Annotated in this window: 52 protein-coding genes and 1 tRNA gene (1 of these 53 running past the window's edge); 38 read left to right on the forward strand and 15 right to left on the reverse strand. The window is 67.5% G+C overall.

The window, feature by feature from the left end; all coding sequences use genetic code 11:
* From ON43_RS02880 to ON43_RS02900, 5 genes are all read left to right on the forward strand, one after another.
* Positions 1-562: alpha/beta fold hydrolase (locus ON43_RS02880; protein ID WP_040803197.1), on the forward strand; the 562-nt coding region annotated here is incomplete at its 5' end.
* A 168-nt stretch (positions 563-730) separates the two neighbouring features.
* Positions 731-973, forward strand: a complete 243-nt coding sequence (locus ON43_RS02885; protein WP_019931522.1) for an MbtH family protein — start codon at positions 731-733, stop codon at positions 971-973.
* Between the two features lie 167 nt (positions 974-1,140).
* Positions 1,141-1,212: transfer RNA gene (locus ON43_RS02890), tRNA-Thr, on the forward strand.
* Positions 1,213-1,392: 180 nt separating this feature from the next.
* Positions 1,393-2,124, forward strand: a complete 732-nt coding sequence (locus tag ON43_RS02895) for a response regulator transcription factor (RefSeq protein WP_040803200.1) — start codon at positions 1,393-1,395, stop codon at positions 2,122-2,124.
* Positions 2,121-3,569, forward strand: a complete 1,449-nt coding sequence (locus ON43_RS02900) for a sensor histidine kinase (protein ID WP_245568440.1) — start codon at positions 2,121-2,123, stop codon at positions 3,567-3,569. Before ON43_RS02895 ends, ON43_RS02900 begins: the two co-directional genes overlap by 4 nt.
* A gap of 48 nt (positions 3,570-3,617) precedes the next feature.
* Here ON43_RS02900 and ON43_RS02905 read toward each other — a convergent pair whose 3' ends face one another.
* Positions 3,618-4,043 carry an HIT family protein gene (locus ON43_RS02905; RefSeq protein ID WP_040803202.1) on the reverse strand — a complete coding sequence of 142 codons (426 nt, stop codon included), beginning with the start codon at positions 4,041-4,043 and terminating at the stop codon, positions 3,618-3,620.
* Positions 4,044-4,135: 92 nt separating this feature from the next.
* Between ON43_RS02905 and purD the strand changes: the two genes are divergently transcribed.
* Positions 4,136-5,419 carry a phosphoribosylamine--glycine ligase gene (gene purD / locus ON43_RS02910; RefSeq protein WP_040803205.1) on the forward strand — a complete coding sequence of 428 codons (1,284 nt, stop codon included), beginning with the start codon at positions 4,136-4,138 and terminating at the stop codon, positions 5,417-5,419.
* Between the two features lie 119 nt (positions 5,420-5,538).
* Here the strand turns inward: purD and ON43_RS43470 are convergent, their stop codons facing one another.
* Positions 5,539-6,642 carry a M23 family metallopeptidase gene (locus ON43_RS43470; protein ID WP_373283383.1) on the reverse strand — a complete coding sequence of 368 codons (1,104 nt, stop codon included), beginning with the start codon at positions 6,640-6,642 and terminating at the stop codon, positions 5,539-5,541.
* A 71-nt stretch (positions 6,643-6,713) separates the two neighbouring features.
* Here ON43_RS43470 and ON43_RS02925 point away from each other — a divergent pair, with 71 nt between their 5' ends.
* From ON43_RS02925 to ON43_RS02945, 5 genes are all read left to right on the forward strand, one after another.
* On the forward strand, positions 6,714-7,871 hold the full coding sequence (locus ON43_RS02925; RefSeq protein ID WP_040803211.1) for a pyridoxal phosphate-dependent aminotransferase: 1,158 nt from the start codon (positions 6,714-6,716) through the stop codon (positions 7,869-7,871).
* 69 nt (positions 7,872-7,940) lie between these two features.
* A complete protein-coding gene (locus ON43_RS02930) occupies positions 7,941-8,546 on the forward strand; it encodes a TetR/AcrR family transcriptional regulator (RefSeq protein ID WP_040803214.1) in 606 nt (201 codons plus the stop codon).
* 32 nt (positions 8,547-8,578) lie between these two features.
* Entirely contained in the window at positions 8,579-10,000 is a 1,422-nt protein-coding gene (gene purB, locus ON43_RS02935) for an adenylosuccinate lyase (protein ID WP_040803217.1), read from the forward strand.
* Positions 10,001-10,091: 91 nt separating this feature from the next.
* Complete coding sequence (locus ON43_RS02940) at positions 10,092-10,529, forward strand: HIT family protein (protein WP_040803220.1); 438 nt, start codon at positions 10,092-10,094, stop codon at positions 10,527-10,529.
* Positions 10,530-10,657: 128 nt separating this feature from the next.
* Positions 10,658-11,617 carry an alpha/beta hydrolase gene (locus ON43_RS02945; RefSeq protein WP_040803223.1) on the forward strand — a complete coding sequence of 320 codons (960 nt, stop codon included), beginning with the start codon at positions 10,658-10,660 and terminating at the stop codon, positions 11,615-11,617.
* 92 nt (positions 11,618-11,709) lie between these two features.
* Here ON43_RS02945 and ON43_RS02950 read toward each other — a convergent pair whose 3' ends face one another.
* Complete coding sequence (locus ON43_RS02950; RefSeq protein WP_040803226.1) at positions 11,710-11,925, reverse strand: DUF397 domain-containing protein; 216 nt, start codon at positions 11,923-11,925, stop codon at positions 11,710-11,712.
* A 122-nt stretch (positions 11,926-12,047) separates the two neighbouring features.
* Between ON43_RS02950 and ON43_RS44590 the strand changes: the two genes are divergently transcribed.
* On the forward strand, positions 12,048-12,296 hold the full coding sequence (locus tag ON43_RS44590) for a hypothetical protein (RefSeq protein ID WP_157513878.1): 249 nt from the start codon (positions 12,048-12,050) through the stop codon (positions 12,294-12,296).
* Positions 12,297-12,311: 15 nt separating this feature from the next.
* Here the strand turns inward: ON43_RS44590 and ON43_RS02955 are convergent, their stop codons facing one another.
* Complete coding sequence (locus tag ON43_RS02955; RefSeq protein WP_051177818.1) at positions 12,312-13,382, reverse strand: DUF2330 domain-containing protein; 1,071 nt, start codon at positions 13,380-13,382, stop codon at positions 12,312-12,314.
* A gap of 99 nt (positions 13,383-13,481) precedes the next feature.
* Between ON43_RS02955 and ON43_RS02960 the strand changes: the two genes are divergently transcribed.
* A complete protein-coding gene (locus ON43_RS02960) occupies positions 13,482-15,653 on the forward strand; it encodes a S9 family peptidase (RefSeq protein ID WP_051177822.1) in 2,172 nt (723 codons plus the stop codon).
* 2 nt (positions 15,654-15,655) lie between these two features.
* Positions 15,656-16,360 carry a Type 1 glutamine amidotransferase-like domain-containing protein gene (locus ON43_RS02965; protein ID WP_040803231.1) on the forward strand — a complete coding sequence of 235 codons (705 nt, stop codon included), beginning with the start codon at positions 15,656-15,658 and terminating at the stop codon, positions 16,358-16,360.
* Positions 16,361-16,410: 50 nt separating this feature from the next.
* Here ON43_RS02965 and ON43_RS02970 read toward each other — a convergent pair whose 3' ends face one another.
* Complete coding sequence (locus ON43_RS02970; protein WP_040803234.1) at positions 16,411-17,973, reverse strand: amino acid permease; 1,563 nt, start codon at positions 17,971-17,973, stop codon at positions 16,411-16,413.
* The gene (gene gad / locus ON43_RS02975) at positions 17,970-19,439 is read right to left on the reverse strand and encodes a glutamate decarboxylase (RefSeq protein ID WP_083913118.1); all 1,470 of its coding nucleotides are present in this window, start codon (positions 19,437-19,439) and stop codon (positions 17,970-17,972) included. The genes ON43_RS02970 and gad overlap by 4 nt, the downstream gene beginning before the upstream one ends.
* A gap of 131 nt (positions 19,440-19,570) precedes the next feature.
* Here gad and ON43_RS02980 point away from each other — a divergent pair, with 131 nt between their 5' ends.
* The 6 genes from ON43_RS02980 (at position 19,571) to ON43_RS03005 (ending at position 27,022) form a co-directional block, all read left to right on the forward strand.
* Positions 19,571-20,482 carry a glutaminase gene (locus ON43_RS02980; RefSeq protein WP_040803237.1) on the forward strand — a complete coding sequence of 304 codons (912 nt, stop codon included), beginning with the start codon at positions 19,571-19,573 and terminating at the stop codon, positions 20,480-20,482.
* A gap of 29 nt (positions 20,483-20,511) precedes the next feature.
* A complete protein-coding gene (gene gadC, locus ON43_RS02985) occupies positions 20,512-21,936 on the forward strand; it encodes a glutamate/gamma-aminobutyrate antiporter GadC (RefSeq protein ID WP_040803240.1) in 1,425 nt (474 codons plus the stop codon).
* Entirely contained in the window at positions 21,933-22,397 is a 465-nt protein-coding gene (locus ON43_RS02990; protein ID WP_040803243.1) for a hypothetical protein, read from the forward strand. Before gadC ends, ON43_RS02990 begins: the two co-directional genes overlap by 4 nt.
* Before the next feature lie 12 nt (positions 22,398-22,409).
* Positions 22,410-23,795, forward strand: a complete 1,386-nt coding sequence (locus tag ON43_RS02995; protein WP_040803246.1) for a dipeptidase — start codon at positions 22,410-22,412, stop codon at positions 23,793-23,795.
* Positions 23,796-24,027: 232 nt separating this feature from the next.
* Positions 24,028-26,337, forward strand: a complete 2,310-nt coding sequence (locus ON43_RS03000) for an MMPL family transporter (RefSeq protein ID WP_040803249.1) — start codon at positions 24,028-24,030, stop codon at positions 26,335-26,337.
* Positions 26,338-26,395: 58 nt separating this feature from the next.
* Complete coding sequence (locus ON43_RS03005; protein WP_040803252.1) at positions 26,396-27,022, forward strand: AF_1327 family membrane protein; 627 nt, start codon at positions 26,396-26,398, stop codon at positions 27,020-27,022.
* 20 nt (positions 27,023-27,042) lie between these two features.
* Here the strand turns inward: ON43_RS03005 and ON43_RS03010 are convergent, their stop codons facing one another.
* Positions 27,043-27,687, reverse strand: coding sequence for an MBL fold metallo-hydrolase (locus ON43_RS03010; protein ID WP_040803255.1), 645 nt, complete (start codon positions 27,685-27,687; stop codon positions 27,043-27,045).
* A gap of 190 nt (positions 27,688-27,877) precedes the next feature.
* On the opposite strand from ON43_RS03010, the gene purS reads away from it, so the two are divergent.
* Both purS and purQ read left to right on the forward strand, forming a co-directional pair.
* On the forward strand, positions 27,878-28,111 hold the full coding sequence (gene purS, locus ON43_RS03015; RefSeq protein WP_040803258.1) for a phosphoribosylformylglycinamidine synthase subunit PurS: 234 nt from the start codon (positions 27,878-27,880) through the stop codon (positions 28,109-28,111).
* The gene (purQ, locus tag ON43_RS03020; protein WP_040803261.1) at positions 28,108-28,785 is read left to right on the forward strand and encodes a phosphoribosylformylglycinamidine synthase subunit PurQ; all 678 of its coding nucleotides are present in this window, start codon (positions 28,108-28,110) and stop codon (positions 28,783-28,785) included. The genes purS and purQ overlap by 4 nt, the downstream gene beginning before the upstream one ends.
* Before the next feature lie 9 nt (positions 28,786-28,794).
* Here purQ and ON43_RS03025 read toward each other — a convergent pair whose 3' ends face one another.
* Positions 28,795-29,862: a substrate-binding domain-containing protein gene (locus tag ON43_RS03025; RefSeq protein ID WP_040803263.1), complete on the reverse strand. Its 1,068-nt coding sequence runs from the start codon at positions 29,860-29,862 to the stop codon at positions 28,795-28,797.
* A gap of 46 nt (positions 29,863-29,908) precedes the next feature.
* On the opposite strand from ON43_RS03025, the gene ON43_RS03030 reads away from it, so the two are divergent.
* Both ON43_RS03030 and ON43_RS03035 read left to right on the forward strand, forming a co-directional pair.
* The gene (locus tag ON43_RS03030; RefSeq protein WP_040803266.1) at positions 29,909-30,346 is read left to right on the forward strand and encodes a MarR family winged helix-turn-helix transcriptional regulator; all 438 of its coding nucleotides are present in this window, start codon (positions 29,909-29,911) and stop codon (positions 30,344-30,346) included.
* 89 nt (positions 30,347-30,435) lie between these two features.
* On the forward strand, positions 30,436-31,755 hold the full coding sequence (locus ON43_RS03035; protein ID WP_040803269.1) for a M18 family aminopeptidase: 1,320 nt from the start codon (positions 30,436-30,438) through the stop codon (positions 31,753-31,755).
* A 96-nt stretch (positions 31,756-31,851) separates the two neighbouring features.
* On the opposite strand, the gene ON43_RS03040 is transcribed toward ON43_RS03035, so the two are convergent.
* Positions 31,852-33,048 (reverse strand): glycosyltransferase 87 family protein, encoded by a 1,197-nt coding sequence (locus tag ON43_RS03040; RefSeq protein ID WP_051177819.1) that lies wholly within the window; start codon positions 33,046-33,048, stop codon positions 31,852-31,854.
* Positions 33,049-33,324: 276 nt separating this feature from the next.
* Here ON43_RS03040 and purL point away from each other — a divergent pair, with 276 nt between their 5' ends.
* Positions 33,325-35,619, forward strand: a complete 2,295-nt coding sequence (gene purL, locus ON43_RS03045; RefSeq protein WP_040803272.1) for a phosphoribosylformylglycinamidine synthase subunit PurL — start codon at positions 33,325-33,327, stop codon at positions 35,617-35,619.
* Between the two features lie 98 nt (positions 35,620-35,717).
* Here the strand turns inward: purL and ON43_RS03050 are convergent, their stop codons facing one another.
* Positions 35,718-36,005, reverse strand: a complete 288-nt coding sequence (locus ON43_RS03050) for a YiaA/YiaB family inner membrane protein (protein ID WP_040803311.1) — start codon at positions 36,003-36,005, stop codon at positions 35,718-35,720.
* Positions 36,006-36,156: 151 nt separating this feature from the next.
* Here ON43_RS03050 and ON43_RS03055 point away from each other — a divergent pair, with 151 nt between their 5' ends.
* The 3 genes from ON43_RS03055 to ON43_RS03065 are packed head-to-tail and all read left to right on the forward strand — an operon-like array spanning position 36,157 to position 39,119.
* On the forward strand, positions 36,157-37,959 hold the full coding sequence (locus ON43_RS03055; protein ID WP_306304954.1) for an alpha/beta hydrolase: 1,803 nt from the start codon (positions 36,157-36,159) through the stop codon (positions 37,957-37,959).
* Positions 37,956-38,690 carry a CPBP family intramembrane glutamic endopeptidase gene (locus ON43_RS03060; protein ID WP_245568442.1) on the forward strand — a complete coding sequence of 245 codons (735 nt, stop codon included), beginning with the start codon at positions 37,956-37,958 and terminating at the stop codon, positions 38,688-38,690. The genes ON43_RS03055 and ON43_RS03060 overlap by 4 nt, the downstream gene beginning before the upstream one ends.
* Before the next feature lie 42 nt (positions 38,691-38,732).
* Positions 38,733-39,119: a sterol carrier family protein gene (locus ON43_RS03065; RefSeq protein ID WP_040803275.1), complete on the forward strand. Its 387-nt coding sequence runs from the start codon at positions 38,733-38,735 to the stop codon at positions 39,117-39,119.
* Between the two features lie 10 nt (positions 39,120-39,129).
* Here the strand turns inward: ON43_RS03065 and ON43_RS03070 are convergent, their stop codons facing one another.
* Positions 39,130-40,521, reverse strand: a complete 1,392-nt coding sequence (locus tag ON43_RS03070) for a YhgE/Pip domain-containing protein (RefSeq protein ID WP_245568443.1) — start codon at positions 40,519-40,521, stop codon at positions 39,130-39,132.
* A 113-nt stretch (positions 40,522-40,634) separates the two neighbouring features.
* Between ON43_RS03070 and purF the strand changes: the two genes are divergently transcribed.
* The 7 genes from purF to purM all read left to right on the forward strand — a co-directional run bounded on the left by purF (position 40,635) and on the right by purM (position 51,034).
* The gene (gene purF / locus ON43_RS03075; protein WP_040803278.1) at positions 40,635-42,200 is read left to right on the forward strand and encodes an amidophosphoribosyltransferase; all 1,566 of its coding nucleotides are present in this window, start codon (positions 40,635-40,637) and stop codon (positions 42,198-42,200) included.
* 274 nt (positions 42,201-42,474) lie between these two features.
* Entirely contained in the window at positions 42,475-44,061 is a 1,587-nt protein-coding gene (locus tag ON43_RS03080; RefSeq protein ID WP_040803281.1) for an ABC transporter substrate-binding protein, read from the forward strand.
* Between the two features lie 310 nt (positions 44,062-44,371).
* Positions 44,372-45,925, forward strand: a complete 1,554-nt coding sequence (locus tag ON43_RS03085; RefSeq protein WP_040803317.1) for an ABC transporter substrate-binding protein — start codon at positions 44,372-44,374, stop codon at positions 45,923-45,925.
* Between the two features lie 56 nt (positions 45,926-45,981).
* Positions 45,982-47,022, forward strand: a complete 1,041-nt coding sequence (locus tag ON43_RS03090) for an ABC transporter permease (protein WP_040803320.1) — start codon at positions 45,982-45,984, stop codon at positions 47,020-47,022.
* Positions 47,022-48,080 carry an ABC transporter permease gene (locus ON43_RS03095; protein WP_083913119.1) on the forward strand — a complete coding sequence of 353 codons (1,059 nt, stop codon included), beginning with the start codon at positions 47,022-47,024 and terminating at the stop codon, positions 48,078-48,080. Before ON43_RS03090 ends, ON43_RS03095 begins: the two co-directional genes overlap by 1 nt.
* Positions 48,073-49,785 carry an ABC transporter ATP-binding protein gene (locus tag ON43_RS03100; protein ID WP_040803283.1) on the forward strand — a complete coding sequence of 571 codons (1,713 nt, stop codon included), beginning with the start codon at positions 48,073-48,075 and terminating at the stop codon, positions 49,783-49,785. The genes ON43_RS03095 and ON43_RS03100 overlap by 8 nt, the downstream gene beginning before the upstream one ends.
* Positions 49,786-49,954: 169 nt before the next feature.
* On the forward strand, positions 49,955-51,034 hold the full coding sequence (purM, locus tag ON43_RS03105; RefSeq protein WP_040803287.1) for a phosphoribosylformylglycinamidine cyclo-ligase: 1,080 nt from the start codon (positions 49,955-49,957) through the stop codon (positions 51,032-51,034).
* 236 nt (positions 51,035-51,270) lie between these two features.
* On the opposite strand, the gene ON43_RS43475 is transcribed toward purM, so the two are convergent.
* From ON43_RS43475 to ygfZ, 4 genes are all read right to left on the reverse strand, one after another.
* Positions 51,271-51,483: a DUF3073 domain-containing protein gene (locus ON43_RS43475; protein WP_083913120.1), complete on the reverse strand. Its 213-nt coding sequence runs from the start codon at positions 51,481-51,483 to the stop codon at positions 51,271-51,273.
* A 187-nt stretch (positions 51,484-51,670) separates the two neighbouring features.
* On the reverse strand, positions 51,671-52,633 hold the full coding sequence (locus tag ON43_RS03110; RefSeq protein ID WP_040803291.1) for an asparaginase: 963 nt from the start codon (positions 52,631-52,633) through the stop codon (positions 51,671-51,673).
* 23 nt (positions 52,634-52,656) lie between these two features.
* Positions 52,657-53,349, reverse strand: a complete 693-nt coding sequence (locus ON43_RS03115) for an MOSC domain-containing protein (protein ID WP_051177821.1) — start codon at positions 53,347-53,349, stop codon at positions 52,657-52,659.
* Complete coding sequence (ygfZ, locus tag ON43_RS03120) at positions 53,346-54,461, reverse strand: CAF17-like 4Fe-4S cluster assembly/insertion protein YgfZ (RefSeq protein ID WP_040803294.1); 1,116 nt, start codon at positions 54,459-54,461, stop codon at positions 53,346-53,348. Before ygfZ ends, ON43_RS03115 begins: the two co-directional genes overlap by 4 nt.
* Positions 54,462-54,775: 314 nt before the next feature.
* Between ygfZ and ON43_RS03125 the strand changes: the two genes are divergently transcribed.
* The 3 genes from ON43_RS03125 to cydB all read left to right on the forward strand — a co-directional run.
* Complete coding sequence (locus ON43_RS03125; RefSeq protein WP_040803297.1) at positions 54,776-55,702, forward strand: aminodeoxychorismate lyase; 927 nt, start codon at positions 54,776-54,778, stop codon at positions 55,700-55,702.
* A 185-nt stretch (positions 55,703-55,887) separates the two neighbouring features.
* A complete protein-coding gene (locus tag ON43_RS03130) occupies positions 55,888-57,360 on the forward strand; it encodes a cytochrome ubiquinol oxidase subunit I (protein WP_040803299.1) in 1,473 nt (490 codons plus the stop codon).
* Positions 57,361-57,369: 9 nt separating this feature from the next.
* Positions 57,370-57,671 carry the 5' end (the start) of a cytochrome d ubiquinol oxidase subunit II gene (gene cydB / locus ON43_RS03135; RefSeq protein ID WP_040803301.1) on the forward strand. 748 nt of this gene lie beyond the right edge of the window, so the window shows 302 of its 1,050 coding nt (coding positions 1-302); it begins with the start codon at positions 57,370-57,372; its stop codon lies beyond the right edge, outside the window.

A 57,671-nucleotide genomic window follows, 5' to 3' on the forward strand; every position in this document is an offset into this window, starting at 1 on the left:
CGAATTCCTCGACGAGGGACCGGCCCTGGTGGTCGGCCAGTCCATGGGCTCGCGGGTCGCGCAGGAACTCGCGCTGACCCGCCCCGACCTGGTGCGCAAGGCCGTGTTCATGGCCGGACACGCCCGGCTCGACCAATTCCAGAAGACGCTGTCACTCGGTGAGCACGAGCTCGACGCCGCCGGCACCAAGCTGCCCGCCAAGTACGAGGCCGCCCTGACCGCCGTCATGAACCTGAGCCCGGCGACCATGGCCGATCCGCACGCCGCGCGCGACTGGCTCGACCTGTTCGAATTCACCGGCGGCCCGGTCACCCCCGGCATCCGGGCGCAGCGGCGCATGGACCACGACTTCGACCGCACCGCCGCCTACAAGGCCATCACCGTGCCGTGCCTGTCGATCGGTTTCGCCGATGATCGGCTGATTCCGGCCTATCTTTCCCGCGAGGTCGCCGATATCATTCCGGGAGCCCGATACCAGGAGGTTCCCGACGCCGGGCACTTCGGCTACCTGGAGCAGCCGGAGGCCGTCAACAAGATCCTGCTCGAATTCTTCGCGGCCTGAACACTGCCCACTCAACACTCTGCCCATTCACGAAGTGCAGGTAACCGCCCAGCGGTAACACCTGCCTTGCTAGGGTCGAATCAACGTCGGGGGCTCGTTCCATCACTGCGGTGATCGGATGATCCGTCTACGTACTCCGTACACAGCGCCAGTATCCAGTGAGGTGAAATGAGCACCAATCCCTTCGATGACGAAGACGGCCGGTTCTTCGTCCTGGTCAACGATGAGGAACAGCACTCCCTGTGGCCCGCCTTCGCCGAGGTTCCGGCGGGTTGGCGAGTCGTCTTCGGTGAGGACAGCCGCGCCGCTTGCGTCGAGTATGTCGAGAAGAACTGGACGGATATGCGTCCGAAGAGCCTGCGCGACGCCATGGCGGCGGACGACGCGGCACGTCAGGCGGCTCAGTCCTGACACTCTGCGGTTAGTCCGATACTGCGCGAACGGCTTCCGAACGCGGCCGGGTGACGCCACAAGCACCCGCCCGGCCGCGCTCCGGTCTTCCCGTGGCATCGTTCCGACCGGGACGTCGGCTTTTCCGCGCAGCCGACGACCCCGGTTATGATGGGCACCGCATTTCCGCCTCCTTAGCTCAGTGGTAGAGCACCGCTCTTGTAAAGCGAAGGTCGTCAGTTCAATCCTGACAGGGGGCTCGTTGACGTAGGGCCGAGGGAAACCCTCGGCCCTACGTCTTTTCGGGGTCCGGGGCGGAGCCCCGAAATCTCTAGGGGGTTCGGGGGCGAAGCCCCTGAGAGCGTCGAGAGTTGACCCTTCCCAGGAAACTCCCAGGGAAGGGCCAGGTTGTTCGCGGGGCGAGCGCAGAATATGAGGCCATGACAGGTGTGCCCGCGCGTGAACCCGAGGCCAGGGTGCTGGTCGTCGACGATGAGCCGATGATCGTGGAGCTGCTGTCGGTCAGCCTGCGGTATCAGGGGTTCGAGGTGGCCACCGCGGGCACCGGCACCGAGGGATTGGACAAGGCCAAGACGTTCCGGCCGGACGCGCTGATCATCGACGTGATGATGCCCGGGATGGACGGGTTCGGGCTGCTGCGGCGGCTGCGGGCCGACGGGATCGATGCGCCGGTGCTGTTCCTGACCGCGCGCGACGATGTGGACGACAAGATCACCGGGTTGACGCTCGGGGCCGACGATTACGTCACCAAGCCGTTCAGCCTCGAGGAAGTGGTGGCCCGACTACGGGTGATTCTGCGCCGGGCCGGGCGGGCCGCGCCGGAGACGAAATCCTCGCGGCTGCGCTTCGCCGATATCGAACTCGACGACGATACGCACGAGGTGTGGAAGGCGGGGGAGCCGGTTTCGTTGTCGCCCACCGAGTTCACGCTGCTGCGGTACTTCCTGGTCAATGCGGGCACGGTGCTGAGCAAGCCGCGGATCCTGGATCACGTGTGGCGCTACGACTTCGGCGGCGAGGTCGGGGTGGTGGAGACCTACGTGTCGTATCTGCGCAAGAAGGTGGACACCGGGCCGGATCGGCTCATCCACACGCTGCGCGGGGTCGGATATGTGATGCGGGAGCCGCGCGGTAAAACGGCGGCCACGTGAGCGCGAGCCTCCGGGGCCGGGTCGCCGATCGGCTCGCGGCGGTGCCGCTGCGCACCACGCTGGTGCTGGCGCTGGTCTCGCTGGTCGGATTCGGGCTGCTGGTCTCCGGTGTCGCGGTCACCTCGCTCATGCGTAATGTGCTGGTGGAGCGCATCGATCGGCAGCTCTACGATGCCGCGCACAGCTGGGCCGCGCCCGGCGCGCAACGGCCCGAACCGCTGCCGACCGTGCGCGGGCGGGAGCGGCCGCCGCATCTGTACTGGGTGCAGGTGCAGGACACGAACGGTCAGACCACGCTGAGCCTCAGCGCGGGCGTGCAGCAGCCCGAGGTGCCCGCGGATCTGGGCACTCGGCCGCGGACCGTCGGCTCGGTCGGCGCGGCCACCGAGGAATGGCGGGTGCTGCGGACCGTCAACGAATACGGCACCAGCACCATCGCTTTGCGCATGGACGAGACGAATTCGCTGCTGGACAAGCTGATCGTGCTGCAGCTGGTGATCGGCGCGCTGGTGCTGGCCGCGCTGGTCGCGGTGGCGCGCATCGTGATCCGGCGCAGCCTGCGGCCGCTGCGGGAGGTCGAGCGCACGGCGGCCGCCATCGCGGGCGGGGACCTGCATCAGCGAGTTCCGGTGCGCGGCACCGACACCGAGGTCGATCACCTCTCGCAATCGTTGAACACCATGCTGACCCAGATTCAGCAGGCCTTCGCCGCCACCGAGGCGTCCGAGGAGGCGGCGCGGCGCTCCGAGGCCAAGATGCGGCAGTTCGTCGCCGACGCCAGCCACGAACTGCGCACGCCGCTCACCAGCATCAAGGGGTTCGCCGAGCTGTACCGGCAGGGCGCGATCAGCGATCCGGACATGCTCATGGACCGCATCGAACGCGAATCCAAGCGGATGGGACTGCTGGTCGAGGATCTGCTCATGCTGGCGCGGCTGGATGCCCAGCGGCCGGTGGAGCGGCGGCCGGTGGATCTGCTCATGCTGGCCAGCGATGCCGTGCACGGTGCCCGCGCGCTGGCGGCGGCCGAGCGGGCGGACGGACCGGAACGCCGGATCGATCTGGAGATCCGGCCCGGGCCCGGCACCCTGGAGATGCTCGGCGACGAGGCGCGGCTGCGTCAGGTACTGGCGAATCTGCTCAACAACGCGCTGGTGCACACGCCCGCCGAGGCGGAGGTGACGGTGCGGCTCACGCCCGCCGAGGACGAGGTGCGCATCGAAATAGCCGACACCGGGCCGGGATTGGAGCCCGAACAGGCCGAGCGGGTCTTCGAGCGCTTCTATCGCGCGGACGCGTCCCGCAGTCGCGTCAGCGGCGGTACGGGACTGGGACTTTCGATCGTGCAGGCGCTGGTTGCCGCGCACGGCGGCACGGTATCGGTGACCAGCGCGGCGGGGGAGGGCACCACGTTCACGGTGCGGCTGCCCCGAGATTCACGCTGAGACCGCGCCCGTGGGTGACGGTGGGCGCGGCCTCGCTGTTGGACCGTGTCAGTCCGGAACGTTCGCGCCGTAACCCAGATCGCGCAGCGCCTGCTTGATCTTGGCGTGGGCCTCGTCGAGGGATTCCTTGCTGGGTTCCGGGTCGGCCCCGGTGATGTCGAAGTTGCCCAGCTCGAAGGCCGGGAACACGTGCATGTGCAGGTGCGGCACCTCGAGGCCCGCGATCAGCAGGCCCGCGCGCGGGGCGTCCCACGCCGCCCGCACCGCCTTGCCGATCTTCTGGGCCACGCCGTTCATGCGCGCGAAGGTGCCGGGATCGATGTCCTGCCACTGGTCGATCTCCTGGCGCGGCACCACCAGCGTGTGCCCCTGCGTGACCGGGGCAATCGTGAGGAAGGCGACGAATTCCTCGTCCTCCCAGACGAACCGGCCCGGCAGCTGACCGTTGATGATTGCGGAGAAAACAGAAGCCATGCTCGGGACCTTACGCGGGGAAGGTCACCCCCGTGCGAACGCACGATAGACCGCTACCCGTTGCGGCGGACCAGCCCTCTAAGCTGTTCGCCGTGCGCGTACTCGTCATCGGTTCCGGAGCCCGTGAACATGCCCTCGTCCTGGCGTTGCGGAAGGACCCGGCGGTGACCGCGGTCTACGCGGCACCCGGGAATGCGGGGATTGCCCAGCACGCCGAGGTGCGTGCGGTGGACGCCACCTCCGGTGAGGAGGTCGCGGCGCTGGCGCAGGAGCTGAATGCCGATCTGGTCGTGGTCGGGCCCGAGGTGCCGTTGGTGCTCGGGGTGGCCGATGCCGTGCGCGCGGTCGGGATTCCGACCTTCGGGCCGTCGGCGGCGGCCGCGAAGATCGAGGGGTCGAAGGCCTTCGCCAAGGACGTCATGAATGCCGCCGGGGTGCGGACCGCGCACAGCGAGATCGTCGATCACCCGGGCGAATTGGATGCCGCGCTGGATCGTTTCGGGCCGACCTGGGTGGTCAAGGACGACGGGCTGGCCGCGGGCAAGGGCGTCGTGGTGACCGCGGACCGGTCGGTCGCCCGCGAGCACGGCGCGGAACTGCTGGAGCAGGGGCATCCGGTACTGCTGGAGTCCTTCCTCGACGGGCCCGAGGTGTCGCTGTTCTGCCTCGTCGACGGCGAGACCGTGGTGCCGCTGCTGCCCGCCCAGGACCACAAGCGCGTCGGCGACGGCGACACCGGGCCGAACACCGGCGGCATGGGCGCGTACACGCCGCTGCCGTGGCTGCCGGAGGAGACCCTCCAGGCCATCGTCGACGATGTCGTGAAACCCGTTGCGGCCGAGATGGTTCGCCGCGGCGTGCCGTTCAGCGGCCTGCTCTACGCCGGACTCGCCGTCGGCCAGGCCGGACCGGCCGTGGTCGAATTCAACTGCCGCTTCGGCGATCCCGAGACCCAGGCCGTGCTGGCCATGCTGGACAGCCCGCTCGGCGAGCTCCTGTACGCCACCGCCACCGGCACCCTCGACCAGGTCGCCGCGCCGCGCTGGAAGGACGGCTCGGCCGTCACCGTGGTGCTGGCCGCCGAGAACTACCCGGCCCGCCCGCGCAGCGGCGATGTCATCACCGGCGCCGAATCCACCGGCACCGGAATCGAATCCGAGGTGCTGCACGCCGGCACCGCGCAGCGTGAGGACGGCGCGCTCGTCTCCGCCGGTGGCCGCGTGCTCGCCATTGTCGGCCAGGGCGCGGATCTCGCCGAGGCGCGCAAGAACGCCTACGACCGGCTCGCCACCATCAAACTGCCGGGCGGCCACTTCCGCACCGACATCGGCCTGGCGGCTGAAGAAGGACGCATCAGCATCCCGACCGCCGGCTGAGTCTCAGGATGGCACTCCGTCATCCCGGCATGTTCTTGGCCGGGATCCATTGCTGGGCTGTGGATTCCGGCCAAAAGCACGCCGGAATGACGGGGCTGGGCCACGCCGGAATGACGGGATCAGCCCAGGATGATGCCGTGCTGGGCTAGCCAGGGCTGGGGATCCACGTGCTGGCCGCCGATGATGATCTCGAAATGCAGGTGCGGGCCGGTGGAGTCGCCGCGGTTGCCGATGCGGGCGATCTGGAGCCCGGCCGGGACGCGTTCGCCGACCGAGACCGAGAAGTCGTACATGTGCCCGTACACCGAGATGGTGCCGTCGTCGTGGCGGATGCGCACCCACAGCCCGAAGCCCTGTGCCGGTCCCGCGTCGATCACCGTGCCCGCCGCCACCGCGTAGATCGGTGAGCCCAGCGGCGCGGCGATATCGATGCCCGCGTGGAAGGTGCCCCATCGCGCCCCGAACCCGGAGGTGAACACGCCCTTCGCGGGCAGCGCGAACCCGCCGACCCCCGGAATCACGAATCCCGGCGGCAGCGAACTGTCCGGCGACGGCGTCATCCACGGCTGCGGCTGTCCGGCCACCGCCGCCGCGGCCTCCGCCTTGGCCCGCTCCAGGGTCGCCGCCGCGGCCGCCGACACCACCGCTTGCTCGCGCAGGTGCTCACCGTTGTTGATGGCGTCCAGATACCGCTTCGACGTCTCCGGCGTCGCCTGCACCTGCAGCGGGTACTGCACCGGAACCCGCAGCGCCACACCGGGACCTACCGGAGCATCGGTCGGAATCAACCCCAGCGCCCCGTCCGCGCTCGCGAACACCAGCACCGCGACCACGCCACCGATCAATACCCGATGCCGGATCGACCAGGCCCGCACGACGGGCCACCGCCGCCGCCACAACGCCTCGGCCTCGGCCCGCGACCGTGGCCGCTGCCGCCACCACTCGATCACGCGAGCACGAACGACCGGAACGTAGATCCGCAGCCGAGCCACGACCTCGCCGACCACCCGGATCGCAAATCGCCCGAGCTGTGCCAGCGCCCGATGAAGGCGACCCGGATCCTCGCTCTCGAAGGCCGACCGGATGCCCGGCGTATAGCGGTCTACCCCGGCCCGGAACCCGGGTGTCTTCGCACCGGATTCCTCCGGCGCAGGTGGGCCCGGTTCGGGTGGGTGTGGGTCGACCTCCGGGGTGTTCCCGGTGGTTGCTGATCCCCCCTGCACAGCGCCCTCCTCAGGCATTCGCACGACCGTTCCCGGACAGGCGGGGGAGCGGGTGCTCTACCGTCTGTCGAGTGCGTATCGAATCTCGCCGGTCGACCATTCCACCTTTTTACGTGATGGACGTCTGGAAAGCAGCAGCTGAACGGGCCAGGACACACGAGGATGTGCTGGTTCTCGCGGCCGGACAGCCGTCCACGCCGGCGCCCGAGGCGGTGCTGCGGGCGACGAAAGCGGCGATGGACAGCGAATTGCTGGGATATACCGAGACATTCGGAATCCTGGCGCTGCGGGAGGCCATCGCCGAGCATCACCGGAGCACCTACGGGGTGCAGGTGGAGGCGGATGACGTCGTGGTGACCACCGGATCGTCGGGGGCGTTCACCCTGATCTTCCTGGCGGCATTCGATCTCGGGGACACCGTCGTGGTGGCGCGGCCCGGATATCCGGCCTACCGGAACACGCTGACGGCGCTGGGCTGTGATGTGGTCGAGCTGGATTGCGGGCCCGAGACCCGGTTCCAGCCGACCGTGGCCATGCTCGAGGCGCTGCCCGAGCCGCCGGCGGGGCTGATCGTGGCGAGCCCGGCCAATCCGACCGGGACCATGATCGCGCCGGAGGAGCTGGCGGCGCTGGCCCGCTGGTGCGATGAGCACGGGACGCTGCTCCTCTCGGACGAGATCTACCACGGCATCACCTACCCCGGCACCGAGCCGACTTCCTCGGCCTGGGAGACCTCGCGCGAGTCGGTCGTCATCGGCTCGGTGTCGAAGTACTTCTCCATGACCGGCTGGCGGCTGGGCTGGATGCTGGTCCCGCAATCGCTGCGGCCCGCACTGCAGCGCCTGGCTTCCAATATGACTGTGTGCCCACCGGCTATCTCCCAGTTCGCGGCGGTCCACGCCTTCGGCCCGGAGGCCAAAGCCGAACTGGACGGTCATGTTCAGCGCTATGCGGCAAACCGTCAGCTTCTGCTGTCGGGCCTGCCCAAGCTCGGCATCACCGACCTGGCCCCCGCCGACGGCGCGTTCTACGCCTACGCGGATATCGCGCATTTGACGGATGATTCGATGCGCTGGTGCACCGATGTGCTCGACCACACCGGTGTGGCGCTGGCGCCGGGCATCGACTTCGACACCCGCAACGGCCATCACACGGTTCGCTTCTCGTTCGCCGGAGCGAGCGCGGACATCGAAGAGGCGCTCTACCGGTTGGAACGATATTTGGCCTGATCTGCCAAGCAGATTGAACGCGGTGGGCAAAATGAACACAGCATCACCGATGACTGGCACGATTGCACCGTGACCACTGCGACGACTCCGAAAGGCGAACGGCGTCGCCAAGCGTTGGTTTGTGCCGCCGCCGAGCTACTGCTCGAGGGCGGCTTCGAGGCGGTCCGGCACCGCTCGGTGGCGACCAGGGCGGATCTGCCGCTCGCATCGACCACGTACTACTTCGAATCGCTCGAGGATCTGATCGCCCGCGCGGTCGAGTTCTCCGGGAATGCCGAACTCGAGGCCATGCGCCGCCGCGTCGGTGAGGTGACCCACCGCCGCCGCGGCGCCGAGGCCACCGTCGAACTGGTGCTGGATCTGTTGGTGGGCCCCGACTTTCAGAACGAGGACGCCCGGGGTCAGCTCATCGCCCGCTACGAGCGCTCGGTGGCCTCGGCCCGCCACCCGGAACTACGAGAAGTGCAGCTCCGACTACGCGCCCAGCTCGACGAGCTACTCGCCGATGTCCTACGCCGCTCGGACCGGATCGTCCGTGCCGAACAAGTCCGCCGTCTGGTGGCGGTGGTCGATGGGGCGGTGGTGACCGCGCTCGGTGAACTCGACCCGCAACCCCGCCGCATGGCGCGGGGGGCGCTGCTCGAGATCATCGACATCGTCGCCCCACCGGCTTAAGCCGCAGCACACGGCCGGTAAACTGGCACAACGTGACCTTCGTGCCTAACGTCCTCGCCACCCGCTACGCCAGTCCCCAGCTGGTTCACCTCTGGTCGCCCGAGAACAAGATCGTGCTCGAGCGGCGGCTGTGGCTGGAGGTCCTGCGGGCGCAGGCCGAACTCGGGGTGGATGTTCCGGCGGGGGTTGTCGAGGACTACGAGCGGGTCATCGATCGGGTGGATCTGCAGTCCATCGCCGAGCGCGAGCGGGTCACCCGCCACGATGTGAAGGCTCGGATCGAGGAGTTCAACGCGCTCGCCGGGCACGAGCACGTGCACAAGGGCATGACCTCCCGCGACCTCACCGAGAATGTGGAGCAGCTGCAGATCCGGCTCTCGCTCGAGCATGTGTACGCGCACGGCGTGGCGATCGCGGCGCGGCTGGCCGAGCGCGCCGCGCAGTACCAGCCGACCGTGATGGCGGGCCGCTCGCACAACGTGGCGGCGCAGGCCACCACGCTCGGTAAGCGATTCGCTTCCGCCGCAGACGAATTGCTGGTCGCGCTGACCCGGCTGCGGGAGCTCATCGACCGCTACCCGCTGCGCGGCATCAAGGGCCCGATGGGCACCGCCCAGGACATGCTGGACCTGCTCGACGGCGATGCCGGCAAGCTGGCGCAGCTGGAGCAGAAGGTGGCGCGGCACCTCGGTTTCGCGAATGTCTTCACCAGCGTCGGCCAGATCTACCCGCGCTCGCTGGACCACGACGTGCTCTCCACCCTGGTGCAGGTCGGCGCGGGCCCGTCCTCGTTCGCGCACACCATTCGCCTGATGGCGGGCCACGAGCTGGTCACCGAGGGCTTCCAGCCCGGCCAGGTGGGCTCCTCGGCCATGCCGCACAAGATGAACACCCGCTCCTGCGAGCGCGTCAACGGCCTGCAGGTGGTGCTGCGCGGCTACGCCTCCATGGCGGCCGAGCTGGCCGGCGCGCAGTGGAACGAGGGCGACGTGTTCTGCTCGGTGGTGCGCCGCGTCGCGCTGCCGGACGCCTTCTTCGCCATCGACGGCATGATGGAGACCTTCCTGACCGTGCTGTCCGAGTTCGGCGCGTACCCGGCCGTCATCGACCGCGAGCTCAACCGCTACCTGCCGTTCCTGGCCACCACCCGCATGCTGATGGCCGCGGTGCGCGCGGGCGTGGGGCGCGAGACCGCCCACGAGGTCATCAAGGAGCACGCGGTGGCGGTGGCGCTGGCCATGCGCGAGCAGGGACGTGAGCCCGATCTGCTGGATCGCCTGGCCGCCGACGACCGGATGCCGCTGGACCGCGCCGCCCTCGATGCCGCGCTGGCCGACCGCTCCGCCTTCATCGGCGCCGCCGAGGCGCAGACCGCCGAGGTGATCGCCCAGGTGCAGAAGCTGGTCGACGCCAACCCGGAGGCGGCGCGGTACACGCCGTCGCCGATTCTGTAGGGGTACAAGCACTCTCGGATCTCGCCCCCGGCTCCTGAACGGAGCCGGGGGCGAATGCGTTTGAGGGGAGCGGGCTCCTAGGCTGCTGGGCATGAATCCGTACACGATCTTCTCCGAGATCATCGCCGGTCAGGCACCCTCGTCCAAGGTGTACGAGGACGAGGATGTGCTGGCGTTCATGGATATTCGGCCGGTGACGCCGGGGCATGTGCTGGTGGTGCCGAAGGTTCCGGCGCGGAGTCTGGCGGAGTTGGATCCGGTGTTGGGGGGCAAGCTGTTTCAGGTGGGGCAGCGGATCGCGGCGGGGCTGCGGGAGTCCGAGGTGGGCTGCGACGGGGTGAACTTCTTCCTGGCCGACGGCGTCACCGCGGGGCAGGAGGTGTTCCATGTGCATCTGCACGTGATTCCGCGCACCCCGGGGGACGGGTTCGGGCTGCGGGCGCGGCCGACCTCACCGCAGCGGGCGGACCTGGATTACCTGGCGGGATCTATTCGCGGCGCGTTGACCCGAATCGCCTCGCATTCATAGCCGCACGGCATTACCATATCCGAACCGTCTGGTTTGCCAATGACACGCCAAAACCGCATTCCTGCGCGTCACACCTGTCACTCGAGTTACGTTTGAATGCGATTGTGGTGGGCTGATGGAGGTGGGGCGTGCGTAGAAGAGTCGTTGCCGCAGCTGTTTTGGCGATCGCTGCTGGTTTGCTGTATCCGGTGGCCGCGCCACCGGCAATCGCCGGGGCGGCCCAGGTGGTCCGCGTGGATCAGCTGAGTTCGACCCGCTCGGCGATCTTCATCGATTCCGCGGCCATGGGCCGCACCATTCAGGTCCAGGTCCTGCATCCCGCGGGCGGCGGGGACCGGCCGACCTATTACCTGCTCGACGGCCTCGATCCGGGCGCGACCCAGAGCACCTGGACCAATGCCACCGACGCCGAACCCTTCTTCCAGGGCAAGAACGTCAATGTGGTGCTGCCGATCGGCGGCCAGGCCAGCTACTACACCGACTGGGCGGCCGATGATCCCCGCTTCGGCCGGTACCAGTGGGAAACCTTTCTGACACAAGAACTTCCGCCCATCATCGACGGGTATTTCGCCGGTAACGGGGTGAACGCCATCGGCGGCCTGTCGATGGGCGGCACCGCGGCCTTCGTACTGGCGGTGCGGCATCCGGAGCTGTACCGGGCGGTGGCGGGCTACAGCGCCTGCCCGGATACCACCATCGCGCAGGCCGCCATCATGTTCTCGGTGGCCAATCGCGGTGGCAATCCGCTGAACATGTGGGGCGGGCCCGGCAGCGCGGCCTGGACCGAACACAATCCGGCGGTGCTGACCGAGGCGCTGCGCGGCAAGACCCTGTTCCTGTCCACGGGCACCGGCATTCCCGGCCCGCACGAGCTGGAGATCAAACCGCAGCTGCCGGAGAACATCTTCTTCGGCGGGCCCATCGAATTCGGGGTCGACGCCTGCGTCACCGCGTTCGAGCAGCGGCTGCGCTCGCTGAACATTCCGGCGCGGGTGGAGCATTCGCCGGTGGGCACGCATTCCTGGTCGTATTGGCAGGACACGCTGCACGAATCCTGGCCGACCATCGGGGGCGCGCTCGGCGCCTGAGGACCATTCGCTGTTCCGGACAAAGCGGGCGGGTCAAGCCCGCTGAACGAATTCCCGTGAGCCCGGCTCGATGTGAGCCGGGCGCACGCGAATCAGGCTCCGGGCCGGTTGAATTCGCCGTCCTTGGCCCCCGCGACGAAGGCTTCCCACTCGCCGGGGGTGAAGATCAGGACGGGTCCGTCCGGATTGCGCGAGTCCCGCAATCCGATGTTTCCACTGGCCAGAAAGGCGATTTCGACCCCGTCGGCATTGTCGTCGCCGCGTCGCCACACCGCGTCGGTGTCGATTGCGCGGTTTTTCGCTTCCACTGTCGGCCTCCCCTGTGCGGCACCGGCGAATACCGGTCGGTGATGTAGATCGCACTCATAATGCCAGGGTTTGTGAGGGGTTCGGATCGGATATTCCATCTTCTGTCAGCGGAAGGAGGTATGTGGTGCGCACGCCATGGTCTTCACAGCGCGCGTGGTCATCGCAGCGGGCCTGGACCCCGCAACGGGCGGCCCCCATCTCCGACAGCTGTGAGATGGTCCCCGAGCGCTTCACGGTGGATCTGGCTCACAGCATCCTGCGGATCCACCGAAGTTGCCCGACCGACCAATGTGCCCGTCGCAAGGCCGCCGTCTTCTTCCTCTACGAGCAGCGCCAGCCCGCCCAGGCCCGCCAGCGCCGCGCCCGCTGAGGATCAGACCCGGCCCTACACGCCAGCCCGGCGCAGTCCCCGCGTCACGATGACGAGGATGCCCAGCGCCGGGCCGAGCAACAGTCCCCCCAGCAGGATCGCGAAACCGGCCGGTATCCCCAGGAACTGGACATACTCCACCCGATGCTCCGTCTCCCGGAACGGGACGTCCGCCGTTGACCGGACGAACAGGAAGTCGGACGAGATCGCCGTGGGCTGCCAGACGGACACGAACATTCCGGTGAGGTAGTCGTTGCCGCCCGCACTCAGCTGCTGCAGATCCGTGTCCCGCGGATCGACACGTCCGGTGAAGAAGTACGAGATCTGCTGACCGGTGACATCGCGATCCTCGCGCTTCACCTCGTGCGGTCCCAGTACGTAGAGTCTGACCGTCTGCTGGTGGGTGGCCGCGCGGGACATGCGCATCGGATAGACCAGCCGGTCGCTGGCGAAGCCGATCCGGACCGGATCGAGCGCGCCGTTCAGGGCGGCGGAGGTGGTGAGCCGCAGCGCGACGAAGGACCAGCCCTCGTCCAGGTACGGCGGCATGGTCGCGAGCACCTCCTCGCGCATCTCGTACCCGTTGGCGGACAACCATTCCCGGATGCCGGTCAGATCACCGCCGGTGAAGGTGGTGGCTTCCACCGGACCCAGTTGGACCCGATCGAGCACCGTCGGTGCGCCCGCACCGGGCGCCGCGCCCGCGCCGTCCGGCGCGGCGGAACCCCAGCCCAGCCGGAAGTCGCCGAACCATTTCCGCTCGGTCACCACCGTCGGCGCGGTGAGCTGCTCGAGCTCGGTGAAGGTGCCCGGATTCCCGAGTGTCACGGTGGCCGGGGTGGGTGTCGGGACCAGCAGCGCGGCCCCCGGTCCGGAACTCCGCAGGCCCAGCCGCATGTCGATGGTCTCGCGCTGCCCGTCCCAGGCCACCAGCGCCGTCTCGTCCGCGACCTGTCCGCTGGTCGCGGTCGGCCAGGCCGCCCCGCCGCACGCGCACGCGGAAGCCGGTGCGGCCAAACCGGTTCCCCCCGCGCCCGCCGCGATCCCGAGGACCGCGAGCACGCGCGCTGTCTTTCGCAACAGCATGTCCGCACCCTAGCCCGGCGGGCCGCTCCCGTGCCCTGGAGTTTTCGGGACCGCCGGGTCGGGGGTTCGCGGCGGGGGCTCGCTACTAACGTGGTGTCCATGGCTTTGGACAGTGGGAGCGCGACCTCAGTAAGCGGCGCGGTGGTGGCGCCGATCGCCAAGCGGGTGCCGAAGGAGCGCGTGCACCACGGGGACGTGTTCGTCGACGAGTACGAGTGGCTGCGGGACAAGGAGAATCCCGAGGTCATCGCGTACCTGGAGGCGGAGAACGCCTACACCGACGCGCAGACCGCCAAGCTGGGCCCGCTGCGGGAGAAGATCTTCGAGGAGATCAAGGGCCGCACCCAGGAGACCGACCTGTCGCTGCCCACCCGGATGGGCGAGTACTGGTACTACTCGCGCACCTTCGAGGGCAAGCAGCACGGCGTGCACTGCCGCTGCCCGATCGCCGATCCCGACGACTGGACCCCGCCCAAGCTGGAGGCCGACGTCGAGATTCCGGGCGAGGAGATCGTGCTGGACTCCAACCAGCTCGCCGAGGGGCACGACTTCTTCGCGCTGGGCGCGTATTCCATCAGCCACGCCGGGGACCTGCTCGCCTACTCGGTGGACATCCTCGGCAACGAGCGCTACACGCTGCGGTTCAAGGATCTGCGCACCGGGGAGTTGCTGCCCGACGAGATCCCGAACATCGCGCCGGGTGCGACCTGGTCGCTGGACGGCACCCACGTCTTCTATCAGACCCTCGACGAGTCGTGGCGGCCCGACAGTGTGTGGCGGCATCGCCTGGGCACCGAGCAGTCCGCCGATGTGCGGGTCTTCCACGAGCCGGACGAGAGCTTCTGGGTCGGTATCGGGGCGACCCGCTCGGAGAAGTTCCTGGTCATCATGACCGGTTCCAAGATCACCAGTGAGAACTGGATCCTCGAGGCGGACAACCCGGAAGGCGAGTTCCGAGTGCTGATGCCGCGCCGCGAGGGCGTGGAGTACTCGGCCGAGCACGCGGTGATCGGCGGCGAGGACAAGCTGCTCATCCTGCACAACGATGTGGTGGACGGGGCGAAGGCGGTCAACTTCGTGCTCGCCGAGGCCCCGCTGTCGGATCCGTCGGACATGACGATCCTGATTCCGCACCGCGACGACGTGCGGCTCGAGGACATCGACGCCTTCGCCGACAAGCTGGTGCTCAGCTACCGCCGGGAGGCGCTGCCGCGGGTCGCGGTGTGGCCGTTGACGGCGGACGGTTACGGCGAGCTGAAGGACATCGACTTCGATCTGGCCCTGTTCTCGGCCGGGCTCGGCTCCAACCCGGAGTGGGAGCAGCCCATGCTCCGCATCGGGCTCACCTCCTTCATCACTCCCACCCAGGTCTTCGATTACGTGGTCGAGACCGGGGAGATGCTGCTGCGCAAGGAGCAGGTGGTGCTGGGCGGCTACGAGGCCGACGACTATGTGCAGCAACGGGATTGGGCGGTGGCCGCCGACGGCACCCGGGTGCCGATCTCGCTGGTCATGCGTCGCGCTGTGTCCGATGAAAGCGCCGTCGAGGGCCCGAAGCCGTTGCTGCTCTACGGATACGGTTCCTACGAGGCCGCCATCGATCCGTACTTCTCGGTGGCGCGGCTGTCGATGCTGGACCGCGGCATGGTGTTCGCGGTCGCACACGTGCGCGGCGGCGGCGAGATGGGGCGGCTCTGGTACGAGCACGGCAAGACGCTGACCAAGAAGAACACCTTCACCGACTTCGTCTCCGTCGCACAGCATCTGGTGGATACGGGCGTGACCGCGGCCGACCGCATGGTGGCCGACGGCGGCAGCGCGGGCGGCCTGCTCATGGGCGCGGTGGCCAATATGGCGCCGGGTCTGTTCGCGGGCATCCTGTCCAATGTCCCGTTCGTGGATCCGCTGACCTCCATCCTCGATCCGTCCCTGCCGCTCACCGTCACCGAATGGGACGAGTGGGGTAACCCGTTGGAGGACAAGGAAGTCTACGAGTACATGAAGTCCTACTCGCCGTACGAGAACGTGACGGCGCAGGACTACCCGGCCATCCTGGCCATCACCGGCCTCAACGACACCCGCGTGCTGTACGTCGAACCCGCCAAGTGGGTCGCCAAGCTGCGCGCCACCAAGACCGGTCACCAGCAGCTGCTGCTCAAGACCGAGATGAGCGCCGGTCACGGCGGTGTCAGCGGCCGCTACGAGAAGTGGAAGGAAGTGGCCTTCGAATTCGCCTGGGTCCTCGACACCGTCGGCCTCGGGGACCGGTAGCCATGGCCGGTCACGTGGTCGCCACGGGTGCGGGCCAGCGGATGATGGGGCGTGCGGCGGATCCGCTGCACGACTTCGTTCTTGGCCTGACCGGTAAGCCGCAGCCGCGAGTCCTGTTCCTGGGCACCGCGACCGGCGACGATCCGGGCTACATCGTGAGCTTCTACGAGACCTACAACTCCGGCCGGTGCCGCCCGTTCCACCTGCGGCTGTTCGACCGCAGCATCACCGACCTGCGCGCCTACATCCTGAGCATGGACGTCGTGCACGTCGGCGGCGGCAATACCGCCAATATGCTCGACGTCTGGCGGCGGCAGGGCGTGGACGCGATCCTGCGCGAGGCGTGGGAGAACGGCGCGGTCATGACCGGCGGCAGCGCCGGGGCCATCTGCTGGTTCGAGGGCGGCACCACCGACTCCTACGGCCCGACGCTCCAGATCCTGCCGGAGGGACTGGGATTCGTGGCGGGCAGCTGCTGCCCGCACTACGACGCGGAGGATCAGCGGCAGCCGCTGTTCCATCGCGCGATCCAAAAGGGTGAACTGCCGGCGGGTTACGCCATCGACGACCTGGTGTCGCTGCACTTCCACGGCACTCAGCTGGTCGAGGCGGTGAGCTCGCAGGCCGACGGCAAGGCCTACCGGGTGGCGGCCGCGGGCGACGAGGTCGTCGAGACATCGATTCCCGTCCGGCAGCTGAAGGGCTGAAATGCGAAGCGGCGGCGGGGAATCCCGCCGCCGCTTCGCATTTCGGGCCGTCAGAGCTTCAGCCGCTCCCGCAGCTCGCTGCTCGGACCGTGTGATTTCACCTTCTCGTGATCCGGTGCGGCCCAATCGGGTTTCCGCATGCGCTCCACCACGATCGGGATCAGGCAGAAGAACACGGTGCCACCGGCGACCAGCAGGATGTAGGTCGTCGGATTGCCCACCGGCAGCTGCGACGGCGGCACGAAGGCCGTGATCAATGCGAAAACCATGGCCAGGAAGCCGATTCCGGCGAAGCCCCACATGCCCGCCTTGCCGCCGGGCACCTGGAAGGGGCGCGGCAGGTCCGGCTGGGTGTAGCGCAGGCGGATGGCGGCGGCGTACATGAACAGGTAGATGATGATGTAGATGCCCACCGCCATGGCCGTGATGAGGAAGAACGCGCTGCTCACGTCGGTCATGAAGAAGTACGGCGCGCACAGCACCGTCACCGCCAGCCCCTGCACGATGAGGATGTTCACCTGCACGCCACGGGCATTCACCTTCTGCAGCACCGGCGGCAGCATGCCGTCGTGGGCGGTGGCGAGCACACCGCGGCTGGGACCGGTGACCCAGGCGAGGGTGCCCGCCAGCGCGCCGTAGGCGATCATGGCCGCCAGGATGAGCACCGGCCAGCCGATGTTCATGAGCGTGCTGAATCCCGAACGCATGGCGTCGAATACGCCGGAGTTCAGGTTGATCTGGTCGTAGGGCAGGATGCCCGCGACGGCCAGCGCGCCCAGGGTGAAGATGCCCGCCGAGGTCACCGCGGCGATGGCGATGGCCACGGGGTACTCGCGGCCCGGGTTCCTCAGTTCGGTGGCGTGCACCGCCTGCGATTCGATGCCGGTGAAGTTCTCGAGGATGTTCCCGAGGAACGCCAGCGAGGACAGCCCGGCGATGTAGGGCATGAAGCGCGGCGCGTCGTGGCCGTCATGGCTCACGGTCACCGCGGGATCGGTGGTGTGGTCCCAGCCGATCGAGTGGCCGCCGATCACCCACCACACGAACAGGCCCACCAGGATCAGTCCGGGAATGGCGGTGCCGAGCACGAATCCGGCCTGGGTCACCTTGGCCGCGAACTGATTTCCCATCAGCGCCACGGCCGTGCACAGCCAGTAGGCGATGACCGAGAAGATGCCCACATACCAGTGGTTCTGTGCCAGATCGGGTTTGTCGATGGCGAAGGCGATGCCCGCCGCCGCGAAGCTGAGGCCGGTCGGGTAGAACACCATGGCCTGCAACCAGGACAGGAAGATCGCCCAGAACCCGACGCGCTTGCCGAACGCGCCGCTGATCCAGGCGTAGAGGCCGCCGGCCTGTTTGCCGTAGGCGCTGCCGAGTTCGGCCGACACCAGTCCGGCGGGAATCAGGAAGAGGACCACCGAGAACGCGATGTAGAAGAACATCGTCAGTTCTTCCTTGCCCATGGCGGGCAGCCCGCGCAGGCTGGTGACGATGGCGGCCGCGGTGGTGAAGCCGAGAGCTACGGTGCTGAGATACTTCGTGTTCCCGGCGCTTTTCGCCGGGACCGTGGTGGAAGTCCCTGTTGCGGAAGAACTCTCGGCCGCGGTCATTTCTTACCGGCCTTTGCCTTGGACTTCTTGGAAGTGACTGCCTTGCCGTTGGTTTCGGGCTTGCCGGTCTTGCGCACCGGCTTCGCCTTGGGCGTCGGCACCATCGCGTGCGCGTTGTGCGGGAAGCCGCCCGCCTCCTCCCGCGTCAGCGGGACCTTCATCGGGTGCTTGCACAGCACCTTCAGGCTGCGGTCCAGATCGGCGAGCAGCAGATCGGCCATGTCGATGGTGAAGCCGTGGCGCAGCACCGCGCGCATGATGACCTCGTCCTCACGGTCGGCCGGCAGCGGGTAGGCCGCGATCAGCCAGCCCCGGGTGCGCAGTCGGTCGGACAGGTCGTAGAGGTTGAAGTCCTGACCCGCGGCCAGTTTCCAGGAGACGGCGGTGATGCCGCGGCTCGGATCGGCGTCGTGAATCATCTCGAAGCGCCCGGTCGCGGCGATGCCCCTGGCCAGATGCTGGCTGGCGACGTAGATGGCGGTCTGCACATTGCGGTAGCCGGGGCGGCCGAGCCGGATGAACTCGTAGTACTGGGTCACGGCCTGCCCGCCGGGCCGGGAGAAATTCAGGTTGAAGGTGGGCATATTGCCGCCGAGGTAGTCGACGTTGAAGATGAGGTCCTCGGGCAGGTCCTCCTTGGTGCGCCAGATGGCCCAGCCCGCGCCGAGCGGGGCCAGACCGGTCTTGTGGCCGGAGGCGTTGATCGACTTGACCCGCGGAAGCCGGAAATCCCAATTGATTTCGGGCGCGGTGAAGGGTGCGAGGAAGGCGCCGCTGGCCCCGTCGACATGGATCGGGATGTCCAGACCGGTCCTGGCCTGCAGGTCATCGAGCGCCTTGCTGATGCCCTCGACGTCCTCGAACAATCCGGTGAAGGTCTGGCCGAAGGTGGGCACCACCATGATCGTGTTCTCGTCGCAGTAGGCCGCGACGTCGTCCGGGTGCATCGTGTAGCGCTCGCCGCGCAGCGGGATCTGCCGGATCTCGACATCGAAGTAGCGCGCGAACTTCTCCCAGCAGACCTGGACCGGGCCGCACACGAAGTTGGGGACACCCTTGCCGCCCCTGTTGCGCCAGCGGAACTTGGCGGCCAGTCCGCCCAGCATCGCGGCCTCGCTGGAGCCGGTGGTCGAGGTGCCGAGGGTGCCCAGCGGGTCGGGGGAGTTCCACAGATCGGCGAGCATGTGCACGCAGCGCTGCTCGAGTTCGGCGGTCTGGGGGTACTCGTCCTTGTCGACGATGTTCTTGTCGAGACATTCGCTCATCAGCCGTCGCGCCTGGTCGTCGACCCAGGTGGTGCAGAAGGTGGCGAGGTTCATTCGGGAGACGCCGTCGAGCATCAGTTCGTCGTGCACGATCTGATAGGCGACCTGCGGGAAGATTTCGCGGTCCGGGAAACCTCGGTGCGGTGCGGCGCGTTTGATGCCGGGCATCGCGAAGACATCGTCGGGTTCCAAGTCGGTCATTCGGCCTCCGATCGCATTTCGGCAGATGTTTGCCGAGGTGATGGTAGCCAGCCACCCATGATCGAAACTGGTTCTGCAAGCTACCGTTTCGTAATCAAGAGATAGTTGCTGAACGGTTACTATTCAGCCTTATGGACTATCAGCATGTCATAGAGCAGGTGATGTCCGCCACGAAGCCGCACATCGGGGAGGGTGCGGTCGCCGATTACATTCCCGGCCTGGCCAAGGTCGATCCCCAGCAATTCGGATTCGCGATCGCGACCGTCGACGGCCAGGTCTATACCGGCGGTGACGTGGATGTTCCCTTTGCCATCGAGAGCATCTCGAAGGCGTTCGCCCTCGCTCTGGTGCTGAGCCGCAAGGACTCCGACGTGTGGAAAAGGGTCCGGCGCGAACCGTCCGGAATGGCGTTCAACGACCTCATCGAATTGCAATTGGAGAACGGGATTCCGCGCAATCCCTTCATCAACGCGGGTGCCATCGTCGTTGCCGATCAGCTGCTGGCCGACACCGGCGATGCCGTGAACGCGCTGCGCGAACTGCTGCGCGCCGAGACCGGCAATCCCGCGCTGGAGGTCGACAGCGTCATCGCCGAATCCGAGCTGCGCACCGGTGATCGCAATCGGGCGATCTCGTATCTGATGTCGAGCTTCGGAAACATGCGCAACAGTGTGGATCTCGCGCTCGACCACTACTTCCGGCAGTGTTCGTTCAGTATCACCTGTGCCGAACTGGCCAAGGCCGGACTGCTCATCGCCCGGCACGGGGTGCGCGCCGACGGGTCCCGGCTGCTCGCCCGGGAGGACGCGCGCCACATCACCGCGCTCATGACCATGTGCGGAACCTATGACGGCGCAGGCGATTACGCGTACAAGGTGGGCTTGCCGACCAAGTCCGGGGTGGGCGGCGGCCTGCTGACCGTGGTTCCGGACGAATGCTCCGTCGCGGCCTGGGGTCCGGGCCTGGACGCCAAGGGCAATTCCGCCTCCGGCCTGGTGGCGCTCGAGGCCTTCGTGCGCGCGGGGCAGTTCTCCGTTTTCTGATCTCGGTTTCCTGACTGGAAGGATCGGTGATGACCGGCACGGTGACCAAGGCGGCCACGGCCACCAAATACATGTCGTGGGTGACGCTGGCGCTCATGACCACCAGTTCGGTGGCCAGCCTGCGCGCCGCGCCGACCATGGCGGTCTACGGCCTGGCCTGCGTGTTCCTCTACCTGCTGCCCGCGCTGCTGTTCCTGCTGCCGACCGCGTTCGTGGCCGCGGAGCTGGCCTCGGGCTGGACCGGCGGCGTGTACAAGTGGGTGGGCGAGGGGCTGTCGCAGCCGCTGGGCTTCCTGGCGGTGTGGTGCCAGTTCGCCATGACGATCTTCTACTACCCGAGCCTATTGGCTTATGTGGCAAGCACTTTCGCCTACATCATCAATCCTTCGCTGGCCGCCAACGGCGTGTACGTGGCCATCGTCATCATCACCATCTACTGGGTGGCGGTGTTCGTGTCCTCGCAGGGCACCAAAACCGTTGCGGGACTGTCGAGTATGGGGCTCATCATCGGAACCCTGATCCCGGGCGCGCTGCTGGTGGTGCTCGGCTTCGTGTTCCTGGCCCAGGGCAATCCGTCGGCCGCGCCGATGGACGCGAATCACCTGTTCCCGGCCTGGACCGGCCTGGCCAGCCTGGTGCTGATCGTCAACAACTTCCTGTCCTACGCGGGCATGGAGATGAACGCCGTGCACGTGTCCTCGCTGAAGGATCCGGGCAAGGAGTACCCGAAGGCCATGGCCATGGCGGTCGGGCTGGTGCTGGCCATCTTCATCATTCCGGCCGTGGTGATCTCGTGGGTGGTGCCGTCGAAGAATCTGAGCCTCACCGCCGGTGTCATGCAGGCCTTCGACGGGTTCTTCAACCACTTCAAGATCGGCTTCCTGACCCCGGTGCTGGGCATCATGCTGGTGGCCGCGGCGTTGGGCGGCATGCTCACCTGGCTGGCCGGGCCGTCCAAGGGGCTGCTGCTGATCGGGCGCAAGGAAGGCTATCTGCCGCCCGTCCTGACACGCGTGAACAAGCATGGCGTGCAACAGAACATGCTGGTCGCGCAGGGCATCGTGACCACCTTGCTGGCGCTGCTCTACGCGTTCATCCCGGACGTCTCGAGCGCCTACTGGATCCTGTCGGTGATCACCACGCAGGTGTATCTGATCATGTACGTGCTCATGTTCCTGGCCGCGGTCCGGCTGCGCCGCAACCAGCCCGACCATCCGCGCGGCTACAAGGCTCCGGCGCTGGTCGCGCTCTGCGGGCTCGGCACCGCGGCCTCCATCGCGGCCTTCCTCATCGGCTTCGTCCCGCCCTCGCAGTACGGCAGCGGCAATGCCTGGAGCTACGTGCTGCTGATCGGCGCGGGCATGGGTGTTGTCGGACTGCTCATTCCGTACCTGTTCCTCCGATTCCGCAAGCCCGGCTGGAAGATCGACACTCCGCAGGAGGCGCTGGCATGACCGACGGACTCGACTTCGGCGGCGCGCCCGAGCGGCAGCGCCGGCTGGTGTACATCTCGGTGGCGGTGGTGCTGGTGGCGCTCGCCGTCGCCGGGGCCATCATCTTCAACCGCGAGCACTCCAGCGATGAGGCGCTGCGCAAGGCGCAGGTGCTGCACTCGCGTTTGGAAGCAGCCGGTTTCACCGCCCCCGACCCGCAGACGATTGCCGACTCGCTGGGCGAGGACGGCGGGCTGGTGTGCTCGGACCCCTCGAACCCGCTGATCAAGGCCCGCTATGAGGCCGCCATCAGCAATGGCGCGAGCGGTCCGGGTAACCGGCCGGTCATCGCCGACACCGATGTCTTCACCGCCACCGCGCTGGCCATCGAAACCTATTGCCCGGACAAGCTCGCCGCCTACTTGGAAACCACGGGTCATTTGAAGAAAGCTGACACGGTTAAACCCGATACCGCCAAGTGATCAGGAGGATTCATGACCACAACCGCAGGGGCGCGCGAGGATTCGAAGGTGGCCGCCCTGCGCGCGGCCGTCAAGGAACTCATGCCGCGCGCGAAAAGCGATCTGGAACAGCTCGTTTCGTTCAAGTCGGTGTACGACGCCCGGCAGTTCCCGATCGAGGAGTGCGAGAAGACCGCGCAATGGGTGGCCGACGCCTTCAAGGCCGAGGGACTCACCGACGTGGGCCTGCACAAGACGCCGGACGGCAGCAATGCGGTAGTGGCGCGCAGCAAGACCCCGGCCGGGAAGCCGACCATCATGCTGTACTGCCACTACGACGTGCAGCCGCCGCTCGACGACGCCGCCTGGAAGACGCCGGTCTGGCAGCTCACCGAGAAGGACGGCCGCTGGTACGGGCGCGGCGCGGCCGACTGCAAGGGCAATATCGTCATGCACCTGACCGCGCTGCGGGCGCTGCGGAAGGTGTACGGCGACGACTTCCCGGTCGGGCTGGTGCTGGTGTCCGAGGGCTCCGAGGAGCAGGGCACCGGCGGGCTCGAGGAATTCGTGCCCGGCAATGCGGACCTGCTGCGCGCGGACACCCTGTTGATCTGCGACTGCGGCAATTTCGCGGTCGGCGTCCCCACCTTCACCCAGACCCTGCGCGGCAATGTGAACGTGGTCGTCACCGTCGAAACCCTGGCCGGGCCCATGCATTCCGGCATGTTCGGCGGTCCCGCCCCCGATGCGCTGGCCGCCATGATCCACCTGCTCGGCACCCTGCGCGACGCCGACGGCAACACCACGGTGGACGGCCTGCGCACTGATCAGGTGTGGGAGGGCCACGAGTACCCGGTCGACCAATTCCGTTCCGACGCAGGCGTTCTCGACGGAGTGGATCTGGTCGGCAGCGGCAAGGTGGCCGACATGCTCTGGGCCCGACCGGCTCTCACCGTGCTGGGCATGGACGTCCCGGCCGTGGTGGGCTCGTCGGCGGCCATCCAGCCCAAGACCCGCGCCCGCCTCAATCTGCGCATCCCGCCGGGCACCAAGCCGGACGAGGCGCTGAAAGCGCTTACGGCACACCTGAAGTCGCATACCCCGTGGAATGCGAAGGTGACCATCGAGACCGAGTCCACCGGCTCGCCGTTCGTCGGCAGCACCGATGGCCCGGCTCGCACCGCGATGGCGGAGGCTATGGAGGCCGCCTACGGCCGCCCCGCCACCACCGAGGGCCAGGGCGGCTCGATTCCGCTGTGCAATGTCTTCGCCGACACCTACCCGCAGGCGGAGATCATGCTCATGGGCGTCGAGGAACCCAAATGCCTCATCCACGCGCCCAATGAGAGCGTCGACCCCACCGAGATCGAGAACATGGCGCTCGCCGAGGCTCTCTTCCTGGCCTCCTACCGAAGCTGACGACCGCATTACGATCCGGTCAATCACCGTCCCGGCGGCAATTGAAGAGCTATCGTTCCGGATGGCTCTCCCTCTACTCGCGCCGCCGGGCGGTGCCTCGTCCTGCCCGGCGGCGCGGCCTCAATCCCCGTCGTTTTCGCCCGAATCGCTTGATCCGATGGCAATTGGATAGCAAACTCAACAATCGGTAGTACGAAGACCACAGCACGCCCGGCGACCGCTAGGAGAGCTCGTGTCCGTCTATCTGTACCGGTGGGGCAGGTTCGCGTATCGGCGCAAGTGGATCGTGCTGCCGGTCTGGCTGGTCCTGCTCGCGCTGCTCGGCATCCTCGGGGGCGCGCTGCAGAAGCCGATGAGCAACTCCTTCGACATACCGAACCTGCCCTCGGAGCGCGCCAACCACATTCTCGACGAGCATTTTCCGGGCATGTCGCAGGCGTTCCAGTTCGACGCGGTCACCGGCGTCTACGTGATCGGCGCACCGGCCGGGACCAAACTCACCGATCCGGCCAACCGGCAGGCGCTCGACGCACTGGTGCGGAAGCTCAACGACCTCGGCATCGTCGACCACGCCAAACCCTTGGTCGACCCGATCGCGGCCGCCGAGCAGATGGGCTGCCTCACCGGCGACCGCCGCTCCCAGGACTTCGTGAGCCGGTGCAGCAATGCGCCGCTGAACGTGCTCAATCCGAACCAGCCCGATACCGTCGCGGTGCTCAGTGTCCCGTTCACCATCAAGGACTTCGGCGCCATCACCGCCGACGATCGCGAGGCCGCCTACGACGTGGCCGACGACGCCCGCCGCGCGGGCCTCACCGTCGAACTCTCCGGCACCATCGCCATGGAACAGCAGCAGCCCAGCGGCAAGTCCGAAATGATCGGCATGGCCTTCGCCTTCGTGGTCATGATCGTCTGCTTCGGCGCGCTGATCGCGGCCTTCGTGCCGATCATCACCGCCGTCGTCGGACTCGGCGCGGCCATGGCGACGATCTTCCTCGGCACCGCCTTCCTCGACGTGCCCAGCTTCACCACCTTCCTGGCGTCCATGATCGGCATCGCGCTGTCCATCGACTACGCGCTGTTCATCGTGTCCCGCTACAAACACGAACTGTCGGTACAGGATTCACCCGAGGAAGCCGCGGGCGTGGCGTTGGGCACGGCCGGTTCGGCGGTGGTGTTCGCCGGACTCACCGTGATCATCGCGTTGATCGGGCTGAGCATCGTCGGCGTCCGATTCCTGACCTTCATGGGCCTGGGCGGCGCGGTCGCGGCCGGATTCGCGGTACTGGTCGCGCTCACCCTCATGCCCGCGCTGCTCGGCGCGTTCGGGCGCTTCATCTTCAAGCCGAAGCTGCCCTTCGTCGCCCAGAGCGATCCCGAGGACGACAGCCAGGTCACCAATGGCGTGCGGGTGGCCCGGGTGATCGGCCGGGTGCCCGTGCTCACCCTGCTCCTGAGCATCGTGGTGCTGGGCCTGATCGCCGCGCCCGCCGCCCACCTGCAGCTCGGCCTGCCCGGCGAGGACAGCCTGCCCAAGACCTCCACCGTGCGAAAGGCGTACGAGCTGCGCACGGAAGGCTTCGGCGTGGGCAGCAACGGCGTGCTGCAGGTAGCCGTCGACCTGTCGAATGTGCAACCGGAGCAACGGGATGCGGCGGTGACCGCGCTGCGCGACAAGCTCGCCGGGTACTCGGACATGAACTACGTGACCAATCCGGTCTTCAGCCCGGACAAGCAGGGTGCGCGGCTCGAGGCCGTCCCCAAGACCGGACCCAATGATCAGGACACCAAGGACCTGGTCCGCGATGCCCGCGACGCCGAGTCGCAGTTCAAGAGCCAGTACGGCATGGAGTACGGAATCACCGGCACCACAGCCATTTACGCCGATATCGACCATGTGCTGCTGGGCAAGATCGTGCCCTATCTGGCCATTGTCGCCGGGGCGGCGTTCCTGCTGTTAATCGCCGTATTCCGTTCCATCCTGGTGCCTTTGACGGCGGCGCTGGGCTTCCTGCTGTCCATGGCCGCCACCTTCGGCGCCACCGTGCTGATCTTCCAGGACGGCAAGTTCGGCATCATCTCCGAGCCGCGGCCGATCATCAGCTTCATGCCGATCATGTTGATCGGCTTGGTCTTCGGGCTCGCCATGGACTACCAGGTGTTCCTGGTGACCCGCATGCGCGAGGAATACGTGCACGGTGAGAATCCCAAGCAGGCCATGATCAAGGGCTACCACCACGGCGCGCGGGTGGTCACCTCCGCGGCCGTCATCATGATCTTCGTGTTCGGCTCCTTCATGCTGGAGCCGGATGTCAGCGCCAAGTCCATGGGCTTCGCGCTCGCGGCGGGCGTCTTCTTCGACGCCTTCCTGGTCCGCATGGTGCTCATCCCGTCGCTGCTGGTGCTGATGGGCAAGTGGGCGTGGTGGATTCCGGCCTGGCTGAGCAGGATCGTGCCCGATATCGATGTCGAGGGCGCGCGGCTGCGGGAGATCCAGGAGCGGGAGGCCGCGGCGGCCCGGGAAGAGGTATTTACAGGTTGACAATAGGAGTTGATTTGTAAAGACTCTGGGCGTTCACGGTCGGGAGAGAGGCGCGCCGATGACCGATCACGCCCGCACGGCACTCGAATTGCTGCGCGACAGCAGCCAATTCAAGTGGTATGTCATCCCGCTCCTGCTGGTCGTCGTCTACGTCTACGCCACCGAGGTGGAACGCCGGAACTGGAACGTCCTGTTCGCCGGGCTGGCGCTGTGGGGCATGGACCTGTTCAACGAGCTCTGGAATTCCGTGGTCTTCCACGCCACCGGCCGCGCACCGGTCTGGGGCGCGACCGGCCTGACGGCCTATCAGCTGCTCATCGGCCTCAATATCGAGATCTGCTTCATGTTCGCCATCATGGGTGTGGCGGCCGCGAAGATGTTGCCGCCCAAGGAAACCCGCATCTTCGGCCTGCCCAACCGGCCGGTGCTGATCGCGGCGAACTCGGCGGCCGCCGTCGGCGTCGAGGTGCTGCTCAACAAGGCGGGCGTGCTGACCTGGGACTGGTCCTGGTGGCAGGCCGACTTCCCCTACCTCATCTGGCTGATCGGCTACGTGCCGTTCTTCGTCGCCTGCTTCCGGGTCCACGACCTGCCGACCGTGCGCGCGAAAACCCTTGCCGTGGGCGCGATTCTGGGAATCGACGCCCTGGCCGTGATTGTTTTCGGAGCCCTCGGCTGGTTGTGATCGCTGGTGGCGGAACCGAGTCAGAATTCCGCGTGGTCCTCGGGTTCGATGATCTTGAATTCGGTATTCGCCGGGCCCATTTCGTTCAGCCGACCGAAATAGATGCCCTGGGCCTCGGGGGCGATGATGCCGTAGTGGATGGGGAAGGCGACCCGGGGATTAACCGCCCGCAGGTAATCCACCGCTTCGCTGATCCGCATCCACGGCGCGACCGCCGGAATGGCGAGCACGCCCGCCGGCGTCGACGGAACCCAGAGGGAATCGCCGGGGTGCACGAGTTGCGCGGGATCGTCGGGGGTGCCGAGCTGGAAAACGGTGTTGTCGATGACTGGAATGTCGGGATGGATTACCGCGTGGCGGCCGCCGCCACCGGTCACCTGAATATCTCCGACTTTAAGGACATTTCCGGCATGGACGGCCTCCCAGGACCCGCCCCGCTGCAGCGCGGTCTGCGGATCCGACAGCAGCCTGGCCTGCGGATTCGCCTCGATCAGCGCGTCGATCCGATTCGGGTCGATGTGATCCGGATGCTGATGGGTGACGGCGATGGCGTCCAATCCGGTGATGCCCTCGAAACCGTGCGAAAAGGTGCCGGGATCGAACAGAACCCGGACGCCGTTCATCTCCACGAGAATGCAGGAATGTCCGAAATGGGCTATGCGCATATGGCAACCGTAGCTCCGTCCAAGCCCTCATCGCCGGACTCTCGCCATCCTTGGAGGTTCCGCTGTGTCGGGCGCCACAACGGCGTTGCCCCGGCGGCGATGGCTCGCACCGCGCCAACTACGCTGAGCAGCACAACACGCCCGGCCGTCGCAGTCGCCGGGCGCCGCCCCACCAGCTGAGGAGCAACGCGTGGCACGTGTCGTGGTCGAGGTGATGCCGAAGGCCGAGATCCTGGATCCGCAGGGACAAGCCATTGTCGGCGCGCTGGGGCGTCTCGGGCACCCCGGGATCTCGGATGTGCGGCAGGGCAAGCGGTTCGAGCTCGATGTCGATGACAATGTCACCGACGCCGATCTCGAGCAGATCGCCGAATCGCTGCTGGCCAATGTCGTGATCGAGGACTGGAAGGTCGTCCGGCTGTGAGCGCCCGCATCGGTGTCATCACCTTCCCGGGCACGCTCGACGATGTCGACGCCGCCCGCGCGGTGAAACTGGCCGGAGCCGAAGCCGTTTCGCTGTGGCACGCCGATGCCGACATCAAGAATGTCGACGCGGTCGTGGTGCCCGGCGGCTTCTCCTACGGCGACTACCTGCGCGCCGGCGCCATCGCCTCCATGGCCCCCGTCATGGGCGAGGTCATCAAGGCCGCCGAGGGCGGCCTGCCGATCCTGGGCATCTGCAACGGTTTCCAGATCCTGTGCGAGGCGGGCCTGCTGCCGGGCGCGCTGACCCGCAACGAGGGCCTGCACTTCGTCTGCCGCGATCAGTGGCTGACCGTCGAGCAGACCGATACCGCCTGGTCCTCGCGCTATGAGAAGGGCGCGCAGATCCTGGTGCCGGTCAAGAACGCCGAGGGCCGCTACCAGGCCTCCGCCCAGGTGCTCGACGAGCTCGAGGGCGAGGGCCGCGTGGTGTTCCGCTATGCCGGCGGCAACCCGAACGGTTCGCAGCGCGATATCGCGGGCATCACCTCGGCCAACCGCCGGGTGGTGGGCCTGATGCCGCATCCCGAGCACGCCACCGAGCCGCTCACCGGCCCCAGCGATGACGGCCTGGGCCTGTTCCTGTCCGTGCTGGACAGCCTGGTCTCCGCGTAACCCGGTAACTCAGATTCCGTCCAGAATCTCGAAGTCGACTCCGCCCGCCCTGGCCAGCCAGGTCGGGCGGATCGCTTGATTGCCCTCGAAACCGACCTCGCCCCACGGGGTTTCGATGACCGGCCGATCCGCGACCGCCCGCTGGATCCGCCGCACGTCCAATGATCCGGCCAGCTCCGCCATCCCGCGCAGCGTGTGAATGGCCTCGTAGCTGGTATTGCTGAAATTGGTCAGCGTGGGCGCGAACCAGCCGTGCAGCTTGTGATAGCGGTCCAGCCGTTCCCGATCGTGCGGGCCGTTCACGAAGAATCCGGACGGCACGAACAGATTGTGGTTCGCGCCGCCGCCCGCCGCCAGCAGCACGTTCTCGTCCACCGCCGGGCTCACCCGCACCTGCTGATCCGACCGCCCGGTCCGCGAGAACTGCAGGTTGAAGCGCGCGACATCCGCGCCGACCAGCAGCACGATGATGCCGTCGGCCTGATCCAGCAGCGGGTCACCCAGGAAACGCCGGAAATCGCGGGTGCCCATGGGCACGAACATCTCCAGTGGAATCAGCTCCGGATCCAGCAGCGCGGCCCGCACGGCCTGCGCGGTGCGCCGCGGCCAGACGTAGTCGTTGCCGATGATGGCCCAGCGCCGCGCCTCGAAGGATCGGTGCAACCAGTCCAGCGCGGGCAGGATCTGGTGTTTCGGGTCCGCGCCGATCATGAAAAGCCCGTCGGGGGTGGACTCCAGGCCCTCGTGGTCGGTGGCGAACAAATACGGCACCCGACCGGCCGTCACCTGTTCCACCGCGCGTCGCACCGCCGAGGTGTGCCAGCCCGTCACCGCGTGCACCATGCCCGTGGCGAGCAGCGCGGCGACTTCCCCCGCGACGACGGCGGGTTCGCGTCCGCCGTCAATGTGGGTGACGCGCAATTCCCTTCCCAGAATTCCGGAACCGGAGTTGATTTCTTCCAACGCCAGAGAAATGGCCGCCTCACAGGACGGTGCGAAGATACCGCCGGGCCCCTGCTGCGGCACTATGTTGATGATCTCGATAGTGTTCTCGGGATTCCCGTCGAACGGGGACATGGGCTAACCTTCCCCTCGTTCAAGCGGTTTCTGACGGGCGGGAAATATGGCGACAATTCTAGGTGGATTTTCCACCTTGCATGGAGCCCTCCGAGCGGCCGAGCGGAGTTGGCTTCGTCACCTGGACGCCGCACTGTGTGCCAGGCGGCTCACCGCCGACCAATGGTGCATGCTCACCAATCTATCCGCTGACGTCGGCATCACCATGAGCGAACTGGCCACCCGGGCCCAGTTGCCCCCGTCTTCTGCCACCCGTCACGCCGACCATCTCGCCGAGCGCGGGCTGATCTTCCGGGTGGCCGCCGCCGACGACCGCCGCCGCATTCTCATCGGCCTGAGCCGCCGCGGCGAGGAGCTGGTCTCGGAGGTCCGCTGCGAGGAAGCGCGGGCCGAGGCCGAGCTGCGCCGCAGCCTCGGCAGCGACGATTATCTGGAACTGGTGCGCCTGCTGGGCCGCGTCGCCGGAGCGCCGCTGCCCGACTGATGATCCCCCGGGCTTGTCGAAGGGGTTTCAGGGGAAGCCCCTGAGAGTCTGAGAGTTGATCTGAGGCATGGTTGCTTAGGATCAAGGTCATGCCCGTTGCCGAGACCACCGCGACCGCCGCCGGCCTGTGTGAATTCATCGACGCTTCGCCGTCGCCCTTCCATGTCTGCCGCACTGTCGCAGCGGAACTCGACGATCACGGCTTCACCCGGCTCTCCGAATCGGCCCCGTGGCCGTCCAGTAGCGCGGGCCGTTACTACGTGGTGCGCGGCGGTTCTCTGGTGGCATGGGCCGATGGCGGGCCGGGCACGCCGACCGGATTCCGGGTCGGGCAGGCCACTCCCTTCCGGGTCGTCGGGGCCCACACCGACAGCCCCAATCTGCGGGTGAAGCAGCATCCGGATCTGGCCGTGGCGGGCTGGCAGCTGGTCGGGCTGGAACCCTACGGCGGCGCCTGGCTGAACTCGTGGCTGGACCGGGACCTCGGCATCTCCGGGCGGCTGTCGGTGCGCGACGGAAACGTGGTGCGGGAGCGGCTGATTCGCATCGACGAGCCGATCCTGCGGGTGCCGCAGCTGGCCATCCACCTGTCCGAGGACCGGCGCGGAGTGCAGCTGGATCCGCAGCGGCACGTGAACGCGGTGTGGGGGATCGGCGGCGAGCCGCGCTCGTTCATGGCCTTCATCGCCGAACGCTCCGGCATCGAGCCCGACGCGGTGCTCGGCTGGGAGCTGATGACCCATGATCTGGTGCCCTCCAAGCTGATCGGGCGCGAGCTGGATCTGATCAGCGCACCCCGGCTCGACAATCAGGGCACCTGCTACGCGGGGCTGCGTGCCTTCCTGGCCGCCATCGCCGAACCCGGCGCGGCGGTGCCGGTGCTGGCCATGTTCGACCACGAGGAGGTCGGCAGCCAGTCCGACCGCGGCGCCCAATCCGGGCTGCTGCCCACGGTTTTGGAACGCATCGTGCTGACCCGGGGCGGCGGGCGCGCCGAATACCTGGCGGCACTGGCGGGTTCGGTGTGCGCGTCGGGCGATATGGCGCACGCGACGCATCCGAACTACCCGGAGCGGCACGAACCCGCGCACCGCATCGAGGTGAACGGCGGGCCGGTGCTCAAGGTCAATCAGAACCTGCGCTACGCCACCGACGCGACGGGTGCGGGCGCCTTCGCACTCGCCTGCGTCCAGGCGAACGTGCCGTTGCAGCGCTACGTCCACCGGGCCGATCTGCCGTGCGGTTCCACCATCGGCCCGATGACCGCGGCCAATACCGGCATGCCGACCGTCGATGTCGGCGCAGCCCAGCTGGCCATGCACTCGGCGCGCGAAATGATGGGCGCGGCAGACGTTCCCGCCTACGCGTCCGCACTGGCGGCCTTCCTGACGCCGGAGATCGTGCGATAGACGACCCGCTCGTCATCCCGGCATGCTTTTGGCCGGGATCCACACGGACGGCGATGGATTCCGGCCAAAAGCGCGCCGGAATGACGGGGTCGGTGCTCAGGCGTCCAGCACGGTGGCTTCGGCGGTAGCCGGGTTGGGTCGGTAGCTCAGCACGGCGACCACGAACAGGGCGAAGGTGAACAGCACATAGCTGTTGCCCAGCAGTTGCTGCCACCAGTTCCAGGTGAGTTCGCGGTCGGCGTTGTGGGGGAGCAGCCACATCGGGCCGACGGCGAACATGACCACGGCGAAACCCACCGCGCCCAGGAACCACGGATTGCGGCGGCCGCGGGCGATGGCGTCGGCGGCCACCAGCAGCGCGGGCGCCACCCACACCCAGTGGTGCGACCACGAGACCGGCGAAACCAGCAGCACCGCAGCGGCATTCACCATCAGGGCGGCCACCTGCGCGCCCTCGTCCAGCAGGCGCTTCATCCACACCGCGGCCAGGCCCACGGCGATCACCGACAGCACCAGCCACAGCAGCGTGGCGACCGAGGTGGAGAAGCCCAGCCGGAACACGAAACCCTTGATGGACTGATTGCCCGCGTACCAGGGCGGACCGATGCGGCCGGTGTCGGCGAGAGTGTGGAACCAGTACTGCGGCGAATCGTGCGGGAAGATCACGAATCCCACGGCCACCGCGCCGATGGCGGACAGCACCAGGGTGATCGCGCCCTTCCAGTCCTTGCGCAGCAGGAAGTAGAGCAGATAGCCGCCGGGGGTCAGCTTCACCGACACCGCGATGCCGATCAGCATGCCGCGCGGCCAGAATGTCTTGCGCGCCAGGCAATCCAGCGCCACCGCTGCCATCAGCACCAGATTGATCTGCCCGAACCCGTAGGTCTCGCGGATCGGCTCCAGCAGCTGGGTCAGCGCCACCGCGCCGATGACCAGCGCGATCCGGGTCTGCCAGGCCAGGCTCGGGCGCAGTAGATCCAGCACCAGCCACAGCGTCACCCCGAGCGAGGCGATGGACACGATGAGCACCGCCCACTCGGCGACCGCCAGCGGCATGACGGCCAGCGGCGCGAAGAACAGCGCGGCCAAGGGCGGATAGGTGAACGGCAGCCCGATTCCGTAGACCGCGGGCATCGGCCCGTACAGGTCCTTGTCGTCCAGCCAGGCCCGCGCACCGTTCCGATACACCTGTAGATCGATGTATCCGTGCCACTTGGTGATCAGACTGACCACCGCCGACACGGCGAACAGCGCCACCGCCAGAGCCAGCAGTTCCTTCTGCCGTCGCGTCATCCCTCCAGGAGTGGACACTGGCTTCTCGGTCTGATCCGCGACACCGGATCGATCGTTCACCGCCACAGAGTAGCTCCCGGACCTGCCCGCACCTTCAACGCACGGCCGGGGTGCCGCCGCCCTTCACGCGCGCGGTCAGTGGCCTCTACCACACCGGGAACCGGGGTAAAGACTTGAAATCAGTGGCAATTAGACTCCCTTCATATATCTCGCCGACATCCAGCAACGCGGGCAATCGCTTCCGACCTGCCCGGCCGAAAGGACTCTGGTATTCCCGTGACCAGCCACGTCGATACCGTCAGCAACGCCGCGGCCACCTCGGACCACCCGCAGCCCTACAAGGAACTCGGCCTCAAGGATGACGAGTACGCCCGGATCAAAGAGATCCTCGGGCGGCGTCCCACCGACGCCGAGCTCGCCATGTACTCGGTGATGTGGTCGGAGCACTGCTCGTACAAGTCGTCCAAGGTGCACCTGCGCTACTTCGGTGAGACCACCACCGAGGAGATGAAGAAGTCGATGCTCGCGGGCATCGGCGAGAACGCGGGCGTGGTGGACATCGGCGGCGGCTGGGCGGTGACCTTCAAGGTCGAATCGCACAACCACCCCTCCTATGTCGAGCCGTACCAGGGCGCGGCCACCGGCGTCGGCGGCATCGTCCGCGACATCATGGCGATGGGCGCGCGCCCGATCGCGGTCATGGACCAGCTGCGCTTCGGCGCGGCCGACCACCCGGACACCCGGCGCGTGGTCGACGGTGTGGTGCGCGGCGTCGGCGGCTACGGCAACTCGCTGGGCCTGCCCAATGTCGGCGGCGAGACCGTGTTCGACCCGTCCTACCAGGGCAATCCGCTCGTCAACGCGTTGTGCGCGGGCGTCATGCGGGTCGAGGACCTGCACCTGGCCTTCGCCTCCGGCCAGGGCAACAAGATCATTCTGTTCGGTGCGCGCACCGGTCTCGACGGCATCGGCGGCGTGTCCGTGCTGGCCTCGGACACCTTCTCGGGTGACGAATCCGGTTCCGGCCGTAAGAAGCTGCCGAGCGTCCAGGTCGGCGACCCGTTCGCCGAGAAGGTCCTCATCGAGTGCTGTCTCGAGCTGTACCACGCCGGACTGGTGGTCGGCATCCAGGACCTCGGCGGCGCCGGACTGTCCTGCGCCACTTCCGAACTCGCGGCGGCCGGCGACGGCGGCATGCGCATCGACCTGGATCAGGTGCCGCTGCGCGCCGCCAATATGACTCCCGCCGAGATCCTTTCGAGCGAGTCGCAGGAGCGCATGTGCGCGGTCGTCACCCCCGAGAACGTGGACGCCTTCATGGACGTCTGCAAGAAGTGGGATGTCACCGCCACCGTCATCGGTGAGGTCACCGACGGCGAGCGCCTCATCATCACCTGGCACGACGAGGTCGTGGTGGACGTGCCGCCGCGCACCGTCGCCCACCAGGGCCCGGTCTACGAGCGCCCGGTCGAGCGGCCCGCGGATCAGGATGCGCTGAACGCGGATTCGGCCGCGCGCCTGAACCGGCCCAAGACCGGCGACGAACTGCGCGCCACCCTGCTGAAGATGCTGGCCAGCCCGCAGCTGTGCTCCCGCAAGTGGATCACCGAGCAGTACGACCGCTACGTGCGCGGCAATACCGTGCTGGCCGAGAACGCCGACGCCGGTGTCATCCGCATCGACGAGGAGACCGGTCGCGGCATCGCGCTGGCCACCGACGCCTCGGGCCGCTACACCAAGCTCGACCCGTACACCGGCGCGCAGCTGGCGCTGGCCGAGGCCTTCCGCAATGTCGCCGTCACCGGCGCCACCCCGAAGGCCGTCACCAACTGCCTGAACTTCGGCTCGCCGGAGGATCCGGGCGTCATGTGGCAGTTCCAGCAGGCCGTGCGCGGTCTCGCGGACGGCTGTGCGGCGCTGGGCATTCCGGTCACCGGCGGCAATGTCTCCTTCTACAACCAGACCGGCCAGACCGCCATCCTGCCCACCCCCGTGGTCGGCGTGCTGGGCGTCATCGACGATGTGCACCGCCGCATCCCGACCGGTCTGGGCACGGAGCCGGGCGAGACCCTCATCCTGCTCGGCGAGACCCGCGACGAGCTGGACGGCTCCATCTGGTCGCAGGTCGAGCACGACCACCTCGGCGGCCTGCCGCCCAAGGTCGACTTCGCCCGCGAGCAGCTGATCGCCGAGATCCTGGTCTCCGGTTCGCGCGACGGCATGGTCTCCGCCGCCCACGACATCTCCGAGGGCGGCCTGATCCAGACCGTCGTCGAGGCGGCCCTGGCCGGCGAAACCGCCTGCCGCATCATCCTTCCCGAGGGCGCCGACCCGTTCGTCACCCTCTTCTCCGAATCCGCGGGCCGCGTCCTGGTGGCCGTCCCGCGCTCGGAGGAGACCCGCTTCACCAAGATGTGCGACGCCCGCGGCCTGCCGTGGGTCCGCATCGGCGTCGTCGACGACGGCTCCGACTCGGTCGAGGTCCAGGGCCAGTTCACCGTCAAACTGGACGAGCTGCGCGCCGCCCACGAGGGCACGCTGCCCGCCCTCTTCGGAAACTCCGACCACTGAACCCATTCGGCCGATAGGCCGTGGACATAGCGAGAGCCCGCCGGACCCCTCGATCCGGCGGGCTCTCGTCGTCTCCGCGGTAATGCTTGCGGGACAGTTCAGTTGATTTTGAACGGGTCGTGTTCGGCCATCAGTTTTTCCATGCGGGCCTCGTCGATGCGGTGGGTGACCTTCGTGGATTCGTGTTGGTCGCGAATCACTTTGGCGAGGGTGAAGCTGCTGCTCACCAGGAAAAGCGTTGACATCAGCAGGAATCCGCGCTGCCAGATGTCGAGGGGGAGGTAGATGATGCCGATGACCAAGGAGGCGAAGCTGATTCCGAAGGCGATCATGGCCTGAGCCAGAAACGCGGTGGTGCTCTTGGTTTGTGCGCTCGGGGTGCTCATGGGTACCGAGTCTCGCGGCGGCAGCGCGAAATCGACCGCGTACAACTACTCGAGTGCCGTGGGTAGATGCCGTCGGCGACGCGCCCGGGTGATGGTCTCTGTCACAGACGGGGGTCCCCGGATTCCGGCCGGTTGCGTCCATACTTGACGGGTGCTGGACACCACCGAGGCTTTGACACGGTTGCGCACGCGCGGCACCGTGGTCTACGCGCACGGGGTGGTGGCCTATCGGAAGCTGTTCCGGCGCGGGTGGGGTCGGAAGATCGCGGTGGTCGCGCGGCGGGTCGAGGACATCATCGATCTCAATCACACGGGGCTGGTGGTCGCGACCATCTTCTTCGCGTGGTCGGTGACGCCGTCGCTGGTGCCGCGCGACTGGCTGTTCCAGGGGTTGATCTCCGGCATCAACGCGGCCATCGGATACGGCGTCGGCTGTGTGCTGCAGTGGTTGTTCCGCAAGTGGATTCGGCCGCGGATCAAGCTCGGGTCGCCGCCGGAGTGGGCGCGGTACCTGGTCAAGGTCATCGTCGTGGTGGGGTGCATCCTGGTGGCGGGCCGCATGCTGGTGCTGTCCGCCGACTGGCAGCGCGAGATCACCACCCTCATGGGCATGGAGGGCACCACCCGCGCCGCGTATCTGCGTACGGGCGGACTGAGTTTCGCGGTCGGCGCGCTGGCGGTGGCGGTCTTCCGGACGCTGCGCTCGGCCGTGCGGTTCCTGGCCCGGCTGCTCAGCCGCTGGGTGAAGGTGCCGCCGACATTCGCGCCCGCCGCCGGGGCGCTGCTGCTGACCGTGCTCATCGTGACCCTGTTCAACGGCGTCGCCACCCGGGCCTTCTTCGCGGTCGCCAACTCGGCGTTCAGCGTGCGCAACGACAAGATGACCGAATACGCCGTGCAGCCCACCAAACCCGAGCGCTCCGGCAGCCCGGCCTCGCTGGCCGCCTGGGAGACCCTCGGCTCGGAGGGGCGCTGGTTCGTCTCGCACGGGCCCGATCCCATGCTGATCAGCGCCGTCACCAAAAAGCCCGCGCGCGAACCGATCCGGGTCTACGTGGGATTGCAGTCGGCGACCGGCGACACCACCGAGGAGGACCTGGCGGTCGCCGAACTCGAGCGCACCGGGGCCTTCGACCGCAAGGTGCTGGTGCTGGCCACCACCACCGGGACCGGGTGGGTGAACGGGGAGGCGGCGGCCGCGCTCGAATACATGTGGGGCGGGGACACCGCCATCGTGGCCTCGCAGTACTCGTATCTGCCCAGCGTGCTGTCGTTCCTGGCGGACCGCCAGAAGGTGGCGATCAACGGCAGGAAGATGTTCGACGCCGTATACGCGCACTGGGTGCGGCGGCCGCCCGAGCATCGGCCGAAGCTGCTGGTGTACGGCGAATCCCTGGGCTCGCAGGGCTCCGAATCGGCCTTCGACGGGCTGGCCGACCTGCGCTCGAAGGTGGACGGGGCGCTGTGGGTGGGCCCGCCCAACTCGAATCGCCTGTGGCAGCAGTTCGTTCAGCGCCGCGATCCCGGGACGCGCGAGGTGGATCCGATCTACGCCGACGGCCTGGTGGTCCGATTCGCCGCCACCGCGGCGGATTTGGGCAAGCCCTCGGCCGATTGGCGCAAGCCGCGCATCGCGTACCTGCAGCACCCGTCGGACCCCATCGTCTGGTGGTCGTCGGATCTCATCTTCTCCCAACCGGATTGGCTGTCGGAACCGCGCGGCGCGGACGTCTCGCCGCAGATGCGCTGGTGGCCCTTCGTCACCTTCTGGCAGGTGGTCGCCGACCTGACCAATGCCCAGGGCGTCAGCGACGGGCACGGACACCGCTACGGCTCCCTGGTGCTCGACGGGTGGGCCTCCATCGCCGCGCCGCCGGACTGGGATCAGGATCTGGCCGAGCGCATCCGCACCCAGATCGAACTCGCGGAAGCCTACGAACGGGCCGTCAAGTGAGAGTGCGCCGCACGGCCATCGCGGCGACCGGTGGCGAGCAGGGGAGTCTCCAGGTCCGGGGGCCCGGGATCACAGCGCTGCTGAGCCCGAAATCGCTGGTGGCAATGGCGGTTCCGCTGGTGTGGAGCAATCGGGTCCTCCCGGCTCTCGCGCTGGATATCCGCGGCCGGACCGCCGCCAACACCGCCTTCGCCACCGCGTATGCGCTCGCGTTTCGAGGGATGCCGAACTGGCTGGAACCGCGCGGATTTCGGGTAGGCGCGATCGCGGCCGGACTGGTGCTGTCCGGATACGCGGCGGCCGTGGCGATTCCGTCCACCCGCCGCCACCTGGCCGGACTCGACGATCGCGGTCCCGGCGTCCACACCGTGGAATGGACCGCGCTGCACATCCCCGGCGGCACCGTTCTCACCGAGGAACTCGTCTACCGCTCGACGCTGACCCCATTGCTCGCGGAGACCGCGGGCAGTCCGGGAACGGCTCTCGGCGCCTTCGTCTTCGGCCTCTCCCACATTCAACCCGCCCGCGCCGCAGCCGATCCGGTCGCGGCGACGGTGGCGCTCACCACCGGTGCGGGCCTGCTCTTCGACCGCCTGCGCCGCGACACCGGCAGCGCCATCGCCCCGGCACTGCTGCATCTTGCCCTCAATGCCGGTGGGGCGCTGGCCCCGCGTCTGGCCCGCCGTCTCGTCTCGGGAGCACCCCTGACCGCCACGGCCGATCGCCCCTGACCGCGGCGGCCCGGCGTCGGTGGGCGGCGGTAGCCTCGCGGCATGGCGCGACGAGGTGGGGTGGATCCGGCGGAGGTGCGGGCGGCGGTGGCCGCGGTGGGAGAGTGGCTGCGGGACGACACCGTGGCGAAGCCCCCGCGTACCGAGCTCGCGGCGGCCGTGCGGGGGACCGTGCGATCGCTCGCGGCAGACGCGCCAGGGCATTCGGTGGAGGTGCGGGTACCGCCATTCGTGGCGGTGCAGTGCATCGAGGGGCCGCGGCATACGCGCGGGACGCCGCCGAATGTGGTCGAGACCGATGCGCGGACCTGGCTGCTGCTGGCCACGGGGCTGCTCGAATTCGACGACGCCGTGGAGTCGGGAGCATTGAGCGCGTCCGGCAGCCGGGCGGGCGAGGTCGCGCGCTGGCTGCCGGTCGTGCCGCTGTGATGCCGCCGGGCTAGGTGTCGGCGGTGCTCTCGCTGTCGGCCGGTTTGGCGTGCTTGCCGCTCGCCGCGGTCTCGACCGGCTTGCGCTCCAAGCCCTTCCGGTCGTAGTAGCGGGTGCTGAACAGGCCGAGGACGACGCCGATGGCCAGGCCGAGCACCGCCATCCAGAGGCCGCGGGTCAGGCCCGCCTGCCCGTTGCCATTGAAGTAGAGGATCGAGCGGGTGCCCAGGAAGACCTGGTGCATGGGTTCGAACTTGGCCAGCCAGCCGAAATACTTGGGGGTCGCCTCGATCGGGATGGTGCCGCCGGAGGAGGGCAGGCCGAGGATGACGAAGATGATCAGGTTGATGATCAGTCCGGAGGTGCCGACCGTGGCCAGCACCGAGGTGCAGGTGAAGCCGACCGCGATGATCACGAAGGCGCCGTAGAGGAACAACAGCAGCGGTTTGTCCAGCGGCATTCCGAGCGCGGCCGCGATGCCGAGGAACGCACCCGAGACCGTGAACGCCATCACCGTCACCGCGGACCACTTGATGAGCAGTGTTTTCACGCGGGAGATGGAGGCGCGCGGGTAGTGCACGTACCACGGTCCCCACTCGGTCGGCAGGAAGCCGAGCGCCGAGTCGATGAGCTGGTGGATGATCATCGCCCCGACCATGCCGATCAGCAGGAGCAGCAGGCTGTAGAAGAAGGCGGTCAGGCCTTCACCGGAACCGCCCGGCAGCGGCCGGAATTGGTCGACCACGATATTCAGCGGTTGCGCCAGCACCAGCCGGGTGGCCGCCGACAGTTCGGTGGGGGGCGCCCCGGGCGGCGGCGTCAGCTGCGCCTTGACCTGGTCGGTCAGCTGCTGGCCGACCTGCGTGTTCACCTGGGTCAGGGCCTGCTCGCCGAATTTCTGCACGACGGCGGTGGCGAACGCGCCGGTGCGCGGGTTGGTCTGCAGGGTTAGCACCGGCTTGGAGATATCGCCGGGCACCACGCTGCCGACGCCGAGAATGCCGAGCCGCTTGGAGAAGTCGGACGGAATGATGATGGTGCCGTAGACCTGTGCCGACTGCATCCGCAGCTGGGCTTCGTTGATGCCGAGCACCTGCAGATCGATCTGATCCGACGGCACCGCTTTCCGCAGGCCCTCGGAGATCTGATCCCCGAAGTTGACGTGCTTGCCGCCGATATCGTCGCCGACATCCTGATTCACCAGGGCGATCGGGAAGTCGTGCAGGTTCTTCTCCGGATCGACGACGTAATCGAGATACATCACGCCCAGCAGTGAGGCCAGCAGCGTGACGACGACAATCGGGAAGGCCCACCTGATCGGGCTCAAATGCCTGCGCGGGGGCTGGGATTCCGGGCGTTGAGGCGTGGGTTCCGCGCCGCCGTCGATGTCGGTGCTCGTCACGGTCGAACGCTAACAGCAAACCGCCTGCCATCCGGGTTATCCCAACGGTGGGTTGCCTTGCGGTTACCCGTAGAATGGCTCACGCCCCCCGCCCGCCGAACAGGGAGCAAACGGTGTCTCTCCCCTCCGCTGCCACCACCCACGACCAGGACGAGAACGAACCGCGCGAAGAGTGCGGTGTGTTCGGTGTCTGGGCCCCGGGCGAGGATGTGGCCAAGCTCACGTACTACGGACTCTACGCATTGCAGCACCGCGGTCAGGAGGCGGCCGGTATCGCCGTCGCCGACGGCTCGCAGGTGCTGGTCTTCAAGGATCTGGGCCTGGTGAGCCAGGTCTTCGACGAGCAGACCCTGGCCGCCATGCCCGGTCACGTCGCCGTCGGCCACTGCCGCTACTCCACCACCGGATCCACCACCTGGGAGAACGCCCAGCCGATCTTCCGCACCACCGCGGTCGGTACCGGACTGGCGTTGGGCCACAACGGAAATCTGGTCAATACCGCCGAATTGAGCGCTCGGGCACGGGAACTCGGACTGGTCACCGGCCGCCTCGCGGGCACCGTGGCCGCGACCTCCGACTCCGACGTGATCACCGCGCTGCTCGCGCACGCGGCCGCCGACAAGAGCATCGAGCAGGCGGCCATGGAGCTGCTGCCGACGCTGCGCGGTGCGTTCTGCCTGACCTTCATGGACGAGCACACGCTGTACGCGGCGCGCGATCCGCACGGCGTGCGCCCACTATGCCTGGGCCGCCTGGATCGCGGCTGGGTGGTTGCCAGTGAGACCGCCGCCCTCGATATCGTCGGCGCGTCCTTCGTGCGCGAGATCGAGCCGGGCGAACTGCTGGCGATCGACGCCGACGGGGTGCGCTCGCTGCGCTTCGCCAACCCGACGCCCAAGGGCTGCGTCTTCGAGTACGTCTACCTGGCCCGGCCCGACTCCACCATCTCCGGCCGCTCGGTGCACGCCACCCGCGTCGAGATCGGCCGTCGCCTGGCCGCCGAGCATCCGATCGAGGCCGACCTGGTCATCCCGGTGCCGGAGTCCGGCACCCCGGCCGCGGTCGGTTACGCGCAGGGTTCGGGCGTGCCCTACGGCCAGGGCCTGATGAAGAACGCCTACGTGGGCCGCACCTTCATCCAGCCCAGCCAGACCATCCGCCAGCTCGGAATCCGGTTGAAGCTCAACCCGCTTCGCGAGGTCATCCGCGGCAAGCGGCTCATCGTGGTGGACGACTCCATCGTGCGCGGCAACACCCAGCGCGCGTTGATCCGCATGCTGCGAGAGGCGGGCGCGTTGGAGATCCATGTGCGGATCGCCTCCCCGCCGGTCAAGTGGCCCTGCTTCTACGGCATCGACTTCGCCTCGCGCGCGGAGTTGATCGCCAATGGCGCGGGCCCCGACGGCATCGCGGGCGAGAGCCTCGACGACATGGTGGAGGGCGTGCGCCGCTCCATCGGCGCGGACAGCCTCGGCTACATCTCCCTGGACAGCATGATCGCCGCCACCGAGCAGCCGCGCTCGCGCCTGTGCGCCGCGTGCTTCGACGGTGACTACCCGATCGCGCTGCCCGTGGAGACGGCCATCGGCAAGAACGTGCTGGAGGGCATGCTCACCGGCGCCACGGAGTCGGAGCTGCTGGCGGATAATGCCAATGCCTCGGCCCTGAGCCGCCCATAACCACGGAAACTCCGTAACCACAGAAACATCCAGTGCCCGTCCGCGTAATCGCGGGCGGGCACTGTGCTTTTCCCGGCCGTTTGCGGGAAATATGTTGGCGCAGTTGCGCCATCGGCGTGTGCGCGCGAATGGCGCAAATTATGTACCGATTGTCCAGAAACGCAACGCGGCGGTTATAACCGGTCGATACTGTGCCCAGCCAAAGGATGTCCACCGCGGCGCGGCCGGCCAGTGACCCGGCGGCTTGCGCTGCGTTTCGAGAGCAGGGCAGTACATGCGCGCGAAAAGAGTTGCGGCAGTCGGGTTCGCCGGACTGGCCGTGTTTGCGATAGCCGGATGCGGTTCCGGCAAGACGAGCGGCGGCGGGGGAGGAGGCGGGATCCTGGTCGGCACCACCGACAAGGTCACCTCGCTGGATCCCGCCAAGGCCTACGACAATGGTTCACTGCTGGCCGAGACCCAGGTCTACCAGTTCCTGCTGAACTTCCCCGCCGGCGACGCCACCCCCAAGCCCGACGCGGCCGAGAAGTGCGCGTTCACCTCGCCGACCGTCTACTCCTGCACGCTCAAGCCGGGCCTGAAGTTCGTCAACGGCGATCCGCTGACCGCCAAGAGCGTGAAGTTCTCCTTCGACCGCATGGTGAAGATCGACGACCCGCAGGGCCCGAAGGCGCTGCTGGACAACCTCGATCACACCGACGCCCCCGACGAGAAGACCGTCAACTTCACCCTGAAGCAGGCCAACGACCAGACCTTCCCGGCCATCCTGCCCACCCAGGCGGCGGCCATCGTGGACGAGAAGGTGTTCCCGGCCGACAAGATCATGGCCGACGAGGACATCGTGAAGGCCAAGCCGTTCTCCGGCCCGTACACCATCTCCAGCTACGACAAGAACAAGCTGGTCGAGTACAAGTCCAACCCGGACTACAACGGCCTGTTCGGCAAGCCCAAGACCGACACCGTCACGGTGAAGTACTACGCCGAGGCGTCGAACCTGAAACTCGATGTGCAGCAGGGCAATATCGACGTCGCCTGGCACACGCTCAGCCCGACCGACCTGGAGTCGCTGAAGACCAGCGACAAGGTGACCGTGCACCAGGCCCCCGGCGGCGACACCCGCTACATCGTGTTCAACCTGAACACCCAGCCGGGCGGCAATCCGGCGCAGAAGCTGGCCATCCGCAAGGCCGTCGCCACCACCGTCGACCGTGACGCCCTGGCCGCCAATGTCTTCAAGGGCACCTGGTCGCCGCTGTATTCGCCGGTGCCCAAGGGTGTTCCGGGCGCGACCGAGGCGCTCAAGGACATCTACGGCGCCAAGCCCAACAAGGACGCGGCCGCCAAGTTCCTGTCCGACGCGGGCGTGGCCACGCCGGTCGAGCTCAGCCTGCAGTACACGACCGAGCATTACGGCGCGGCCAGCTCCGAGGAGTACGCCGCGATCAAGAACCAGCTGGAGGCCACCGGCCTGTTCAAGGTGAACCTGCAGTCCACCGAATGGGTCGCCTACCAGAAGGCGCGGTCCTCCGATGGGTACCCGGCGTTCCAGTTCGGCTGGTTCCCGGACTACCCGGACGCCGACGACTACCTGCGTCCGTTCTTCACCGAGGACAACTTCCTGCGCAACCACTTCGGCGATCCCAAGATCACCGCGGAGTTGAACGCCGAACTGACCGAAGGCGATCCGGCCAAGCGGGCCCAGGCGCTGGCCACCGTGCAGCACGATCTGATGGCCGATTTCCTGCCCATCGTGCCGCTGCTGACGGGTAACCAGATCGCGGTCGCGGGCAAGAACGTGCAGGGCGTGGACGCGACGCTGGATCCCTCGTCGAAGTTCCGCTTCGGTGTGCTGAGCAAATAACCGGTATCGGAGGCCCGTTCGCCGAGCGGACGGGCCTTCGATTGCTAGTTATGCATTCTCGCTGGAATTTATCCATGTGAGAAGAAAATCTACCGAAGTTTCGCCTGGTTATAACCAGTTTTTGTGACCAGCGTTTTATACATCGATACCCCGGCAACACGACGGCAACAAACCGTTACTACGGTGCGCCGAGACACATCAAGCTGTGGCGGTGTGATGTCCGCGATCCGGACGCACACCGCCCGAAGTTCGAGAGTTGAGCACTATGGGTTCGAAGACGAACCGGGCGAGGACCTTCGCCGCGGTCGGCATGGCAGGCATCGCACTCGTGGCCGCGGGCTGCGGGTCTGGACGCACGGGGGACGGGGGGAGCGGAGCGGGCATCACCGTCGGCACCACCGACAAGATCTTCTCCCTGGATCCCGCCCTCGCCTATGACAACGGTTCACTGCAGGCCGAGACGCAGATCTATCAGACCCTGCTGAACTTCGCGCCGGGCAAGTCCGTCCCCGAGCCGGACGCCGCCGAGAAGTGCGGCTTCGCCTCGCCGACGGTCTTCAGCTGCACGGTCAAGCCCGGCCTGAAATTCGCGAACGGGAACCCGCTCACCGCCAAGAGCGTGAAGTTCTCCTTCGACCGCATCCTGAAGATCAACGACCCCAACGGTCCCGCCTCGCTGCTGGGCAATCTGGACCACACCGACGCGCCCGACGACAAGACCGTGAACTTCACGCTCAAGGTCGCCAACGATCAGACCTTCGCGTCGGTGCTGCCCAGCCAGGCCGGCATCATCATCGACGAGAAGAGCTTCCCGGCCGACAAGGTCCTCAGCGACGAGGACGTGGTCAAGACCAAGGCGTTCTCGGGGCCGTACACGATCTCCAGCTACGAGAAGAACAAGCTCGTCGACTACAAGGCCAACCCGGACTACAACGGCCTGTTCGGCAAGCCCAAGAACGACGGCGTCTCGGTGAAGTACTACGCCGAGATGGCCAACCTGAAACTCGATGTGCAGAACGGCAATGTCGACGTCGCCTACCGGAGCCTGAGCCCCACCGACATCGACTCGCTGCGTAACGACAGCAAGGTCACCGTGCATGAGGGGCCCGGTGGCGAGCTGCGCTACATCGTTTTCAACATGAACGCCATGCCCGGCGGCACCCCGGCCCAGAAGCTGGCCGTGCGCAAGGCGATCGCCAGCAGCGTCGACCGCGACGCCCTGGCGACCAGCGTCTACAAGGGCACCTACAAGCCGGCGTACTCGTCGGTGGTGCCCGGCGCGACCGGCGCGACCGAGCCGTACAAGGACATCTACGGCGCCAAGCCGAACAAGGACGCGGCCGCCAAGTTCCTGTCCGACGCCGGTGTCGCCGCACCCGTCACGCTGAACCTGCAGTACAACTCGGATCACTACGGCGGCTCCAGCTCCGAGGAGTACGCGGCCATCAAGAACCAGCTCGAGGCCACCGGGCTGTTCAAGGTGAATCTGCAGTCCACCGAATGGGTTTCGTATCAGGATGAACGGGTGAAGGACTCCTACCCGCTCTACCAGTTCGGCTGGTTCCCGGACTTCCCGGACGCCGACAACTACCTGACCCCGTTCTTCGCACCGAACAACACGCTGCAGAACCACTTCGAGGATCCGCAGATCAACGCGCTGCTCACCGCGGAGACCACCGAACCCGATCCGGCCAAGCGCGCCGCTGTCCTCAAGCAGGTGCAGTTCTCGCTGGCCAATGACCATCTGCCGATGCTGCCGCTGCTGGCCGGAACCAATATCGCGGTCGCCGGCAAGAACGTCCAGGGCGTCGCCGACACCCTCGACCCGACCTTCAAGTTCCGCTTCGGTGTGCTGAGCAAGTGACCGCCATCGAGAAGGTGGGCGGGCCGGTCGAACCGGCCCGCCCCGCGGGAAAGCGATTGCGCGGCAGCAATTCCCGCTACAGTGCGCTGCTGCGTTACCTGGGGGTGCGAGCGCTGCTCATCATCCCGACCACCTGGATCCTGGTCACCCTGGTGTTCTTCCTGATGCGCGTGATCGGCGACCCGATCAGCGCGGCCATGGGCGGGCGCCTGAGCCCCCAGCAGATCCAGGAGCGCAAGGAGGCGGCCGGGCTCAACCGGCCCATCCTCACCCAGTACTGGGAATACCTGTCCGGGCTGCTGAAGGGCGATTTCGGCCGCTCCCAGGACAATCGGGCCATCAGCGACGTCATCGTCACCTATGGCGCGGCCACCCTGGAGCTGGTCTTCTGGTCGCTCATCGTGGCCTTCGCGGTCGGCGTGCCGCTGGGCAGATACGCGGCCACCAAACGGGATTCGGCCCGGGACGTGAGCCTGCGGCTGTTCGCCATCCTGGTGTACGCCGCGCCGGTGTTCTTCGTCGGCCTGCTGCTCAAACTGATCTTCTCGGTGAAGCTGGGGTGGCTGCCCGTTGCCGGACGGGCCAGCACCAATGTGGAACTGCAGTTGCAGCACGTGTCGCCGAAGACCAACATCATGATCGTCGACGCCATCCTGTACGGGGATACCTCCTACATGGTCGACGTGCTGAAACACGCTGTGCTGCCGGCCATCGCGCTGGGCCTGCTGACCGCGGGCGTGTTCCTGCGGCTGGTGCGCATCAACCTGATCCAGACCCTGCGCTCCGGTTACGTCGATGCCGCCCGCGCACGCGGTCTCTCCGATCGCGTCGTCACCGGGCGGCACGCCTTCCGCAACGCCCTGATCCCGGTCGTGACCGTGATGGGCATGCAGATCGCCATGATGCTCGGCGGCGCGGTGCTCACCGAGACCACCTTCGAGTGGAAGGGATTGGGCTACCAGCTCGCCTCCTACCTGCAGGCGCGTGACTTCGTGGCGGTGCAGGGCATCGTCGCGTTCATCGCCATCGTGGTGGCGGTCATGAGCTTCCTGGTGGACCTGATCGTGGCCATGATCGACCCGAGGGTGAGGTTCTGATGACGGTCATCGAAACGGGCGTCGACGTCACGGTCCCGCCCACCCGGGCCAAGTTCCGGATTCCCGGAATGGCGTTGGTGCGCATGACCTCCGGGCTGCAGCGGTTCACGCTGCTGCTCGGGCTCGGACTGGTCGCCGGGTTCATCCTGGTCGCCATCTTCGCGCCCCTGATCGCGCCCTACGGCTTCGCGCAGAGCACGGCCGACGGCGTGGAATTCGCACGGCAGCAGGCGCCCTCGGCGGCGCACTGGTTCGGCACCTCGGTGCGCGGCGAGGACGTGTTCTCGCGCGTCATCTTCGGTGCGCGGACGGCGCTTTCGGTGATCGCGGTATCGCTGGTGCTGTCGCTGTTCGTGGGTGTGCCGCTGGGCCTGGTGTCCGGCTATCTCGGACGCTGGGTGGACCGCGTCCTGGTGCTGTTCATGGACGCCATGTACGCGTTCCCGTCGCTGCTGCTGGCCATCGTGGTGTCGATCGTGGTGTCGGGCGGGCAGTCGTCGAGCTTCGGCGGCATCCTGTCCGCGGCCATCGCGATCACCGTTATTTTTGTGCCGCAGTACTTCCGGGTGGTGCGCAACGCCACCATCTCGGTGAAACAGGAACCGTACGTGGACGCCGCGCGGGTCACCGGCGCGTCCACGGCGCGAATCCTGTACCGGCACATCCTCGCCAATGTGACGCAGTCGCTGCCGGTGCTCATCACGCTCAATGGCGCGGAGGCCATTCTGACCCTGGCGGGTCTGGGCTTCCTCGGCTTCGGCATCGAGCCGACGCAGGCCGCCGAATGGGGTTACGACCTCAACAAGGCGCTTTCCGATGTCTCCAACGGGATCTGGTGGACGGGCGTGTGGCCGGGTGTGGCCATCGTGCTCGTGGTGCTGGGCATGACGCTGGTCGGCGAGAGCCTCAACGAGGTGCTCAACCCGCTGCTGCGCACCCGCCGCGCCGCGACCGCGCCCCCGCCCGACAGTGCCGCCGCCCAGACCGCGGCGGCCGACGCGACCGTCGCCGAGACCGTGACCGTCCCCGAGACCGCGAAGGAGGCAGACGATGCCTGAACCCGTCCTGTCTTTCGAGGGCCTCACCGTCTGCTTCGCCACCGACGCCGGATCGGTCACGGCCGTGAACGACGTGTCCTACCAGGTGTATCCGGGTGAAGTCCTGGCCGTGGTCGGTGAATCCGGCTCCGGCAAATCGGTGAGCTCCCGCACCGCCATGGGCCTGCTGCCGCCCACCGCCACCGTGAACGGCGCCGTCGTGCTGGGCACCAAGGCCGTCACCAAGATGAGCGCCAAGGAACTCACCGCGCTGCGCGGCGGGGCCATCTCGATGGTCTTCCAGGAGCCCGGCGCGGCCCTGGACCCGCTGTTCACCGTCGGCTTCCAGATCTCCGAGGCGCTGCGCGCGCATTCGGGCATGAAGCGGAAAGAGGCGCGCGCCAAGGCGATCGAGCTGCTGCGCGCGGTCGGACTGCCCGATCCGGAGGCGCGGGTTGACTACTACCCGCATCAGCTCTCCGGCGGGCAGAAGCAGCGCGTGGTGATCGCCATCGCCATCGCGTGCGAGCCCAAGGTGATCATCGCCGACGAGCCGACCACCGCGCTCGATGTGACCGTGCAGGCCGAAATCCTGGAGCTGCTACGGGATCTGCGCGATCGGATCGGCGCGGCCATCGTCCTCATCACCCACAATATGGGCGTCGTCGCCGACCTCGCCGATCGCGTGGTGGTGATGCGCGAGGGCCGCATCGTCGAGGAGGCCAAGGTCGACCAGCTCTTCGCCGACCCGCAGCACGAGTACACCCGCGCGCTGCTGGCGGCCGTGCCGAAACTGCATGTGCTGCCGGACAACTGGGAAGCCGACACGGAGGCCGACAGCGCTTCCGTCGCCGGTGCGGCGCTGGCGAAGACCATTGTCCGCGAACCGATCCCGGCCGATGCCGAGACGGTGCTCGAGGTCTCGAACCTGGTCGTCGAATTCCCGGCCCCGCTGGGCCGCCCGTCGTTCCGGGCGGTCGACGAGGTGACCCTGACCCTGCGCCGCGGCGAAACCCTCGGCCTGGTCGGCGAATCCGGTTCCGGCAAGTCCACCATCGGCCGCTGCGTGGCCGCCCTGCAGCGCCCCACCGCGGGCAGTGTGCGGGTGCTCGGCACCGATATCGCCGGACTCTCCGAACGCAAGCTGCGGCCGCTGCGCCGCCGCTTCGGCTTCGTCTTCCAGGACCCGGCCACCTCGCTCAACCCGCGCCTCACCATCGGCGAGTGCGTGGCCGAACCGCTGCTCGTGCACAAGGAGGCGAAGGGTGCGGCCGCGCGCGACCGCGTCCGCCACCTGCTCGACGACGTGCAGCTGCCGGCGGGCGTGGAAAACCGGTATCCGCACGAGCTTTCCGGCGGCCAGCGCCAGCGCGTGAGTCTCGCGCGCGCCCTGGTGCTGAATCCGGATCTGCTGGTGGCCGACGAACCGACCAGCGCCCTGGACGTCTCGGTCCAGGCGAAGGTGCTCGAGCTGTTCGCCGAACTCCAGCGCGAGTGCGGCTGGGCGTGCCTGTTCATCAGTCACGACCTCGCGGTGGTGGATCAGCTCGCGGATCGAATCGTGGTGCTGCGCAACGGGGCTGTCGTCGAACAGGGCGACAATGACGACATTCTTCGCCGACCGCGCGAGGAGTACACCCGTCGCCTGGTAGCGGCCGTTCCCGTACCCGATCCGGTGGAGCAACGGCGGCGACATCGTTACGAAACGGGACAACTGATCTCGTAGCGATGTGGGTAACTCGCCGGGTACGTCCAAAATGGATTTGGCACCCAACCGCCGGCACGCATGCATGACAGCAAACGGCTCTTAGCCGTGCGCTGAAGGCTCGGAGAGGCGGGACTGCTAGCGTGAGCAGGCATCTATCCGTCGATTCGGCTTGGAGCTCTCCCCGACAATGACTGAACAGACCCCCAGTGGTGCCGGTGCGTCGTACGCGGCCGCCGGTGTCGATATCGAAGCCGGCGACCGCGCGGTCGAGCTCTTCGCGCCGCTGGCGAAGAAGGCCAGCCGTCCCGAGGTCCAGGGCGGACTCGGTGGCTTCGCAGGACTGTTCGCATTGAAGGGCGGCTACAAGGAGCCCCTGCTCGCCGCCTCCACCGACGGCGTCGGCACCAAGATCGCCGTGGCCCAGGCCCTCGACAAGCACGACACGGTCGGCCTGGACCTGGTCGCCATGGTCGTCGACGATCTGGTGGTCTGCGGCGCCGAACCGCTGTTCCTACAGGACTACATCGCCGTCGGCAAGGTGGTCCCGGAACGGGTGGCGCAGATCGTGTCCGGCATCGCCGAGGGCTGCGTCATCGCGGGCTGCGCGCTGCTCGGCGGCGAGACCGCCGAGCACCCGGGCCTGATGGGCGCCGACGACTACGACCTGTCGGCCACCGGCGTCGGCGTGGTCGAAGCCGACGCCGTGCTCGGCCCGGACCGCGTCCGCCCCGGCGACGTGGTCATCGGCATGGGCTCCTCGGGCCTGCACTCCAACGGCTACTCGCTGGCCCGCAAGGTGCTGCTCGACATCGACCGCATGTCCCTCACCGGGCACGTGGAGGAATTCGGCCGCACCCTCGGCGAGGAACTGCTCGAGCCCACCAAGATCTACGCCAAGGACTGCCTGGCGCTGATCGCCGAAACCGATGTGCGCACCTTCTGCCACGTGACGGGCGGCGGCCTGGCCGCCAACCTGGCCCGCGTGCTCCCGGCCGGCCTGGTCGCAGAGCTGGACCGCGGCACCTGGAACCCGGCCCCGGTCTTCAAGATGATCGCCCAGCGCGGCCGCGTCGAGCGCGCCGAGATGGAGAAGACCTTCAACATGGGCGTCGGCATGGTCGCCGTCGTCGCGCCCGAGGACGCCGACCGCGCCCTCGCCGTCCTCACGGCCCGCCACATCGACTGCTGGACCCTCGGCACGGTGAAGAAGGCCAAGGACGCCGAGTCCGCCCGCGCGGTCCTCGTGGGCGACCACCCGCGCTTCTGACCCGAATAGCACTCGGCCCCGGTCACTTGGTGACCGGGGCCGTTCTGTATGTCCGAATGATGCTGGGGCGCGGCCACTCCCGTGCCCTGGAGACACAAATGAACGTCCCGTCCTCGGTGAGGACGGGACGCTAGTGCTGCTGCTGGCGAACCCTCAGCGTCACATGATCTTCGGCGTAATTCGACGTGCTAAAGGGGAAGCCCACCGGCTCCCCCTGCAGTACGTAGAAATCCGAGTCAGCGACGCCAGTCGTCGTAGCTGTCTTCGTCGTCCCAGCGCGACGACGATTCGCTCGCGTCATGCTCTTCGGAAAGCACACCACTCCGCTGTGTGTCGGAGGGACTCCCCGACAGCTCTCGCTGAAGGCTCGAGAAGTCGGTCGACGGCGAGCTGTACTTGAGCTCCCGTGCAACCTTGGTCTGCTTTGCCTTAGCCCGGCCACGGCCCATGGCTGACCCCCTCGCGTCACTGCGGGGCGGCCTGGGGTGGGTTTGGCGGCCCCGTTCGAATTAATACTCTTCCTGACGAACACTTTAGCGTGTGTCCGGCGGTCGCGCTTCCAGGAGTGGGGGATAAACGTCGCGGGGCCGGGCGCGGGCGCTCGCCCGGCCCGGTGAAAGGCGCGCCGACCGGCGGCTAAACCACGCCGGGGATGGCTCGGATGATGCCCACCCGGGCCCCTCCGCCGAGCACCGCGGGGGCGGCCAGCTCGGCGTGCTCGTCGGTCCATTCGATGCCCATACGCTGGAGAATGGCCAGCGTCAGGGGAAGTCGCGCGCGATCGGCGCCGTCATCGATCTTGTAGGCGAAGGCCGAACCGTCCGGCAACGCACCGGCGTGCACGCCGTCCGCGCCGATCTTGCAGACCAGTCCGGGGGTCGCGGTCATGACGCGAAAATCTGGTCCGTCCGTGCCGGAAATCACTCGTGGATGGGTGCGAATCGCGTCCGCGACACGGCGTTCGGGGCTACCTTCGGCCGCCGTCGCGAAGCTCGCGTACGCGCGGGCCAGGTTCACCAGCGAGACCGGCACGATGGGCAGGCCGCAGCCGTCGATGCCCAGATCGGTCTCCGGCTCACCGGTCACATCGGCGACGGTCGCGACGACCGCCTGCTGCAGCGGGTGGCCGACCTCCAGATATCCGCGGGTGGGCCAGTCGTTGATCTTGCAGGTGGCGAGCATGGCGGCATGTTTGCCGGAGCAGTTCATGTAGATGCGGCGGGCGGCCTTGGCGCGATCGGCGCCGGCCAGCACCTGGGCCCGGGCCTGCTCCTCGAAGGGCAGGTCCGGCGGGCACTCCAGATCGTCCTCGGTGAACCCGAAGCGATCCAGCAGACGCTGCACCAGCTCGATGTGGTCGGCCTCGCCGAAGTGCGAGGCGGTGGAGATGGCCAGCTCGGCCTCGTCGACCGGTTCGAAACCATTGCGCAGCAAGGTGAGTGCCTGCATGGGCTTGTTGGTGGAGCGCGGGAAGATCGGGCCGTGCACCGCGCCGACCTCGACCAGCGGCTCACCGTCCGGACGCAGGATCACCGCCGAACCGCGGTGCACGCACTCACGGAATCCGGACCGGACCACCTCGACCAGATCGACGCTCAAAGCGGGGCTCCCTTCGGTATCGGTCATCGGTGGGCCGCCCCGGCGTGGCGGCGGCGGTGGCGATCGATCTGCATGCGCACGTCATCGGAGATGGTGGGCTCGGATTCGAGCAGCAGTTCCAGGCGGTCCGGGTGCGCGCCGGTGAACAGGTCGCGGACGGTGACGCCGTGGGCGGGGGTGTGCACCACGCGGACCTCGTCGCCCGCACCGATCGTGCCCTCGGTGAGTACGCGCAGGTAGGCGCCCGTATTCGCCTGCAGGGTGAAGCGTTTCACCCATTGCGGCTCGCCGGTGCGCCACTGGAAGGTCGAGCAGGGCACGCGCGGGGCGGAGACCTCGAGCAGGGTGTCGCCGACGGACCAGCGCTCGCCGAGCACCGCGTCGCTGACGGGAAGGCCGGAGACGCGCAGGTTCTCGCCGAACCAGCCGGGGCCGAGCTCGCGGCCCAGTTCGTCGGCCCAGCGGCGGGCGTCCTCCTCGGCGTAGGCGTAGACGGCCTGGTGCACGCCGCCGTGATGCTTGGTGTCGCACACGTGGTCGCCGTCCAGGCCGAGCGCCCGGACCGGAACCCGGTGCGGCACCGGACGTTTGTCGATGGCGGTGCGGCCCACCTTGGACGACTTGGCGGGCACCTCGAGCTCGGCGTGCACGACGCAGACCGCCAGCACCGTGCCGACGGGCGTGCTCTGCACGGTGCCGACGGGGAGAGCGCTCATCGACCGCGCAGCTTCTCGACGGCGAGCCGACCGGCCTGCGGTTCGTCATGGGAGGGCATGGAATCCGCGTCGATGGCCGCCGCGCACGGGCCGGCGACTAGTTCGGTGTCGGCGGGGATGGTGCGTTTGATCAGGGCCAGGGCGATCGGGCCGAGTTCGTGGTGGTCGATCACGGTGCCCAGCACGCCGACGGCGCGGCCGCCCGCGGTCACCGGATCACCGGTCGCCGGGCGGGAATCCGCGGCACCGTCCAGATGCAGCAGCACCAGGTGGCGCGGCGGCTTGCCGAGATTGTGGACCCGGGCCACGGTCTCCTGGCCGCGGTAGCAGCCCTTGTTCAGGTGCACGGCACCGTATTCGGCGGGGCCGCCGATCCAGTTCACCTCGTGCGGGATGGTGCGCTCGTCGGTATCGAGGCCGAGGCGGGGGCGCAGGGCCGCGACCCGCAGCGCCTCGAAGGTCCACATGCCCGCGGCCGCCGCGCCCGCGTCGCGCAGTTTCGTCCACCAGGTGACGAGCTGGTCGCGGGGGACGATCAGATCGAAGGAGTCGGCGGTGGGCCAGGGCATGCGGCGCAGGAAGCCGCCGCCGGGCAGCGGAACCGCACGGTAGATGTCGGGAAGGGCTGTGATGCCGAGGGATTCGGTGAGTTCGGTCACTGCGGGGCCCAGAAGGCTCAGCACCGCATGGTCATCGGCCTCGACGGGCTTGGCGTCGGCCCAGAAGACCATCTTCTGCAGGAAGCCCAGCAGCTCGGGTCCGCGCTGTGCCTCGGTGTCGATCCAGACGGTGCCGTCGAGGTCGGTGAGCACGAAGTGGTTGAGCACCCGGCCGTTCAGATCCAGGTCCAGATCCTCGGCCGATTCACCGTCGCGCAGATCGGCGACGGCCTGGCTGGAGATGGTGTGCAGCCAGCTCAGGCGTTCTTTTCCGGTGATGGAGATCAGGAATCGGTGGGAGCGATCCACCACCGCGACCCGCTGTACCGCCGCGCGCTGTTCGCCGAAGGGATCGCCGTAATGCCACGCGACCGCGGCATCCGGTGACTCCGGCAGCCCCGCGACAGCCCCTGGAACCTGCAAGATCGGACTGGCCGAAACCGAGGAGGACACAACACCACACTAACCCGCCTCCCCGCGCCTTCAGCGCACGGCTTGGAGCCGTTGCCGGACGTGCATGCGGGCTGCGGTTGGGAGCCGAACCGATTTTGGACGTACCCGGGGAGTTACCCCGGTCGCTGCGAGATCAGTTGTCGCGTTGGCATACGACGGCTCGGCGGTGTCATGTCAGGCGGTGTCATGGCGTTGGTGGGCGGGTGGCGCTTCTGGGTCGTTCGCGGGGTAGGTGGGTGGTTGCCAGGTGGCTTGACTGGGTCGGCGGCGCGGTAATCGCACCATGACGGGCCGCTTGTCCTAGGCTCGAGCCCATGGTGGAACGGGTTCTGGTGACTCTTGACGGCGCGATCCAGGATCCGGACGCGCCGTTGTTGTATGCGGACGATATCGGTGCGTTGCGGGGCGACGGCATCTTCGAGACGGTCCTGGTGCGCGACGGCGTGCCGTGTGCGCTGGAACTGCATCTGGCGCGACTACGGCGTTCCGCCGAGGCGCTCGACCTGCCCGCGCCGGACCTCGAGGCCTGGCGGTTCGCGGTGGAGATGGCGGCCGAAGAGTGGGGACGCGAGCGTGAGGGGACGCTGCGCATGGTGCTCACCCGCGGGCGCGACAGCGATCATGGCGGCGGTAGCGAACGACCGGCAAACAAGAGTGGGGATCTGGCCGGAGCCGAACCCGCCACTACCGGTTACGTTTTGGTGGTCGCGGTGCCCGAGCGGGTGAAAAAGGCGCGCACCGAAGGTGTTTCGGTGATCACGCTCTCGCGCGGCATCTCCATCGACCTGGCGCAGAACGCGCCGTGGCTGCTGCTGGGCGCTAAAACCCTGTCCTATGCCACCAATATGTCGGCGCTGCGGTTCGCGCAGCGGATGGGCGCGGACGACGTCATCTTCACCAGCACCGAGCACCGGGTGCTCGAGGGTCCGCGGTCGACAGTCGTTGTGCAGCGCGACAATCAGTTGATCACGCCGCCCGCCCGCAATGGCGTGCTGCCCGGCACCACCCAGCGCGCGCTGTTCGCGCAGGCCGAGAAGGCAGGCTGGGACTGCCAGTACGAGCCGCTGTTCATCGCGGACCTGATCACCGCCGACGCGGTGTGGATGCTGTCCTCGGTGACGCTGGCCGCGCGCGTGAATTCGCTGGACGGACTGCGGATGTCGGCCCCGGACAACGCGGGGGAGATCACCGAGATGGTGAATCGCGGCATCGCGCTGCCGGGCAGTCTCGCGGACTGGTGATCCCGATTCAAGGGACTTTTGTCTGATTCGTACCCGGTTCGTCCCGGTGGGCCGGTGACCTCGGCCATTGATAAGTCACATGCTGGCTAATTCCTGGCGCGCTGTGGCGCGTCGCATGTTGATCTGAAGACCAGTCGGCGTAGTGTTTGTTACTACGTCATGTCGTAGATCGGCAGGGAGGTCGGATGAGCGTCGTAGATCTGGCGCGCTGGCAGTTCGGAATTACCACCGTTTATCACTTCATCCTGGTGCCGCTCACCATCGGCCTCGCACCCCTGGTCGCCGGCATGCAGACCGCCTGGGTGATCACGGGCAAGGAGCACTGGCTCAGGCTCACAAAGTTTTTCGGCAAGCTGTTCCTGATCAACTTCGCCCTCGGCGTCGCCACCGGCATCGTGCAGGAATTCCAGTTCGGCATGGGCTGGAGCGAATACTCCCGCTTCGTCGGCGATGTGTTCGGCGCGCCGCTGGCCATGGAGGCGCTGGTCGCCTTCTTCATGGAGTCGACATTCCTGGGCCTGTGGATCTTCGGCTGGACCAGGCTGCCGCAGAAGGTGCATCTGGCCTGCATCTGGCTGGTCGCCATCGGCGTCAACGCCTCGGCGTACTTCATCATCGCCGCCAACTCGTTCATGCAGCACCCGGTCGGCGCGGAGTACAACCCGGCCACCGGCCGCGCCGAACTGCACAGCATCTGGGCGGTGCTCACCAACAACACCACCCTGGCCGCCTTCCCGCACGTGGTGGCCGGATCCTTCCTCACCGCGGGCACTTTCGTGGCCGGCATCGGCGGCTGGTGGATGGTGCGCAATGCCCGCAAGGCCAAGGCCGAGGGCAATGACGCGGCGCTGAACGACGCCCGCACCATGTGGCGGCCGAGCGCGCGCATGGGGTTGTACGTGGTGCTGATCGCCTCGGTCGCGCTCATTTTCACGGGCGACATCCAGGGCAAGCTGATGTTCAAGCAGCAGCCCATGAAGATGGCCTCGGCGGAATCGTTGTGCCACACCGAAACCGACCCCGACTTCTCCGTGCTGACCGTCGGCACCCACAACAACTGCGACAGCGTCGACCACCTCATCGAGGTGCCGTACGTGCTGCCGTGGCTGGCCACGGGTGATTTCACCGGTGTCACGCTGCAGGGCGTCAAGGATCTACAGGTGTCGTACAACGAGAAGTACGGGATCGGCGACTACCGGCCCAATCTGTTCGTCACCTACTGGTCCTTCCGCGCCATGATCACCTGGATGGCCGGTTCGATCCTGTTGGCGCTGGCCGGATTCTGGGTTACCCGCGGCGGCCGGATCCCGGATCAGACCTGGTTCTCCTGGCTGTCGCTGATCGCCATCGCCACACCGTTCCTGGGCAATATCTCCGGCTGGATCTTCACCGAGATGGGCCGCCAGCCCTGGGTGGTCGCACCCAACCCGACCGGCGACCAGCACATCCGAATGACGGTGCAGCAGGGCGTCTCCGGGGTCTCGGCGGGCACGATCCTCACCTCGCTGATCGTGTTCACGGCGCTGTACGGGCTGCTGGCCATCGGCTGGTTCTACCTGATGCGCCGCTACGTGATCGCCGGACCCGAACAGCCCGCCGACGCCGCCGCCCCGAAGATGACCGGGGAGCCCGTCGAGAAGCTTTCCTTCGCCTACTAGGAGCCGAGGATGAGTCTCCCTGAATTCTGGTTTCTCCTGATCGCGGTCCTGTTCACCGGCTACTTCGTGCTGGAGGGCTTCGACTTCGGCGTCGGCATGCTGCTGCCCATCATCGGGCGCGGCGACGAGGTGAAGAAGCGCGTCGTGCTCAACACCATCGGGCCGGTGTGGGACGGCAACGAGGTGTGGCTGCTCACCGGCGGCGGCGCCATGTTCGCGGCCTTCCCGGAGTGGTACGCGAGTCTGTTCTCCGGGTTCTATCTCGCGCTGCTGCTGATCCTGGTCGGACTGATCGCGCGAGCGTGCGCCAT

This window comes from Nocardia concava NBRC 100430 (assembly GCF_000308815.1).
Classification (GTDB): Bacteria; Actinomycetota; Actinomycetes; order Mycobacteriales; family Mycobacteriaceae; genus Nocardia; species Nocardia concava.

What these genes read in the sequence shown, in the direction of transcription:
- ON43_RS02885 (WP_019931522.1), top strand. Translation starts at nt 731, where the DNA reads ATGAGCACCAATCCCTTCGATGACGAAGACGGCCGGTTCTTCGTCCTG.
- ON43_RS02895 (WP_040803200.1), top strand. Translation starts at nt 1,393, where the DNA reads ATGACAGGTGTGCCCGCGCGTGAACCCGAGGCCAGGGTGCTGGTCGTC.
- ON43_RS02905 (WP_040803202.1), bottom strand. Translation starts at nt 4,043, where the DNA reads ATGGCTTCTGTTTTCTCCGCAATCATCAACGGTCAGCTGCCGGGCCGG.
- ON43_RS02940 (WP_040803220.1), top strand. Translation starts at nt 10,092, where the DNA reads ATGAATCCGTACACGATCTTCTCCGAGATCATCGCCGGTCAGGCACCC.
- ON43_RS02955 (WP_051177818.1), bottom strand. Translation starts at nt 13,382, where the DNA reads ATGCTGTTGCGAAAGACAGCGCGCGTGCTCGCGGTCCTCGGGATCGCG.
- ON43_RS02960 (WP_051177822.1), top strand. Translation starts at nt 13,482, where the DNA reads ATGGCTTTGGACAGTGGGAGCGCGACCTCAGTAAGCGGCGCGGTGGTG.
- ON43_RS02965 (WP_040803231.1), top strand. Translation starts at nt 15,656, where the DNA reads ATGGCCGGTCACGTGGTCGCCACGGGTGCGGGCCAGCGGATGATGGGG.
- ON43_RS02970 (WP_040803234.1), bottom strand. Translation starts at nt 17,973, where the DNA reads ATGACCGCGGCCGAGAGTTCTTCCGCAACAGGGACTTCCACCACGGTC.
- gad (WP_083913118.1), bottom strand. Translation starts at nt 19,439, where the DNA reads ATGACCGACTTGGAACCCGACGATGTCTTCGCGATGCCCGGCATCAAA.
- ON43_RS02980 (WP_040803237.1), top strand. Translation starts at nt 19,571, where the DNA reads ATGGACTATCAGCATGTCATAGAGCAGGTGATGTCCGCCACGAAGCCG.
- gadC (WP_040803240.1), top strand. Translation starts at nt 20,512, where the DNA reads ATGACCGGCACGGTGACCAAGGCGGCCACGGCCACCAAATACATGTCG.
- ON43_RS02990 (WP_040803243.1), top strand. Translation starts at nt 21,933, where the DNA reads ATGACCGACGGACTCGACTTCGGCGGCGCGCCCGAGCGGCAGCGCCGG.
- ON43_RS02995 (WP_040803246.1), top strand. Translation starts at nt 22,410, where the DNA reads ATGACCACAACCGCAGGGGCGCGCGAGGATTCGAAGGTGGCCGCCCTG.
- ON43_RS03005 (WP_040803252.1), top strand. Translation starts at nt 26,396, where the DNA reads ATGACCGATCACGCCCGCACGGCACTCGAATTGCTGCGCGACAGCAGC.
- ON43_RS03010 (WP_040803255.1), bottom strand. Translation starts at nt 27,687, where the DNA reads ATGCGCATAGCCCATTTCGGACATTCCTGCATTCTCGTGGAGATGAAC.
- ON43_RS03025 (WP_040803263.1), bottom strand. Translation starts at nt 29,862, where the DNA reads ATGTCCCCGTTCGACGGGAATCCCGAGAACACTATCGAGATCATCAAC.
- ON43_RS03030 (WP_040803266.1), top strand. Translation starts at nt 29,909, where the DNA reads ATGGCGACAATTCTAGGTGGATTTTCCACCTTGCATGGAGCCCTCCGA.
- ON43_RS03035 (WP_040803269.1), top strand. Translation starts at nt 30,436, where the DNA reads ATGCCCGTTGCCGAGACCACCGCGACCGCCGCCGGCCTGTGTGAATTC.
- ON43_RS03040 (WP_051177819.1), bottom strand. Translation starts at nt 33,048, where the DNA reads ATGACGCGACGGCAGAAGGAACTGCTGGCTCTGGCGGTGGCGCTGTTC.
- ON43_RS03050 (WP_040803311.1), bottom strand. Translation starts at nt 36,005, where the DNA reads ATGAGCACCCCGAGCGCACAAACCAAGAGCACCACCGCGTTTCTGGCT.
- ON43_RS03065 (WP_040803275.1), top strand. Translation starts at nt 38,733, where the DNA reads ATGGCGCGACGAGGTGGGGTGGATCCGGCGGAGGTGCGGGCGGCGGTG.
- ON43_RS03080 (WP_040803281.1), top strand. Translation starts at nt 42,475, where the DNA reads ATGCGCGCGAAAAGAGTTGCGGCAGTCGGGTTCGCCGGACTGGCCGTG.
- ON43_RS03085 (WP_040803317.1), top strand. Translation starts at nt 44,372, where the DNA reads ATGGCAGGCATCGCACTCGTGGCCGCGGGCTGCGGGTCTGGACGCACG.
- ON43_RS03095 (WP_083913119.1), top strand. Translation starts at nt 47,022, where the DNA reads ATGACGGTCATCGAAACGGGCGTCGACGTCACGGTCCCGCCCACCCGG.
- ON43_RS03100 (WP_040803283.1), top strand. Translation starts at nt 48,073, where the DNA reads ATGCCTGAACCCGTCCTGTCTTTCGAGGGCCTCACCGTCTGCTTCGCC.
- purM (WP_040803287.1), top strand. Translation starts at nt 49,955, where the DNA reads ATGACTGAACAGACCCCCAGTGGTGCCGGTGCGTCGTACGCGGCCGCC.
- ON43_RS43475 (WP_083913120.1), bottom strand. Translation starts at nt 51,483, where the DNA reads ATGGGCCGTGGCCGGGCTAAGGCAAAGCAGACCAAGGTTGCACGGGAG.
- ON43_RS03115 (WP_051177821.1), bottom strand. Translation starts at nt 53,349, where the DNA reads ATGAGCGCTCTCCCCGTCGGCACCGTGCAGAGCACGCCCGTCGGCACG.
- ON43_RS03125 (WP_040803297.1), top strand. Translation starts at nt 54,776, where the DNA reads ATGGTGGAACGGGTTCTGGTGACTCTTGACGGCGCGATCCAGGATCCG.
- ON43_RS03130 (WP_040803299.1), top strand. Translation starts at nt 55,888, where the DNA reads ATGAGCGTCGTAGATCTGGCGCGCTGGCAGTTCGGAATTACCACCGTT.